This is a genomic window from uncultured Massilia sp. (genome assembly GCF_913773735.1).
Taxonomy (GTDB): domain Bacteria; phylum Pseudomonadota; class Gammaproteobacteria; order Burkholderiales; family Burkholderiaceae_D; genus Telluria.
In genome coordinates this window covers 54,614-112,284 of record NZ_CAJYEB010000034.1, presented here as the reverse complement: position 1 = coordinate 112,284, position 57,671 = coordinate 54,614, and the positions used below count along the sequence as shown (strand labels likewise).

The following is a 57,671-nucleotide window of genomic DNA, read 5'->3' as shown; positions in this document are numbered from 1 at the left end:
TGGGCCGCAACCGCCTTTGCATGTTCCGCTTCGTTGTATCCCGGTTCGTGAAAACCAATGCTGAACGTTTTGACGGGACGCGTCGCTTGCGCCTGCATGAGCGCGACGACAGTCGATGAATCGACCCCGCCCGAGAGAAATGCACCAAGCGGCACGTCTGCCATCATCTGCTGCCGGACAGCATCCATCAAAAGATGCTCAAGTTCGATTACCGCCTCCTCCGGAGAACCGGCAAATGGATTGCGAACACCGGCCTCCACGACACTGTCACCCGCCCAATAAGTCACAATCTTGGGCTCGCGCTGTTCCAGCGAAACGCACAGTATTTTTCCAGGAGCCAGCTTCGAAATACCCTGATAAATCGAATATGGAGCAGGAATATAACTATTTCGCAATAACAGACTAAGCGCGCCGCGATCGATCTTGTTGACGAAATGCGGATGTGCACGCAGTGCGCTCAGTTCCGAGCCGAAAAGGAATACTGCATTCTCGCCGTTACCTTGCCAGCCATAATACAATGGCTTTTCACCGAGACGATCACGTACCAACGACAGCATTTTCAGTTCGCGGTCCCACACCGCGATGGCAAACATGCCTATGGCACGTTCAATGGTTTTTTGAATACCCCACGCATCGAATCCGGCCAGCAGCGTTTCGGTATCGGAATGGCCGCGCCAGACAGGTGCCTTGCCACCAGTCTCAAGCTCTTTCCGCAGCAAGGCGTGATTATAGATTTCACCATTGAACACCATCATATAGCGCCCGCTGGCTGCAGCCATCGGTTGATGCCCGGCTGGCGACAGATCGACGATTGCGAGGCGCCGATGGCCAAGGCCAATCGGTCCATTTTCGCAAAACCAGGATCCCGCATCATCCGGTCCCCTGCTCAGGACTGCATCGGTCATACGCTTGACGACCGCGTGAGCGCCAGCCTTGTCGCCGCCAAAGCCGTTGCCCAAAAAACCAACCAAACCACACATCAGAACAGCCCTGTCTGTTATTTGTTAATGAGGCGGTTATAAATGACTTCGAACCGTTCTCGCATTCGTTTCATACTGAATTCTGCATTCACTCTGCCGCTCGCCTGCTCTCCCAGATGACGACGCTCAGATTCCGGCGACTTCGTCATGCGCAACACTGCTTCAGCCAATACTTCCGAATTCTCCCTAGGTACTACCTCGCCCAAACCTCCCAACAGCACCGCAGCGTCACCGACATCCGTGGTTACACATGGCAAACGCATCGCCATGGCTTCGGCAAGCACATTGGGAAATCCCTCTGTGCGCGATGTCAGACAAAACACATCCATGGCAGAAAGGCATATGGCCACGTCTGATCGCTCGCCCAGCAATACGAACCTGTCCGCGTGGCCTGTCCGGGCAATCCATCCCACGAGTTCTGTATTTACCGACATCATATCGCGTCCAACCATCAGGAATCTAGCGTTCCGTTCCGAATCTGCAATTATCCCCGCTGCACGCACGAAATTTTCCGGATCCTTGGCAGGATTGAACCTGCCGAGCGTGCCGACAACGATTGCATCATCATCGAAACCACACTCTCTTCGTAGGGCCTCGCGTTGCTCGGCGTTAGCGCGCAGCCGAGCGAAGTCGAACCCGTTCGGAATGACGGTCATCCGGTCCGCAGCATAGCCGATACTCGCGTGCGATTTGAGCGACGCCTCGGCGGCACAGACGATGACGCGAGGGACAATGCGTGACATGCGGGCGCACACAGTGCGCAGTATCGCATTTTTACTACTCCCTCCTGCAGTGACGTCCGTCGTACGAATACCCCAGATGACGTTGCGTATTCCAGCCAGGCGAGCAGCAATCCCACCCAAGAGATCGGCATGGTACATCCATGTCTGGACCACCTGCGGTGGATGCGCGCGCAATAGTGAAATTAGCCGAAAGAAATCGCGAATGAATCTGTTCTTGAAATCGAGCTGAATAACCTCGATCCCGGCTGCGGCAAAACGCTCGATCATGCCACCACCCGGCGTCAGCGATACCACGGAATGTTGAAAGGATCCGCCGATCGAACTCGCAATCAAACGCAGCATAGCCATCTCGGCCCCACCGACCTTCAAACCGCTGATAATGTGTACAACGTGTGCCATTAACGTACTCCACGCAATAACCTGCCAGACAGATATTGCCAGATCGTCGGATGATGCCATAACGTCGACTGCAGGTCGTCTCTTCGAAACGCCTGCAAGCGACCCGCCACAATATCGTCGATGGCTTTCATCATGAGCGGAATGCCTGCAACATACTGTTTTACAGGATAGGTCACAAAACTGTCGCGAGCATCGACGTCGATCGTTTGCTGGTAAAGAATATCACCTGTATCGATCCCGCTGTTTACCAAGTGCACGGTCACTCCGGCATTGGCGGGATCATTGCAGTACAGGGCCCAGTATCCCCCATGGACCCCCCGGTACGCCGGGGTAATCCCACAATGCGTGTTCAGGAATTTGGCATCGGAAGCCGCAAGAACAGCACTTGAGATAATACGGGTTCCATTGACGACGACTATGTCTGGACGTTGTTCACGAAGCCAGGCAATGCAAGCCGGCGAATTAACCGATTCGCAATCATGGATCTCGATGCCGGATGGCCGTTCGGTTTTCAATCTAGCCTGCTGTACAAGTTCCTTTCGACGACTGCTCCCTGATCTACTGAGGAAAGGAACGAGAGCCATGAACATCAATTGACCCAACACCGCCCACCATCCAAGCCGTCTAGCACGACGCTCGAGCAATGTGCGGCGTGATACCGGTTTTTCAAGCATGACTGATATGCTAGGCCACTTTTCCCTAAGCGCATTTACCATCATCCATGTGGAAGCACTTTCCTGTGCCAGAACGACAATATTCATACAACTTTGACCTTGGCGAAATCTTGCATCGCAAGGGAGCGCATGCCATTGCTATCGCGAAGACGGCAATAATGCTGCAAAATTTCCTCCAGCGTGTGCAGGTTTTTTTCGGTCTCGAGTCCGAAATTATGGGGATGCCACCACAAATGGAAAACTCCGTTGGACGCCGCTGCTTTGCTCATTTCCGATTTGATCCTGTGAAGCCGGAGCTTTTCCAGAAATCCGAGTTTTTGCGAATAAGGACGCAAGAACTGACTGGCACGAACGTTTACCAATCCGTCGTCATAAGTGGGACTGCTGACATGCGAACCCGTCAGACTGACCCAACTGTCCGCAAATCGCACTGCACGTCCAGCTACGCCTCCGGGTGTAACGTGCCCATCAGCATACAATGCATGCGATGGGTTGCCGCGAAAAACCTTGATACCAGCCTGTCGCAATACTGGCAAATATTCTGGCTTGACTTGGTTACGCGGGAACACGATGCTTTTATATGCGACACCCAAATCTTTCCCCACAAAGGCTGCGCATTCAAGGTCAGCTGCGAACTGCTCAGGCGATGCACCAGGCTCTCTACAATAAAAATGACTGTAAGTGTGAGTGGCTAATTCTTGCCCAGGAGTATCAAGAATTTTTGACACTGTTGGGCGGCTGAAAAAGAGGGACTGATTTGAACGAACAATATCAGTTAAAGTGTAGGTAGAACAAGTTCTTCTTGTATAACCCGGTGTCAAACGAGGAGAAATTTCGCGCCAGTGCTCAAAATCACGGCACATTAGCATACCGACTGTCGCCCACGTCGCCTTTACTTCATATCGATGGAATAATTTCAAAATATGTGGAATTGCATACAATGCGCCTTCAATATTTTTCCGATATGAAGATATCGTGCGAGAGTCAGCAACCCCCCAGAACAACTCGAAATCTAAACTTATTACAAGTGCAGACATGAAATTTTGCTCCATTTCAAGCTCTAGCGAAAACTATGGATATGAAATTTCAGAGGTATCACTGTACCTTTTGAATCCAGAAAGGAAAAACTTCAAAACCAAGAAAATTAACATTGCATGAATCACGCTGACAAAGGTAGCAAACCAAGGTGGCAACAAATAAACCAGCCATGCAAGCCAAACCATATCTTTTACGGTCTCGTTCCATCCAATCCATTTTGCAAGAAAAACAGCAATGGCGCCGAGCGAGATGGTGTAAAGAAGATAAAATGGAATCAGGTGCGGAGCGATAAAGAACCAGCCAACATAACCGATGTTCGTATTCCAATCGCCTAGCATCTCAGGTTGCCAAGAAAAATCCCCATATTGAGTAAAGGCAACTCCTATCGGGATGTAATTCTCATGGAATAAACTCTTTTGGATAAATATTCCATGTAATCCCTCGAGCCAAAACGGCGTAAAGGCCCCCCTTGCAAATTCTTCTTGAACGTAGGCTTGCACGCGCGCGACCTCGACAACAAGTGATGTGACTTGCAAACGTCCAATTACCTGCTCAATGCCGGCACCGATGATTGTCAAAACATCTTCAGACGACAGATTGTTTGAAATCGAAGTAAAAAATGTTTCCAATGACATCCCAGATGTAGCCGAGAGCCGAAACACCCATTTGATATTAACGAGAACTGGGTAAAAAAGAATTCCTATTGAAGCGACCAAGGCAACCATTCGCCAAGAAATTCTTCCGGATCTATATGCCCTACACCACTCGAAAAACGCCACGAACAAAAACATGCCTGACCAGCCTCGCATCATGTTCGATAAAATCCAAACGATCAGATTCCATTTAAACCGCGGACTTTCCCGGCAGAACCCATAATAAATAAAAAATAGAGCATCAACAGGGACTGCCACCCAGAATAATGCCAACGGATTATTACTTCGACTTGTGTTTGCACCGGCAATGTTCACGCCGGCAGCAAAATTGAAAGCCATGAATCCTAATTGAAGAAAAATTAGAATGATCCCTATTTTTTCCGCGACGGACTCATCAAGACTTCCAATGCTTAACTTATTTATTCGAATTTTTGAAATGAAGCTGAAAACCGGGCCCAGAAGAAAAATATAAGACGAACACACTAACAACGTAGCAATCCAAAGGATATTTTTGCTATACAACGGGTTACCAGAGAGGTCGCCAATCAGCATTCCACTGGCCCACATAATACCAGCGGCGACCAGATTAACAGCCACATATAAAAGAACCCAATGATTTCTCGGATTATCTTTGATTTTCACTGCGATTCCTCACAACTTTTGCCGGAATACCAACAACCACTGAATTATCCGGAAAATCTTGCAAAACTACACTGTTTGCTCCAACCACTATATTTTCACCAAGCGTTACTGGACCAAGAATTTTAGCACCGGTGCTTAACACCGAATTATCGCCAAGAGTCGGCTGATTCCCAACACTGGATTTAGTAATATCTTTATTTCCCAATGTTACGCCATTAAATATTTTACAATTTTTACCAATTTTCACGTCAGCGCCGATCACAATATCATGGCCATGAACGACAACAAGCCCTGGCCCAATTTTCGAACGGCATGAGAGATCACTTGAGAATACAATTCGTATGAAATATTCGATGAAAAATCTCATGGGATGACCAACAATCGGCAAGGTTGCGGCGCTTTGTCCTAATCGATAAAAAAACACTAGATGAGCAGAATGGTTGAATATCGCCCATTTCAAATTTGGAATAAATCGCTTACTTCCGCTTGCAGCACGGAGATCTGCAGCAAAAAAACCAATCCCCATTACTTGACTTTCCTTACTTGCGAAGGAAGCTTGAACATCGATACCATATGTCGTTGAGAATATATATCTGCAATAACAAAAATGCTCAGCGAACGAAAAACGATGGGGAGAAATACTTTTACATTCTCCCAATGTCTATTTTTTAGTGCCGCCAAGAAAAGAGTCGATGCGGCGAACGATATATCGCGGCGATGATGCGGATATTTTTTCAGAAAAAAATCAAAAGAATCACGCAAGATTCTTTTCGTTAGATTACCTGAAGATGCCACTCCAATACCAACACGATATACGCCCAACGGCAAATTACTCGAAAATGCCGCTGTACCATCCTGAATTTGCTCGACATTAATGAAATAATCGACCACCGGAAAGTCTGGTAAATTAAAATCCCTCACCGATGATCGATACATTTTGGAGCTATTCATCCCGATGGTGATGAATCGAATCAACTGTCCGCGAGAAAACCCTTCCTTCGGAATACGTTGAGGATCGATCAAATCATCTACCAAAACGTCTCCACTAAAACTAAGCAATTTCATGCGGTGCCATACAATATTGCATTTTGGATGACTATCCAGATAATCAACCTGTGACTGCAATTTTCCTGGAAGGGCATAATCATCTCCGTCCATATGTGCAATATACTCGCCGCATGCTTGCTCGTGAGCGAAAATATAATTCTTCGCAGCGCCCACGTTTTGCGCATGAAAAACAGGCTTTACAATTTCTGGATAACGTTCGGCATATTCAGATACTATTTTTTTTGTGGCATCCCGCGAACAATCGTCAGCGACAATAACTTCAAAGCGGAAGTTGGTTTTTTGCGTAACCAGACTTTCGAGGCAATCTCGAATATATTTTTCGTGATTATAAGTTACAACACAAACCGAGACCTTCGGCTGAATAGCGACAGTTTCTTTCATATCAGTTCGATCCAGCCTTGAGAATAAAACGTGCTCGAATGCGTCCACGAAGCAGCTCGGAACCGAGTGCTGAAGCTGCGAGAAGAACAATACCTATCAAAACAAGGCAAACAAAAAGAAGAATGCGATTATGTGGGAGACTGATGCAATACCGCATTACAAATGCAAGTGGCACCATAATTACCAAAGGTTTGAGAATATCTTCAGTCAACCATTTGATATGCAAGCCTGGCAAAAATCTTACATGTACTAAAGGCACCCAAAAAATAAAATAAACCACATTAGAGGTAATCCATGCTGCACCAGCGCCGATAGCACCAAATTTTAATGTCGCAGCGATCAGCGAAGGAATCAGCAAAACTACAAACAATAAATTTCCCAATAAATGCAAACGCAGATTTCCCTTTGCATACTGCAAATAATAAGGAAACGCGGCCAATGCTAGAACGCTGTTCCCCAAGGCATAGAGAGCCATAACTGGCGCTGCTTTATGAGCGACCACGATGTCGCCTGTCCATGCCCATAGAAGCTGTTCAGCAAACAAAGCGAGCACAACCGCCGCAGGGATGGTTACAACACCTATGAGTTGTGTAGTGGTGCGGTATAGTCGTATGAAATTTTCGCCATTCTCTTCTGCTGCAACTCTTGTTAATCGTGGTAGCACGGCAGTGCTAATAGGACCGCTAAGTATGGTGACGCCCCCAGCCACGAGCACTGCTAGAGTAAAATAAGCGTAGTCACCAAGCGGTAATAATTTAGATAAAATTAATTTATCGGTCTGCGATACCAATACCCAAATCGAACTTGTAAAAGCAATACTGAGAGAAAATTGCAACACATCTTTTAAGGGACGCCAGTCCCACGGCATGAAACTCGATTCAGTTAATTTAGGCAGCAGTCTGTATACCTTCATGACTAAGATCGCAAGTTCTAGCAACGCGATCATCAGTTGGTATGCAAAAAACACAGTTGGAGTCGTGCCTATGAAAATAAAAACGGGAACGACAAGGACGAAACGTGCGCTAGCGACGATTATATTGAAAGCGCTTAGCCACACCATTTTCTCGAAACCATTTACAGCGCCTCGGTATAAGCCGGATATCCAACGCAACGATACAATTATCCCAACAAGCATGAGTGCGTTACGCACTTCTTCGTGAGATAGTTTTTGGACATTCAGCCAGTCAACTGAGAGCTTTTCCGAGAACAAGATGAAGGCGCCGCCAGCTAGGGTTGCAACACCAACAAAGATCCCTTCTAGTGCGCGCAATAGACGACGAAGATTTAATGCGTTGCCCGTCCCGCCTCGGTATTGAGCCGTGGCTCTAGCCATTGTCGGTGTCAAGCCCATATCCAAGAGCTGAAACCATGCTTGTATCATGGCAAAAAAACCAACCAGACCATATGCTTCCGCTCCCATGTACTTTACGTACATCGGAACCATTACGATACCAATTAATGCCACATAACCCTGACTGGCATAATTGGCAACAATGTTTTTTTTCAAGGACAAATCTTGCCTCTTTTGTGACTCAGTTTTAATCCCAGTATTTGTTCTTCTTTATTATGTCAAAGTAATCTTCGCGCGTTACGCCTACGACCACCTTATCGTGAAATTGGCCGTCGCGGTGATACCAGTTGCGCCGCACACCCTCATGTTTCCAACCGCACTTTTCTAGGTAGAATTTGATAGACCGTTCGTTATAGGCAATCATATCGCCATCAAGTCGGTTCAAGCCGAGTTCCATAAACGCATACCGCATGAGGGCCAATACGGTATCTAACGCGTAGCCGCGACCGCGCAAGTTTGCTTCACCTATCATCATGCCATGGAAGGCAGTCCTATTTTTCCAGTCGATATTCACGAGATTAGCAGTACCGATCATTCCTTCTTCAGGCGTGTCGATGCAAAATACGTGATCGGTTGGATTAGCATCCTTGCGACTGCGGACCCACTCTTCAGTTGAACGGCTGGAAAATGGAAAGTGCCAACCACCTAGCATTTTCCACATCTCGGGATCATTGCTCCATTTGTGCAGTTTCGGGACATCTGATAATTCTGGCGCACGCAGGGTGACGATCTTACCGTTGATATTCATAATTTACTCTATTACTGGTTACTGGATCTATTGCTCAGGAATGAAACACATGTCTCGACAATACGCTCCATGTCTTCCTGCACATATCGCTGATCACATGGTAGCGGTAGCAAATTCTTTGTGAGCTTGGCTTCGATTGTGCGTTCATTTACCCGCTTCAGCACATCTGGCCAATACGTTGCAACGAAGATTCGAGAAGCAATCAAATGCTCGCGCAAGCCTGGCGCCTCGACAAGCAATGGATAACATAACGGGCCATTTGTCACACCTTCCTCAAAAACGCATCCATTCAACTCGCCGAGTCGCGTATGCAATACGGCGAAATTTTCGCTACGCTGACGCCGTGCTCGATCTAAATCCATGGTTGCGAGAAGAGATTCCGTCAACTGTGACATGCGACGCGGCTCCATTGCTTGCTCGAGAGAGTCCTCGGCAAGCTTGTAACTCGCATAACCCGCTTCTGGCGTACTTGCCAGACGCTCCAGCAAATAGGAAGCACGTCTGAGAGAGTCCATGTCACGCTGCGTCGGCATTTCGATCGGTAGGGTCGTCAGTAACAACCCACCATCTGGCACACCGAAAAACTTGCGTGGAGAATAAATCGTGGCAATGCAATCGCGCGGGGAGGAAAAGAATGCCTGACAGTTATCGACTACGACGTGCTTCGGCCCAAAGCGTTCAAGCAAAGAATCCACATAGCTATCACGCAATCCAAAATAGTTGACATAGTAGATCCAGTCTTTCTCATGCAAAACGATCTCGGTGGCAATATCAAATCGCGCATCAATGGAATATGGCATGCACACTACACCTGCTTCACGCAGCGGCGCATACATAGTGTCGCACAGATATAGAGGCATCCAGACCCGCGCGGGACGGGCAGAACGAAGCAGGGCCAGAAATGCGACGCGCGCTGATTGAAAACGGTATGCGCCCGGGTGAACGCTTGTCCCGGTACGTGGCAACTCCAGCTCGAAATAGCCACCGATCGCGCCCGTGCTCATGGCACTGCCGTCCCGCAGATCATGGAGCTTGCCCTCTCCCGGTCATTGAACATGAGGATATCGACAATCGACAGGCCAGGCTGGAACTGAGCGGCGAACTGCGGGTACGGAATCAGGTGAGGCTGGATGAAATGCAGTGCGACCTGTCGTTGCGCAAATTCATCATCGCCATACAAAGCGCGTCCACCCGGCAGGTTATAGTAATCGCTTGCATGTTCCTTGACGCAGATATCGAGTACGCGGTCCGTACTGCTCAGCGATGCGTTGTCGTAAATGGTAGAGCTCTGTACAAACTTGGTGGCAATGCCGAGATAATCGCAGACCGTCATAATACTCGTTTTGGCCATGGTACCGATGTCCTGCTCGCTGGAGAATACGACGCGTTGGAACAACTCGTTGACGGCGTCGAAGTGCGGCGCTTTCGCATACGAATGACGCAGACTTTCTACGAGCTTGCGGCGCCAGCCGTCTCCGGCTTGGATGCCCACCTGATTGATTTTCAAGAATGGACTTGCGCCGGCGAGCGGCACCGTGATGTAGCGCACTTCACCGGCAAGGAAGAGCCGGTTGCGATTGATCCACCCGTTCTTGATGAAATTGACGTCATCGTAAAAGACGAACTTGTCGACTGCGGCGATCAACTGGAAATACCCTATGTACGGAAAAAAATAGGGCTGCATGATGGCAAGTTTCACTTGCCGCACTCCGCAATGATGGCTGCAATACGCTCGACGTCGCTATTATCCAGATTCGGATAAATCGGCAGGCACAGTACGCGTTGTGCTACCCACGTCGCCACCGGCAGGTTCTCACGGTGGGCGGAAGGCAAGCCCCGATACATGGGGAAGTCCGAAATCAGCGGATAGAAATATCGACGCGCAACAATGCCCTGTTCCTTTAAAACTTGGTACAGTGCGTCGCGTTTCAGAGGAAACTCGTCATTGACCAGCACCGGGAAATACGAGTGATTCGAGACTTCTTGGCCAGCATTGCCGACGCAGGAAATACCGGGCACCTCAGCAAGCAGATCGCGGTACAGCCTGTCAATCTCGCCTCGACGAGCGATCGCCTTGTCGACGTGTTCGAGCTGGAGCATACCGAAGGCTGCGTTGATCTCGCTCATCTTTCCATTGATGCCAGGAGCAACCACGGTCAGTTCATCGACAAAGCCGAAATTTTTCAGATGATCGATGCGCTGCTTCGTCTTCGCGTCCGGGCAAATGATCGCGCCGCCCTCGAAGGTATTGAAGACCTTGGTCGCATGGAAGCTCAGCACCGACAGGTCGCCGTGGCGCAGGATGCTGCTGCCGTTGGCGCGCACGCCGAACGCGTGCGCCGCGTCGTAGATCACGCGCAGGTTGTAGTTGTCGGCGATTTTCTGGATGGCCTCGACATTGCAGGGATTGCCGTAGCAGTGCACCGGCATGATGGCCGTCGTGTGGGGCGTGATGGCCGCCTCGATTTGTGCCGGATCGAGGTTGAACGTATTGGGGTCAACGTCGACGAAGACGGGCTTGATACCGTTCCACAGCAGCGAATGCGCGGTCGCCACGAAGGAATACGGGGTGGTGATGACCTCGCCCGTCACGCGCAACGCCTGCAGCGCGGTGACGAGGGCCAGTGTCCCGTTCGAGAACAACGCCAGGTGCTCGACGCCCAGGTGTTCGCATAGCGCCTTTTCCAGTTGCTGGTGGAACGGTCCGCCGTTCGTGAGGATCTTGTTATCCCAGATCTTTTGCAGGTAAGGATAAAAGTCCTCCAGCGGAGGAAGGTAGGGCTGGGTGACGTAGATGGGTTTCTGGTTGCTCATGGTGTGTCTCTTGCGCGTTCGACGGATGGCACGGAGGATTCACGTGCCGCTCAGCGGTTCTGGATATACCAGGGCATCGCGGTTTCCAGGCCGTCGCGGATGCGATGGGTGGGCACGTAGCCGAGGCGGCTGGCGGCCTTGCCGATGTCGGCCTGCGAATGGCGCACATCGCCCGCGCGGAAATCGCGGTGGACGCTCGGCTTGTCGTAATGGATCCCGCTCTGCGCCAGGATGCGCTTCAGGTTGTCGACGAGCTCGTTGAGCGTCGTGATGTCGCCCACTGCCACGTTGTAGACCTCGCCCCGGTCGCCTTCCTGGGCCGTCGCGGCCAGGATATTCGCCTGCACGACATTGTCGACGAAGCAAAAGTCGCGGCTGGTCTCGCCATCGCCGTTGATGAAGATGTCTTCGCCCTTGATCATGGCGTCGATCCACCTCGGAATCACGGCCGCGTAGGCGCCGTGCGGATCCTGGCGCTTGCCGAACACGTTGAAATAGCGCAGGCCCGTGGCCTTGAAGCCGTAGCAGCGCGCGAACACGTCGGCATACAGCTCGTTGACGTACTTGGTGACGGCATACGGCGACAGCGGCTTGCCGATGCGGTCTTCCACCTTCGGTAGCCCCGGATGGTCGCCATAGGTCGAGCTCGACGCGGCGTAGGTGAACGAGGTAACACCCGATTCCTTGGCGGCCGCCAGCATGTTCAGGAAACCGCTGATGTTGACGTCGTTCGTCGTCAGCGGGTCCTTGATTGAACGCGGCACCGAGCCCAGGGCCGCCTGGTGCAGCACGTGGTCGACGCCCTTGACCGCCGCCTGGCAGGTGGCGGCGTCGCGGATGTCGCCTTCGATCATGGTGAAGCGCGCCCAGCGCTGGGGGCCGACGAGTTCACGCACTTCGTCGAGGTTGCGCTGGTGGCCGGTGGCGAAGTTGTCGAGGCCGACGACGGCCTGGTCGAGCTTCAGGAGGGTTTCGAGCAGGTTCGAGCCGATGAAGCCGGCGCAGCCGGTCACCAGCCACGTCTTTGGCTGGGCGCGCAATTCCTGCTGGATGCTGTCAAAACGATTCATACTGTGCTTTCCCATGCTGCCGGTTACAGGCGGATGTCCGCGTCGCCTTTCGGCAGGACGTATTTCAGGTCGAACAGGATATGCTGTTCCTTTCCGAAGGCGCGCAGGCCGGCGGCGCCGATCTGCTTGAATTCATTGTGCGCCACGGCGACGATGATGGCGTCGTACTTGCCCGGCACCGGCGCCGAAACGGGCGTAATGCCGTATTCATGCTGGGCTCCCTCGACGCTGACCCACGGGTCGTACACATCGACGTTGACGTTGTAGTCCTTCAGTTCGGTGACGATGTCCACCACTTTGGTATTGCGCAGGTCCGGGCAGTTTTCCTTGAAGGTCAGGCCCAGTACCAGGACGTTGGCGCCGTCCACCTGGATGCGCTGCTTGAGCATCTGCTTGACCAGGCGGCCGACCACATAGGCGCCCATGCTGTCGTTGATGCGGCGGCCGGCCAGGATCACCTGGGGATGGTAGCCGATCGATTCCGCCTTGTGGGTCAGGTAGTACGGGTCCACGCCGATGCAATGGCCGCCAACCAGGCCCGGCCGGAACGGCAAGAAGTTCCACTTGGTGCCGGCCGCCTTCAGGACGTCCTCGGTATCGATGCCCAGCTTGCCGAAGATGATGGTCAGCTCGTTCATCAGGGCGATGTTCAGGTCACGCTGGGTGTTTTCGATGACTTTCGCCGCCTCGGCCACCTTGACCGATGCCGCCTTGTGGGTGCCCGCGACGATGATGCTGCCGTACAGCGCGTCGACGAAGTCGGCCGCTTCCGGGGTCGAACCGGACGTCACTTTGGTGATGGTCGTCAGGCGGTGTTCCTTGTCGCCCGGATTGATACGCTCGGGGCTGTAGCCGATGAAGAAATCCTCGTTGAACACCAGTCCCGAGACGCGCTCGATGACGGGCACGCAGTACTCTTCCGTGGCGCCCGGATACACGGTCGATTCGAAGATGGCGATGTCGCCTTTCTTGATGATGCGGCCCAGGGTTTCCGACGCCTTTTCCAGCGGGGTGAGGTCGGGCTGCTTGTACTCGTCGATCGGCGTCGGCACGGTGACGATGTACACGGTGGCGTCGCGCAGGTCGTCCGGGTCCGTGGTATAGCTCAGGCGCACGGCAGCCGCCAGCTCGTGCGATTCGGTTTCGAGCGTATGGTCGACGCCTTCCTTCAGTTCCTGCACGCGACGGGCATTGATGTCGAAGCCGATCGTCGGGAATTTCTTGCCGAACTCGACCGCCAACGGCAGTCCCACGTAACCCAGGCCAATGATGGCGATGCGCGTGTTTTCCGATAATTTCATAGTCATTACGTTCTTTCTTGCAAATTTCTTGAGAGATCAGTGGCAACGATGCCTGGCATGGGAACCAGCGGAAACCGTTCGCACCGTCGCCTGTCCGTGGCGTCCTGCACGATGGCCTGCGACCCGGTCGGGCGCTGGCAAAGGGGTGCCCGCGGCCGGTGCCATATCGGCTGCCGGGCTTGCGTCCGCAGGACGCAGGCAGGTCCGGCGATCGGGGGGTGAAGGTATCAGGATGCCTTGATGGGCTGTTCCTCGACCCAGCGCGCGCGGAAGCCCCATTTGCCGCGCACCAGCCGCGCATAGACGGCGAGATAGGCAAACACTTGCCCGAAGACGACCAGCGCGCCGCCAGCGATCGTGCCGCCCTGCGTCACGGCGAGCATGACCGCAAGGGCGATGCACGGGGTGGTCACGCACATCACCGCGGCATTGCGGCGCCACGGCTGCGCGGCGTTCGGCGCCACCAGACGCGACACGACGCGGCGATAGACCAGGGTATGCAGGTGCAGGCCGTCGGGCGCGCCCGGGCTGGCCTTGCGCACGATGCGGCGACGGTACATGCTGTACAGAACTTCGATGACCGGATAGGCGCAAATCCCCAGCACCTGCCAGGCATTCACCGACTCGTTACGGACCAGCAGCAGCACTGCCGTCTCGGCCACCCAGAAGCCGAGGAAATACGCGCCGCCATCGCCCAGGAACAGGCGGCCGGTCGGATAATTCACCAGCAGGAAACCGAGCGCGGCGCCAACGCCCAGTGCCGCCAGCTCGGCCACCAGCATGTCGCCCGCGTTCCAGGCCACCGCGCCCAGTGCCAGCAGCATCACCACGACGACGCTCGCGGCCAGGCCGTTGAAGCCGTCGATAATATTGATCGCATTTATGCCGCCGGCCACCACGATGGCCGTCACGATCAGTGCGAACGGCGCCCAGGTCAGCAGCGCGTCGACGCCCCAGATGTCCAGCTCGTTGACGGTGGCGCCGAGCAGCCAGCTTGCCGCCAGCGCGCTCAGGATCGATGCCGCCAGGCGCATCCGGACCGATACCCGCTTGGTCACGTCTTCGACCGTGCCGGCGACGATCACCGGCAGGCCCGCGACCACGAGCAAAGCGGCGATCTGCAGGTAGCCGTTCGGGAATTTGCCGAAGGCATTCGTCCACAGCAGCGCGGCCAGGATCGCGACGACGATCGCGACCCCGCCGATGCGCGGTACCGCGACCGTATGAAACTTCTGTACGCCGTCCAGGTCATGGTCGAGCGTATGCTTGCCATGCCAGCGCTGCGACAGCACGATCAGCACGCTCGCCGCAGCACTGACGGCAGTCGTACCCAAAGCAATGTTAGCCAAGCCCAGGATTTCCATTCGCTACCTATCTCCCTTTGTTTGCGGCCTACCGGTCCGCTTGTTCCTCAACGGCTCTTGCCGAACCGTAGATACCTTTTCAGCTCTGCCCACTGCGCGGCACCTTGAGACGATGCCATCGCCTTTTCCTTCGCTTCCGCCAGGAAAGCCCAAATGATCGCGCCAAGTGCGGCAATTGCTGTCGCAAGAAGCACGATCAGGGCCCGCTTGGGTTTGGATTTACGCTCCGGCTCGACCGCAGGGTCGAGCACTTGGATGACCGAAGGATCTTTGGCTTCATCGATGCGTGCGACTTCGTATTGCTTGGCCAGCAATTCGTACAGCATCTGCTGGTATTTCACTTCACGCAGGACTTTGACGTTCTCCAAACCGCCAGTCTTGTCGGCTCCAGATACCGCGCCGCCGCGTCCGTTCTCCAGTCGCGACAGTTCGGTGCGCAGACCATTCAATTCTTCCTGCACGCGCCGATAGTCGGGATTGGCATCGGTGACGAAGGCGCGCATGGAACTCAGCTGGATTTCTTTGGCCGACACCTGGGCCTTGAGACGGCCAACCGTTTCTACGATGGCGCGGCTTTCCGCATCGACGCTGATGACGCCACGCGTGTCGAGCGTGCTCTTGAGCTCCATTTCTGCCTTGGCCAAATTGTCCTTAGCTGAGCCAAGCTGGCGCTCATAAAACATGCGGCGCTGCGACGCTTCTGTCACAGCTAAGACTTTGGTCAGCCTCAGCAGCTCGTTGACATAGGCATTGGCCAGGGGAGCGACACGCTTTCTATCCTTATCCTCGACCTCGATAGTGATCAAGTTATCCTTACCCGACGTGATGTTCGTGCTCGATTCAAGACGCTGACGAGCAATTTCTAGCGAATCAGTGTCGTAAGCCTTTTTAAGATCGAATTGTGTAACGAGGCGATCCGCGACCGTACGGCTCTTCAACATGCCAACGTATAGGTCATTCGGATTCTTCAGGCCCGCCGCGCCTGCAGCTGCGCCAGCTAGACTACCGAGCTGAGACAGCATTGCAGCCGCGCTGGACTGGCTCTGCTGCGGCGGCAACAGCTTGGCCGTCGCTTGATACACGCTAGGCAGCACCATGGCGACGCCCGCCGACAGCACGGCCGCCGCGACAGTGACGCCGAGGATGCGTTTCTTGTGCTTTGCCAACACGATCAGGATATCGACAACGCCGATCTCATCCGATTGCTGCGGCACCGCTTCCCGTTTTTCCAAATCCTGCATCTAGCTCATTCCCACATTCTTTTTGACCATGCGCACGTCGCGCCCGCCCATCGTTAATCGCGCAGCGTCTTCACCGCAGCGGCGCCCAGGCCGAAGTTCGCCAGGATCTGCGTCCACTCGCGCGCACCCTGCGTGAAGCGGCTCCAGGCCGTGGTCTTGTCGAGCTTCTCGGGCACCACGATGGTGTCGCCGGGCATGACCTCGAGGCCGCCGATCTTGCCAAAGAACCAGCCCTGGGAATCGGAGGACACCACGGTGCCGTCGACGCGCAGCACGAACACGTTCTCGAGATCGGCGTCCGGATTGGTACCGGCCATCTTCAGGTAATCCTTCACGCGGCCGTTCGGACGCCACAGCGGCGAAGCCTCGACGTTGACCGAGCCGAACACGTGCACGAAGGCCGGCTTGGACGGCACCACCAGGCGGTCGCCGTTCTGCAGTTGCACCTGCGGCAGGCGCGCGAACGAGCGCTCGTTCGGCTCCAGGCCGAAGGCGATGCGGCCGCTCGACTGGAGCTTGCGCAGGCGGTTGATGCGCTGTTCCGCCACGCGGCGCTGCGTCTCGAACTGCGCCGTCGAGGCAGCAGCGTCCGTCGGCGACATCGCCAGCGCGTTCGACGCCAGCCTCGACTGCTCGCTGCGCACCTGCGCTTCCAGGCGGTCGATGGCACGCTCGAGATTAACCTGCTGTTCCTTGCGCACTTCCTCGCGGTAGAACGCGGTGCCGAACAGGTAGGCGTTCACGGTCGGGCCGCCGGCCTTGGCGATCAGGCCCTGCAGGGTGTCGCCGGCGTTCATCTGGTACACGCCCGGGGTATTGACTTCGCCCTCGACGCGCACGAAAACCTCGCGCTTCGCGATCGGCACCTGCACGTCGTTTTGCGAGAAGATCGTGACGGTGTCGCCGGGTTGCAGCTGGATGTTGTCCGGACCGGCCGGATTGCTGAATACCCTGCCCAGGTTGAACGGAATCAGCTTGACCGTGAGGTCGGCGCGGTTCACGCGTTCGATGACGGCGTAATCCCAGTTGATCGGTTCCAGCAGGGAACCGATGCTGGCGGCGATCGACGTCGCCTGCTCGGAGGTATCCTTTTCATTGTTACCAGTAGACAGGGCGCTGTTCTGGCGGCGCGTCGAATTGCGGCTGACCAGGTATTCCCGGTTCGGGATCAGGTCGCTCACCCGCATGCCGGTCCTGAACGGCGCACGCACCGACTGGTCGACGTTGCCGCGCAGGACCACCGCGTTCGCGAAGTCCGGCGTGATCGACGTGATGTTCAGCACGTCGCCGTTCTTGAGCGTGCGCTTGAGCCCCTGGCCGTCCAGCGCGAACTGCTCCACGGTACGCGGATGGTTCGTCGACGGGTCGATGCGCTCCAGGAAGGCACGGCGCGGGTCAGCGACGACGGGCAGCCCGCCGGCGATGTCCAGCAGGGATTCGACCGTGTCGGTGCCGGTCTTCAGTTCATACACGGCCGGTGCGTTGACCTTGCCGACCATGGCGACGAAGCCGCCGGCCGACGGAATGTAGATGGTGTCGCCGTCCAGCAGCTTGATGTCGGCCGACTTGTCGCCCTTGGCGATGAAGGAATACAGGTCCAGCTCGGCCACGACCTTGCCGGCGCGCTTGACCTGCACGTGGCGCATGCTGCCGTTGGCGTTGGGGCCGCCGCTGGCGAACAGCGCGGTGACCAGCGTCGACAGGCTCGATACGGTATAGGTGCCCGGACGATTCGCCTGGCCGACCACGTACACGGTGATCGCGCGCAATTGGCCGAACGTCACGTTGACGGTAACCCCCTTGTACAGGCGCCCCACGGCGGCGCGGATCACGCCTTCGGCGTCGCCGGCCTTCACGCCGGCCAGCGGAACGTTGCCGATGGTCGGAATCGAGACCGTGCCGTTGCGGTCGATGGTGGCGCGGAAATCGATGTCGACGGTACCCCAGCCGCGGATCATCAGTTCATCGCCGGGACCCAGCGGGTAATCGGACGGCACCGGTGCATTCGAGATCGGTGCGAACGTCGACGGCGTATTCGCGAAAAACTCCGCACCAAAGATCGGCAGTGCCTTGCCGGTATTATCCGCCACGAATTTCTGGAATTCGCTTTGCGGCTTGTCGACCGCGACTTCGCGCGATGGCGGCACGCCGGCGACCGGCGGGGTGTCGCGTCCAGCCGCTCCCAATTCCCTGACCTGCCCATTGGTGATGCTGATCTTGCGCGGTGCGGAAGGCGTCGCAACGTCACCCATGCCCGAAGGCGCCGAGATGTCCTGGTTGAAGAGGTCTTGTTTGGTGCTTGCGTCCTGCGCAGCGGCGGCAGTGGACGCGACGGCCATGACCACGGCCGTAAAACGCTTGGTGAACTTGAACATTGACGGTGAGAAATGACTCGGAGGGCATGATGGAGTAATGCAGGATTTTACATGATACGCATGCACCAAGGAAACATTTTCTTGACAGAATGACTATTTTTTGTGCAGTGCAGCGTCAATTTTTCAGCAAAATTACTACAGTTAATCAGTTCAATTGCTTATCGGTCATAGTGCATCAATACAAGGCAACTTTAATTGAATACATACTCAATAATTAATGTAAAGAATTTGTGATTTTTAGCGAGAATTTAAAAATGAAAAATATGAAAGACAACTGAACTGTTCGTTATTGCGATATGAATCTGCAATCAGAAATGTAAATACAATGAGCGATACAGCCACCCATTTCGGGAAATACCGAACGCTTTGCGCCAGCTTGTTATTTGCGGCAACGGCCGGCGCCAGCACGGCCGGGTACGCCCAGTCCGGGGCCGCACAGCCGGAAACGGATCCCGCCCAGGCCGCCCTCCACGCCGAGGCCCGCACCGCCGAAGCCCGCGCCGCCATCGCCGAAGCCGAACGCGCCGAACTCCTGGCGCGCCTGCCGCCATCGACCACCAGGCCGCTGGCCGGCAGTATCGACACGAAGCAGTTCGGCGCCGCCGGCCTGGTCAAGGCCTTCGACCTGGCCCGCCAGCTGGCCGGCGAGGTCTGCGCGGTCGTGCCCGCCGGCCGGCGCGCCGTGCTGTACGAACCCGCCGCCGCGCAGGGCGTGCTGGCCGCGCGCCTGGTCGACGACGCCCTCGAACGGCTGGCGGCCGACCTGGCGCGCCAGAACGCCCAGTTGCAGCAGGTCATCGACGCGCACGCGCCGGCCGGTGCACGCGCCCTCTCGCCGCTGGCCGTGCTGACCGTCGTGCCGGCCACGCTAAAGGCGGCGGCCGACTTCGGCGCGCCGTTCAAGACCAACCTGGACGTGGACGGCATCGGCTACGGCGACGGCGCCCGCGGGCTGTTCGCGACGGCGCTGGCACACGCCTGCCCTGAACGGATCGCGGGCCTAGGCAGCGGCTACCTGGGCGAACTGGATGCGGCGCGCTACGCCGGCCTGCTGGCGCGCGTGCGCATGCTCGCAACGCAGCGTGCGGAATTCGCCAACCGCATCGCCGTCCTGCAGAAGCTGGCCGACGGCGCCAAGGGCGAGGAAAAGAAGGAACTGGCCGCGCTGGCCTCCGGCGCCGGAGCGCTGCTCAAGACCGTCGACGGCTTCGTCGAATCGCTCAAGGCCGGCGAAGCGGGCGACAAGAGTCCGCTGTTCAATGCCGCGCGCTACCTGGGCTATGCGGCGCGCACCGAGGGCATGCTGGTGCTCGACGTCGACCTGCGCCTGGAGGGCATGACGATCGTCAAGGACAGCCTGTTCACCGGCCAGAAGCTGCGCCTGTCGGGCGTGGCGTTCCTCTGGTACCGGCTGCATGCGCCGGACGGGACAATCCTGGCGGCGGATGCGCTGCGCCGGATCACGCGCCCGGTGGAGGTCGACCTGCGCGGCGCGGATGCGGGCGGCGAGTTCTGGAAGTGACACTCATAGACAATGGCGTGCATCCCGCGGATTGTCATGCAGGGTGGACGGCGCCGCCGTCCACGCGTTCGAGCAGCGCATACCGGCTCGTAGCGCAGCTGCCGACGGAACGCGTGGACGGGGGACCCGTCCACCCTACGTAGTGTTCTCCCGGCGTACGATGGGACACCGGCATCAACGCTCCAGCCGCTTCACCGTCTGCTCGATCGCCCCGAACACCGACTTGCCCTTCGCGTCCAGCATCTCGATGCGGATGGTGTCGCCGAAGCGCATGAACGCCGTCACCGCCGCCCCGGTCTCGCTGGTTTCCAGGCCGCGCTGCGCGGCGATGCACGCGTAGCCGCGCGACGCGTCCTGGTTCGACACCGTGCCGGAACCGACGATCGTGCCGGCGCGCACCTTGCGCGTCTTGCACAGGTGCGCGACGAGCTGGGCGAAGTTGAAGGCCATGTCCGCGCCGGTGTCGGGCTGGCCGACCAGGCGGCCGTTCCAGGTCGCGCGCAGCGGCAGGTGCACCTTGGCGTCGCGCCAGGCGTCGCCCAGCTCGTCCGGCGTGACGGCCACCGGGGAAAATGCCGTCGCCGGCTTCGATTGCAGCAGGCCGCAACCCGTCTCCAGTTCGGCCGCGGCCAGGTGGCGCAACGTAACGTCGTTGGCCAGCACCAGCAGGCGCACCTGCTGCAGGGCATCGTCCGGCGTCGCGCCCATCGCCAGGTCGCCGGTGACGACGGCCACTTCCGCGCCGAAGTCGATGCCCCATTCCTCGTGCGCCAGCACGATGTCGTCCATGGGGCCGAGGAGGTCGTCACTGCAGCCCTGGGCCATCACGGGGTCTTCCGGGAAGGACGGCGGCACGTCGGCGCCGCGCGCGCGGTGCGCCGGTTCCACGTGGCTGACGTAGGCCGAACCGTCGACCCGCTGGTAGGCGCGCGGCAGCGGCGCCATGCAGCGCGCCGGGTCGAAGTCGAACGGACGGCGCGCGCGGCCGGCCTGCAGTTCCTGGTACAGCGCGTCGAGTTGCGGGGCGATGAAGTCCCAGTCGTCGAGGGCGGCCTGGAGCGTGGGCGCGATGCCGTCGGCGATGTGGGCGGTCTTGAGGTCGCGCGCGACGACCGCCAGCTGGCCGTCGCGCGTGCCGTCGTTGAGGGTGGCGAGTTTCATGGCCGCCATTGTAGCGGGCGGCCGTGCCTGCCGTCCCGCTCAGAACGTGCCCTGCACCCCGATGCCGGCCGAGTTCTGGTAGTAGTTGTAGTCGATCAGGCTCTGCCCGTAGCCCGAGAAGTACTGGACGTAGCCCTTGAAGTGACCGGCCAGCGGGAAGGCCCAGCTCAGTTGCACGGCGCCGCGCTCGGTCGAGAAGTTGCGGCGCACCAGGGCCGAGTAATCGTGGCCGTTGTTGCGGTAGGTGACGTTCAGGTCGCCCCGCCCCATGTAGTCCGCGATGTCGGGATTGTTGTCGTCCGCGGCCGCTTCGTTGATGCGTTTCCAGACGCGTCCCACCACGGTCCAACCGGCGCGCTCCAGGCCGACCTGGGCATACACGCGGTTCCAGCTGCGCGACAGCGTCGACGCTTGTCCGTTCGACTGGTGCACGACGCCCAGATTAAGGAAGCGCGCGCGCATCCCGAGTACATTGAAGTCCAGCGGCGTCACCACCATCAGTTCGGGCTGGTAGTTGGTTTCGCGGAACGGGCTCGACGCCTTCCGGTTGCCGGCCTGCCAGAAGCTGTTCTGCGTGTAGCCGAACCACACGTCCACCGGCTTGCCGAACGCGCCCTCGACCAGCTTCGTCTTGAAGCCGAGCTGGAACACGAGTTCCGAGTGCGACAAGTCGGTGGCCAGGTCCGAGATATCGCGGAACGGCCGGTAGGGTTCGTTGTTCGGATGCGCGGTGCGCGTCACCATCAGGTAGTTGGCGTAATGCGGGCGGAAATTGAAGATGCCGCGCTTGTGGGCCTGGTCCAGTTCCCAGTGGTCCGCCAGGCTGAAGCCGCGCAGCTTTTCCGGCGAGAGGTCGAGCGCCGCCTCCACTTCCGGATCGGTGCGGGCCGCCGGCGTGCCCGGCGCGGGCGTGGTGCCGGTCGCGGCGGCGCTTTCGGCCGTGGCCGCGACGGCGGCCGGGGTCGTGGCGGCCACGCGCGGCGTAGCGGCCGGCGTCGACATCGAGGCCGGCAGCGAGCCCGGCAGCGCGGCGGGCTTCACGCCGGCCAGGCGGTCGTAGCAGGCCAGGCGCTGGCCGGCGTCGCCGATGGCGGCGCAGGCCGCGAGCACGGGCGCATTGGCCTCGGCCTGCTGGGCCATGGCCGGGTTGCATGCGAGGAAAACGAAAAACGGAAGGAGGCGGTATGGTGTGGCGGGCATTGTCGTCGTCATGGTTGAACACACTCTCGCGTGGTTCGATAACCACTTGACAAGAGTTTATATGACGGAGTGTCGCGGAAAACCGACTTGCATGTCGCACGACAACACAACGGACGCTGCTGCACCCCGGGCGCGGCGCAAGAGGATATCAGGCCGGCATGTCAGCCGATATGTCAGCCTGTATGTCAGGCTGGTATTCCAGCCTGTATTTCAGCTTGTACGTCAGCCCGGCACCAGCAGGTCGAGCTGGGCCTGCTCGAGGTAGCACCACTCGCCTTCCTGGAGGCCGAGCGCTTCCAGCGTCAGGCCGCCGACCTGGGAACGGTGCAGCGCCGCGCAATGGTTGCCGGCCGCCGCCAGCATGCGCTTGACCTGGTGGTACTTGCCCTGCTCGAGCACGATCTCGAGCTGGTGCTCGCCGCGCTGCACGCAGGTCAGCGCCGCCAGCGGCGCCGGTTCGTCGTGCAGTTGCACGCCCGCCAGCAACTGGTCGACCAGTGCCTGGGTCACCGGTTCCTGCGTGGTGGCCTGGTAGACCTTCGGAATATGGCGCTTGGGCGAGGACTGGGCGTGGATGAACGGACCGTCGTCCGACATCAGCAGCAGGCCCGTGGTGTCGTGGTCGAGCCGCCCCACCGGCTGCACGTCGCGCCAGGTGAACTGTTCCGGCAGCAGCGTCAACACACCCGGATGGTGGCTCGGCTTGCGCGAACACTCGTAGTTGGCCGGCTTGTACAGGGCGATGTACACGCGCTCCCGCACGACCCATTCCTCGTCGAACACGGTCAGCACGAGGCCGTCGGTATCGACCAGGGTCTTGTAGCTCGTCTGGACGACGCCGCCGATGGCGACGTCGCCGTCTTCGATCAGTGCACGGCAGTACTTGCGCGTACCGAAGCCTTGCGATTGCAGTACGCGGTCAAGGGAAATTTTGCTCATGGGGCGAGACTTTAACAGATGGCTTGGCAAGCAGCAAAATTCAAGAACTCGAACGTTTTCATTCAGAGCAAGAACTCGTTTGACGCGCGTCAAGGGACGTAAAAAAGCCGTTGATACACTGAAACCCGCTTAGGAATCGACCTACAGTGACTGAGTGTAAGACTACGAGTAACTGACTTGTAGGATCAGAACCACGCCTACCCCCACCCAAGAAACGAGGCAAAAGTGCAGATCGAAAAAAGACAGCGTTGCATTCTTTCCCCGGCGCAAGCGGTTACGAGCCGCGATGCCCGGGTCGCCCGCGAACACGCCGCCATCTTCCCGACCCGGCTCGCGCTGGCGCGCTGGACGCGCGGCGGCGACATTCCCCATGTATTTGCATCAGACAATCAACCGCTGCGCGCCGCATGGTATGCGCAGGCGCAACGCGGCTTCCAGGGCTGGCTCGAGTCCGGCGGCTTCCACCAGTGCACGGCGGCGCTTGCCACGGTCGACGCACAGGACGGCGGCAGCGACCATCCACCGGCGCGGGGCGGCAAATGAAAACGACGGCTTGCGCCGTCGTTTTCATCCCACGAAGGGACACCTGCTCGAGGAAGGAAGTTCTCTCTAAACCGCACGCATGCGGGTCTGCGATTGCCTCGCTGCGGCAGGAACACGTTCGGTCTTCCTGTCTTGTCGTCGAAACAGCCGCACCTCCACTATAGACCACCGGGCACGAGTTTCAAGGCGAATATTGAACCTTCTCAGTGCCCCCTCATCACTTCAGGCTGGGCACGGCCCCGCGATAGATCGAATGCACGGCGCCGGCGCCGACCGAGGCGCCGAACTTCTTCAGCACGCGCTCGGACAGGTTTTCGTGCGAGGTATAGTCGATGATCTCCTCGGCCTTGACCACGTCGCGCGCCACGGTGTCGACGGTGCCGAAGCCGTCGGCCAGGCCCATGTCCACGGCCTTCGCGCCGGTCCAGTACAGGCCCGAGAAGATCTCCGCATCTTCCTTCAGGCGCTTGCCGCGGCCGGCGCGCACCACGGCGATGAATTGCTCGTGGATCTCGTTGAGCATCGACAGCGCATGCTGCTTCTGCTTGTCCGTCTGCGGGCTGAACGGATCGAGGAAGCCCTTGTTCTCGCCTGCCGTCAACAGGCGCCGCTCGATGCCCAGCTTGTCCATCAGGCCGGTGAAGCCGAAGCCGTCCATCAGTACGCCGACCGAGCCGACGATACTGGCCTTGTTGACGTAGATCTTGTCGGCCGCAGCCGCGATGTAATAACCGCCGGACGCGCAGATCTCGTCGACGACCACGTACAGCGGCTTGTTCGGATACAGCTTCTTCATGCGCTGCATCTCGTCGACGATGATGCCGGCCTGGACCGGGCTGCCACCGGGACTGTCAATGCGCAGCACCACCGCCGCCGATCCCGGATCGGCGAAGGCCTTGTTCAACGAGGGGATGACGGTGTCGGCCGACCCGCTGCCCTCGGTGTCGATGGCGCCGTCGATTTCGATCAGCGCCGTGTGGCGCCCCAGCGATTCGATGTCCGAGCCGCCGAAATTGAAGTCGAAATACGCCCAGATGCAGAAAAATGCCAGCAGCAGGAAGGAAAGCTTGAAGAAGATGCCCCAGCGTCGCGCGGCCCGCTGCTCGCGCACCGTGGCGAATACCAGGCGCTCGAGCGTCTCGCGCTCCCAGTTGTTGAAGGTGGCCGGGGCGGCCGTGCGGCCGGTGTCGTTGTCGTTCCGCGTCTGTTCGCTCATAAATCCCTAAAACATAGGTTACGATGCCCGCGCACCCTGCTCCGCCGCGTCCCGCGGCCGGATGTGCGCGTCGGGCGCCCAGTAGATGCGTCCCTCGCGCTCGCGCACCGCGATCGGATGCAGACGGCCGCGGCGGCACGGCCCGCCCGCGCAGGCGCCGCTGTCCGGCAGGTAGAGCGCGCCGTGGATGGAACACATCAGGTACTGCTTGCCGGACTCGAAGAACTCGCCTTCGATACCATCGAGCTCGACCGGGACGTGGGCGCAGCGATTCAGGTAAGCATACGCCTTCCCCCCGTAACGCACCACGAATCCGGTGGCATCCACGCCGAACGCCCGCACCGGAAAGCGGACGCCGCGACCGCCGTCCGCGACCGCCGCGGCATCGCACAGGTAGACGTCCGCGCCGTCCGCGGTGTCGCCGGCTGCGCTCATGCGTTCTCGAGCAGCCACCCATGGAGTTCCGGCACGTTCTTCGCCGTGAAGACCGGATGACATGCCTGCAATTGCTGCAAGGGATGGGCACCGTACTCCACCGCGATGCCCGCCGCGCCGGCGTTGCTGGCCATCAGCAGGTCGTGCGTCGTGTCGCCGATCATAACGGTGCGCCGCATGTCCTGGCCGAGCTCCCTTGTCAGTTCTTGCAACATTGCCGGATGCGGCTTGGAAAATGTCTCGTCGGCGCAACGGGTCGCATCGAACATCGACAGCAGTCCGGCGGCGTTCAGGGCGCGGTTCAGCCCGACCCGGCTCTTGCCGGTGGCAACGGCCAGGAAATAGCCGAGTTGGGACAACTCCTCCAGCATGGCGCGCGTGCCCGCGAACAGCACCAGTTCATGGTCCTTGGTCAGGAAGTGGTAGCGATAGCGCTCGACCATGCGCGGGTACAGCGCCGGGTCCAGGTTCGGCATGACCGTCTGCATGGCTTCGGACAGCCCCAGGCCGATCACGTGCGCGGCCGCCGCATCGCTCGGCACGGCCAGGCCGAGATCCTTGGCGGCCGACTGTATACATTTGACGATGGTGGCGGTGCTGTCCATCAGCGTGCCGTCCCAATCGAAGACGATCAGGTCAAATTGCTTTCTTGCCATGTTTCCCGGCCATATTCCGGCCGGCTCCTCATTCCCGCCTCGTGGGCGTATTCGTTATTCGTCGCCGGTGCCGTGCGGCCCGTGCTGGGGAGCGTCGTGGGACCCGCCATGGGGCCGGTGATCGCTCGCCGGCCCCAAGCTTACCAAGAAACGCTCGCATTCCGCCGGCAACGGCGCCCGCAGCGTCAGCGGCTGGCCCGTGTCCGGGTGCCGGAAGGTGATCTGCCAGGCGTGCAGGAACATCCGGCGCAGCGCGCCGCGCCGATCGTTTGCCTTCTGAAGCTGCTTGTTGAGCGCAAAATCGCCGTATTTCTCGTCACCCGCGATCGGGAAGCCGCTCGACGCCAGGTGCACGCGGATCTGGTGCGTGCGCCCGGTCTTGAGCTCGGCCTCGAGCAGCGCGAAGCCCGGCCACTTGCGCTTCAGGTTGAAGATCGTGTGCGCTTCCTGGCCGCCTTCCTTGACGACGACCACGCGCTTCTCGCCGTCCGGCGTGTTGTACTTGTGCAGGCGCAGGCGCACGTGCTGGCGCTGGTTGTGCCAGTCGCCCGTCACCAGCGTCAGGTAGCGCTTGTCGGTGGTTCCCTCGCGCATCTGGTCGTGCAGGTCGGTCAGTGCCGAGCGCTTTTTCGCGATCAGCAGCAGGCCCGACGTCTCGCGGTCGAGGCGGTGCACCAGTTCCAGGAACTTGGCGTCCGGCCGCGCCGCACGCAATTGTTCGATGACGCCGTAGGAGACGCCCGAGCCGCCGTGCACGGCGACGCCCGCCGGCTTGTCGATGACGAGCACATGGCTGTCCTCGTGCACGACGCGGAATTCGGCGCCCGGCACCGGGGCCGGCCCGGCGGCGCGCTCGGCCAGCCGCACCGGCGGGATGCGCACGAGGTCGCCCGCGGCCAGGCGATACAGCTGGTCGATGCGCCCTTTGTTCACGCGCACTTCGCCCGAACGCAGGATGCGGTAAATGTGGCTTTTGGGGACGCCTTTACAGACGCGCAACAGGTAATTGTCGATGCGCTGTCCGGCTTCTTCTTCGGTGATTGTGACAAACTGTGCGGCGGCGGCCGGGCGGTGTTCCGTCTGCGATGAAGGGGGAACGACGTCGTTTTGCAAGGTCATTCGCTCTGTCTTGCCAGAAATTCTCTCTAAGTCCTTCATTTTGAATATATAATCGACAGGCGGCGGTCAAACCTCTGCTGGTGTAAGAATTAAAACGATATTTTACACAGGGGCGTCTCCATCGGCCTCGCCTGAATGCAAATTCGATGGAAAAAAACGGAATCGCATGATGCCTTTGCGAGCGGTGGCCACGTCGGCCTGGAATCGCGTCGTGCCGGTGGCATGGCGGGTTCAACAAGCCAATGCGGGCAATGCGCGGCGGGTGTTGCGCGGTTCCAGAACGTGTACGCACATGCTTGTGCGGACCAGGGTTGCACCGCTGTTGCAATCGGGTACGTACAGGACTGCAGGATTGGATTGTTTGGATTGATTAGGATAAGTACCGGCAAGACGGCCCCAGGCCGGCTTGCCGGGTGATGGCGTCGATAACGCTTGTCGTTTTCGCCCGACCGATGCAGGAGTCTCGAAAGCCGTCGCGAGCGGCAGCAATGTTGTGGCATACATAGTTCGGGGAATGCGGCTGACCGGTTTGCAGCGAGCACCGCGCGGATTCGCGCGCTTCGGACGAGTCCCGCCACACAATGCAGGAAGCAGCAGGTCGCAGAGATTCCGCAGACGGCATCCCGGTGGTGCGCGGGCCGAGGCCGAAGTTCGCCTGGCCGGCACCTCGCGCATGCTGCTGCCGCAGCAGGTCGGGCCTGGGCCGCACCCGCCCGAAGGTTGCAATGTCGCCCCGATCGGGCCATTGGACCTCCGGCGTTCGTGCGCGCGACAATGACGTTCGATGCCGTCCGCGCCCTGTGGCCGGCCATGCCGCGCCACGCCCCGGGCATACCACCGCCAACACTCCCCTCCCGCGTACATCCCTGTACCTGCGCCGTCCCGCAAGGGACGGCATGAAACGGCCCACGGGTCGCGGAGTCAATAAATGAAAAGAATGTTGTTTAACGCTACGCAGCAAGAGGAGCTGCGCGTAGCGATCGTCGACGGCCAGAAACTGATCGACATCGATATCGAGACCGCTGGCCGCGAACAGCGCAAGTCGAATATCTACAAAGGCGTCATCACCCGCATCGAACCCTCCCTCGAAGCCTGCTTCGTCAGCTACGGCGAAGACCGCCACGGCTTCCTCCCCTTCAAGGAAGTTGCCCGCTCGTATTTCCGCGACGGCGTCGACGTGCGCAACTGCACCATCAAGGAAGCCCTGCGCGAAGGCCAGGAAATCATGGTCCAGGTCGAGAAGGAAGAGCGCGGCAACAAGGGCGCCGCCCTGACCTCGTTCATCTCGCTGGCCGGCCGCTACCTGGTGCTGATGCCGAACAACCCGCGCGGCGGCGGCGTGTCGCGCCGCGTCGAAGGCGAGGAGCGCCAGGAACTGCGCGAGACGATGGACAAGCTGGACCTGCCGCAGGGCATGTCGGTCATCGCCCGCACCGCCGGCATCGGCCGCAACGTCGAAGAACTGCAGTGGGACCTGAACTACCTGATGCAGCTGTGGCGCGCGATCGAAGGCGCCGGCAAGTCGGCCCCGGGCCCGTTCCTGATCTACCAGGAATCCTCGCTCGTCATCCGCGCCATCCGCGACTACTACCAGCCGGACATCGGCGAGATCCTGATCGACACCGACGAGATCTACGACCAGGCCCACCAGTTCATGAGCCACGTGATGCCCGACATGGTGCACCGCGTGAAGCGCTACAGCGACGACGTGCCCCTGTTCTCGCGCTTCCAGATCGAGCACCAGATCGAGACCGCGTACTCGCGCACCGTCCCGCTGCCGTCCGGCGGCGCGATCGTGATCGACCACACCGAAGCGCTGGTGTCGATCGACGTCAACTCGGCGCGCGCCACGCGCGGCTCGGACATCGAGACCACCGCCTTCAACACCAACTGCGAAGCCGCCGACGAAGTGGCGCGCCAGCTGCGCCTGCGCGACCTGGGCGGCCTGATCGTGATCGACTTCATCGACATGGAGGTCGCCAAGAACCAGCGCGAAGTCGAGCAGCGCCTGAAGGATGCCCTGCACCACGACCGCGCCCGCGTCCAGATGGGCAAGATCTCGCGCTTCGGCCTGATGGAACTGTCGCGCCAGCGCCTGCGTCCGTCGCTGTCGGAAGGCTCGCACGTGACCTGCCCGCGCTGCTCGGGCACCGGCCACATCCGCGATACCGAATCGTCCGCCCTGCAGGTGCTGCGCATCATCCAGGAAGAGGCGATGAAGGAAAACTCGGCGACCATCCACGTCCAGGTCCCGGTCGACGTCGCCGCCTTCCTGCTGAACGAAAAGCGCGGCGAGATCCTCAAGATCGAGACGCGCCACCGCATCACCGTCATCCTGATCCCGAACAAGCACCTCGAGACCCCGCACTACAAGCTCGAACGCATCAAGATCGACGATCCGCGCCTGGAGGACGCCGGCGCCAGCTACACGCTGGCCGAGTCGGCCGAAACCGACATGGCCTACGCCAAGCGCCAGAAGGAAGAGCAGAAGCCGCGCCAGGAAGCCGTGGTCAAGACCATCACCCCGGCCCAGCCGGCGCCGATGGTGGACCGCAGCGAAACCGCCAGGGCCGCAGCAGCGGCAGCGGCGGCCCCCGCAGCCGCCGCCCCGGCCCCGACGCCCGCCCCGGCGCCGGCCGCGCTGCCGCCGGCCGAGGAGGGTTTCTTCGCCAAGCTGCGCAACTTCTTCTTCGGCCGCCCGGCACCGGTGGCGCCCGCCCCGGCGCCGGCCGCCACCCCGGTCAAGCCGGCCGAACCGACCCCGGCGGCAGCCGAACGCGGCGAGCGCAACGGTCGCGGCCAGCGCGGCCGCAACACCCGCAACGGCCCGGCCGGCGGCAAGAACCGTCCGGAGCGCGAAGACCGCGAGCAGGTCGCCAGGGTCGTGACGGAGGACGGCGCCAAGCCGGCCGAGTTCGAGGCCAAGCCGCCGCGCCAGCCGCGCGAACCGCGTGAGAAGCGCCCACCGCGCGAAGCCCGCGAGCCGCGCGAGCAGGCCGTCGATGCGCAGGGCATGCCGGCCGCGCGCCCCGAGCGTGGCGAACGCGCCGAACGCGGCGAGCGTCCGGAACGTACCCCGCGCCAGCCGCGCCAGCCGCGCGACACGGGTGAACGCAGCGAACGCATCCAGGCCATCGAAGCCAGGCTGGAAGAGGTGAACGCGATCCAGGCCGCCGCGCCGGTCGCCGTCGCCGCCACCGGTCCGGCCGTCGAGCAGGAAACCATCCACGAGCAGGCGGCCAAGGCCGCGGTGACGCTCGGCCCGGATGGCGAGGACGCCGACGGCGAAGGCGGCGACGAGCCGCGCCGCCGCCGCCGCCGTGGCGGCCGCAACCGCAGCCGCCGCGAACGCGACCAGGCCGAGGGCATGGAACACGGCCTGGCCGACGGCGAAACGACGCCGGCCTTCACGCCGGTCGCCGACGAGGAAGCCGCCAAGGTGCAGGCCGAAGCCCGCGCCGCGAAGGCGAAAGCGGAAGGCAAGCCGGCCAGGGCCGCCGCCGACAAGGGTCCGTGGCCGTTCCCGACCTCGGCTTCCGTGAAGGCTGCCGCGGTCAAGGCCGCCGCCGAACAGGCCGCCGCCGAGGAAGCCGCTGCCGCCAGGGTTGCCGCCGAGCAGGCCCGTGTTGCAGCCGCTGCGGCAGCCGCCGCGGCCGCCGCAGCGCCGGCCCAGGCTGCGAAGGGCCCGTGGCCGTTCCCGACCTCGCAGTCGGTCGCCGCCGCCGTGGCGCGCGCCGCCGCGGCGCAGGCCCCGGTCGAGGCTGCCGCTCCTGCACCGACCCCGGCTGCCGCTCCGGCTGCCGCTGCGGCGCCGCAGGCGCAAGCCGCGCCGGCAGCGCCGGCCCCGGTGGCCGCGCCCGTGGCGGTCGCGCCGGCGCCGGCGCCGGTCGCCGCCCCGGCCGACATGGACGAAGTGCTGGCCAAGGCCGGCCTGACGCTCGCGGCGACCGACCCGGCCAAGCTGCGCGCCGCGCAGGAAGCCGCCGCCCAGGTGGCCGAGCCGGTCCGTCCGCGCCGCACCCGCAAGCCTGCCCCGCCGCCGGTGGACGAGCCGCTGATCCAGGTGGATACGCGCCAGTGATCGATGCGTCCGTGACGTGTTGACGTAAAAAAAGGGAAGCTTCGGCTTCCCTTTTTCATTGGCGACTGGCCGGCAATCGTCGGGTGGACGGCTGCGCCGTCCACGCGGCCAATGCACGTGGATCGGCCACGCAGGATACGGTTGAACGCGTGGACGGCAGAGCCGTCCACCCTACATCAACGATGGAAAACGGAAGCTCCGGCTTCTTTTTGATGGGAGATCGACCGGCAATCGTTGGGTGGCCGGCGCTGCCGCCCAGCCAACGTCAATCGAACACCAGCGACCGGTGCGCCCCGATCCCCGCCAGCGCTCCGTCCGCGATCGCCAGCGACAGGCTGGCCATCATGCGCGCCGCGTCGCCGCAGGCGAACAGGCCCGGCACCGAGGTGGTCTTGAAGTCGTCGGTCTGGATCACCGGTCCCATCGGCCCCTCGGCGGTGACGCAGCCGAGCCGCTCCACCAGCGGATCCTGCGCGATGCGCGTGGCGATGAACAAGCCGTCCAGTTCCACCGTGCGGCCGTCGCGCAGGCGCACCGAGGCGCCCGCGCCGAACACTTCCACCACCGGTTCGCGCTCGACCGTCACGCCGCGGGCGGCGAACTGTTCCAGCTGCTGCGCCTCCAGCTCCAGCGCGCCGTTGGTGAACAGCACCGTGCTGCCCGCCCATTCCGGCACCAGCAGGGCCTGGTGCAGCGACAGCGGTCCGGACGCCAGCACGCCCAGCCGGCCCAGGGCGAATTCGTAGCCGTGGCAGTAGGGACAGGCCGCGACGGTGTCGCCCCAGCGCTCGGCCAGGCCGGGCACGTCGGGCAGGCGGTCGCTCACGCCGGTCGCCAGGATCAGGCGGCGGCCGTGGAACGTGGCGCCGCCCTGGGTGCGCACGATGAAGCCGTCGCCGTCGCGCGCGGCGTCGGCGATCCTGCCCTCGCGCCAGGACAGGTCAGGATAGGCGTCCAGCTGCGCCCGGGCTTCGGCATGGATCGCGTCCGGGGAGCGGCCGTCCTGGCCCAGCAGGCCGTGCGAGACGCGCGCGAAGCGGTTGCGGCGCCGGCCGGCGTCGACCACCAGCACCTTGCGGCGCGCGCGCACCAGTTGCAGCGCGGCGGCCATGCCGGCATAGCTGCCGCCGGCGACGATGACGTCGTACATGATGTATCTCCTTTCAGAAGGACGAGCGCCGCCGGCCGGCCGGCTCGGCCGGTCGGAAACGCTTCGTCGGTGCCGGCGCGGGCGCCGGCGGGATCAGCGGATCAGTGCGGGTTGGCCGGACAGCGCGGCCGCTCCTGCATCCGCCGGTGGAAGTCCGCGCTCAGCCGGGCCAGCGTCACCTCGCCCAGGCGCGCCAGCAGCAGCGCCTCGGCATCGTGGAACGCCTGGTCCATGGCGGCGTTCACCACCGTTTCGACCAGGCAGCCGGGCGCTTCGGTGCGGTTGCCCATGGCCAGGATCGTGGGGGCGCCGAGCGCGTCGTAGATGTCGCGCAGCGTCACCCGCTCCAGGTCGCAGGACAGTTGCCAGCCGCCGCCGTGGCCTTTTTCGGAGCGCACCAGTCCCTGCTCGCGCAGGCCGGCCAGGATGCGGCGGATGACCACGGGATTGGTCTGCATCATCGCGGCCAGCGCGTCCGAGGTCATCGGCGCGGCACTTTCCGCCATGTGCAGGAGGACGTGCAGGACGCCCGATAGTTTGCTGTCTCGTTTCATGTAACTTAGTTTATTACGTGAATCTGTCCGGCGCAAGCCCTGCGTGCCGCACGCCACGGGTACAATGGCGTTCTCCCCCGACGCCAGCCCCATGCACGCTACGCCGCCAGTGACCGCGCCTTCCGATGCGCCCGATGCGCCCGATGTGCCCAAGCACGCCTCCCCCGTGCCCGCCGTGACGGCCGGCGCCGCGCTGCGCTACTGGCTGAAGCTGGGCTGCGTGAGCTTCGGCGGCCCGGCGGGCCAGATCGCCATGATGCATGCCGACCTGGTGGAGCGGCGCCGCTGGATTTCCGAGCGCCGCTTCCTGCACGCGCTGAACTACTGCATGCTGCTGCCGGGCCCCGAGGCGACCCAGCTCGCCGTCTACATCGGCTGGCTGATGCACCGCACGCCCGGCGCGATCGCCGCGGGCGTCCTGTTCCTGCTGCCGTCGCTGCTGCTGATGGTGCTGCTGTCGTGGATCTACGTGGCATGGGGCGACGTCCCGGTCCTCGCCGGCGTGCTGGCCGGCATCCAGCCCGCGGTGGTGGCGATCGTGCTGGCCGCGGCATGGCGGCTGGGGCGGCGCACGCTCAGGAACGCCGCGCTGGCCGGCGTGGCGCTGGCGGCCTTCCTGTCCATCGCCGTCCTCGGCCTGCCCTTCCCCGTCGTCGTGCTCGGCGCGGCGCTGGCCGGGCTCGCCGGTGCGCGCCTGTCCCCGCGGCGCTTCGTCCCCGGCGGCGCAGCGCGCGATGCCGGCGCGTCGCGCGGCGCGGCGCTGATCGACGACGACACGCCCACGCCGGCGCACGCGCGTTTTTCCTGGATCCGGCTGGGGCTGACCGCCGCCGCCGGCTGCGTCGCCGTGCTGGCCTGCTGGGCGGCGCTGGCCGCGGCCTGGGGCGCCGGCGCGATGCCGGCCCGGATGGGATGGTTCTTCACCAAGGCCGCCCTGATGAGCTTTGGCGGCGCCTATGCCGTGCTGCCCTACCTGGTGCAGAACGCGGTCGCGCACTACGGCTGGCTGACCGGCCCCCAGATGCTCGACGGCCTGGCGCTGGGCGAGACCACGCCCGGTCCTTTGATCATGATCGTCGCGTTCGTCGGCTTCGTCGGGGGCTGGACCCACGGCCCCCATGCCGACGCGCCGCTGCTGGCCGCCGTGCTGTGCGCCGGCACGGCCGCGCTGTTCACCTTCCTGCCCTCGTTCGTGTTCATCCTGGCGGGCGGGCCGCTGGTCGAGGCGACGCGCGGCAACCTGCGCATGACGGCGCCGCTGACGGCGATCTCGGCGGCCGTGGTCGGCGTCATCGCCAGCCTGGCCGTCTACTTCGGCGCCCACGTCTTCCTCGACGGCGACGCCCCGCGCTGGCCGGCGATCGCCATCGGCGTGCTGGCCCTCGTGGCGTTATTGCGCTACAACATCGGAACGATCGGACTGCTGGGCGCCTGCGCCGTCGCCGGCCTTCTGCTATCGTAGCGGGATGTCCGAGAAAATCATCATGATGGCCGATGCGCGCGCTCCCGCGATGGCCGTTCCGCCCACCCTCGAAGCGCCCACCGGCCTGCTGGCCGACGCGCTCGGCCGCCCCCTGCACGACCTGCGCATCTCCGTCACCGACCGCTGCAACTTCCGCTGCGTCTATTGCATGCCGAAGGAAGTGTTCGACAAGAATTACCCCTACCTGCCCCACTCCTCGCTGCTGAGCTTCGAGGAAATCGCGCGGGTGGCGTCGCTGTTCGTCGCCCACGGCGTCGAGAAGATCCGCCTGACCGGCGGCGAACCGCTGCTGCGCAAGGACCTGGAGCGCCTGGTGGCGCAGTTGCGCGCCCTGCCGACGCCCTCCGGCCGGCCGCTCGACCTGACCCTGACGACCAACGGCTCGCTGCTGGCGCGCAAGGCGCGCGTGCTGAAGGACGCCGGCCTGGACCGCGTGACGGTCTCGCTCGACGCCATCGACGACGCGGTGTTCCGGCGCATGAACGACGTCGACTTCTCGGTGGCCGACGTCCTGAACGGCATTGAGGCCGCGCAGGACGCCGGCCTGGGTCCGATCAAGGTCAACATGGTGGTCAAGGGCGGCATGAACGACGACCAGGTCCTGCCGATGGCGCGCCACTTCAAGGGCTCGCCCACGATCCTGCGCTTCATCGAGTACATGGACGTGGGCGCGTCGAACGGCTGGAACATGGACGAGGTGGTGCCGTCGCGCGAACTGGTGCGGCGCATCTCGGCCGAGATGCCGCTCGAACCGGTCGACCCGAACTACACCGGCGAGACGGCGGCGCGCTGGCGCTACGTCGACGGCGGCGGCGAGGTCGGCATGATCTCCAGCGTCACCCAGGCGTTCTGCCAGGACTGCTCGCGCATCCGCCTGTCCACCGAGGGCAAGCTGTACACCTGCCTGTTCGCCACCCGCGGCCACGACCTGCGCGAACTGCTGCGCAGCGGGCGCAGCGACGCCGAGATGTCGTCGGCCATCGCCCGCATGTGGCGCCAGCGCGCGGACCGCTATTCCGAGACCCGCACGCTCGACACGGCGGGGCTGGGCGGCGACCCGTCCCGGCGCAAGATCGAAATGTCCTACATCGGCGGTTGACCACATGAACAAAGACTCGATCAGCGGCCTGCTCCTGGCCGGCGGACGCGGCGCGCGCATGGGCCGGGCCGACAAGGGCCTGCAGGCCTTCGGCGGCACGACCCTGGCGGCGCACGCGCTGGCGCGCCTGGCGCCGCAGGTGGCGACGGTGGCCATCAGCGCCAACCGCAACCTCGACGCCTACGCGGCCTACGGCGTGCCGGTGTGGCCCGACGACACGCCCGGCTTCGCCGGTCCGCTGGCCGGCCTGCAGGCGGGACTGCGGCGCTGCGCCACCTCGCTGTTGCTGACGGCGCCCTGCGACTCGCCCTTCCTGCCGGACGACCTGGCCGCGCGCCTGCTGGCCGGGCTGGAGGCGCAAGGCGCCGACGCGGCCGTGGCCGTCACCGTCGAGGACGGGCAGCGCCGCCTGCATCCGGTGTTCTGCCTGCTCAAGGCGAGCCTGGAACCGGCGCTGACGGCCTGGCTGGAAGCCGGCGGGCGGCGCATGGAGGCCTGGCTGCGCGAGCACAGGCTGGCCGAGGTCGTGTTCGACGACGTCCCGGCCTTCCGCAACATCAATACCGAGGACGAGCTGCGCCGCCTCGATCCCGCGCGGCCGCCGCGCCTGGCGGACGTGGCCGGCTGCCTGTCCGGCTACGACCCCGAGGCGCTGCGGGTGGACGACGCGCGCCGCATCATCCGCGAGGTCGTCGCGCCCGTGCGCGCCGTCGAGCAGGTGGCGCTGCGCGCCGCGCTGGGCCGCGTGCTGGCCGAGGACGTCGTCTCGCCGATCGACGTGCCGGCCCACGACAATTCGGCGATGGACGGCTACGCGCTGCAAGGCAGCGATCTGCGCACCGACGCGCCGGTGCGCCTGCGCGTGGCCGGCACCACCTATGCCGGCCGCGCCTACGCCGGCACCGTGCAGCCGGGCGAATGCATCCGCATCATGACCGGCGGCGTGATGCCGGCCGGCTGCGACAGCGTGGTGCCGCAGGAACTGGTGGCCGTCGACGGCGAACACATCGTGCTGGCGCCCGGCGTCATCCGCGCCGGCGACAACCGCCGCCTGGCCGGCGAGGACCTCGCAGCCGGCAGCGCGGCGCTGGTCGCGGGGCGCGTCATGCGTCCATCCGACCTGGGCCTGATGGCCTCGCTGGGCGTGGCCGAGGTGCCGGTGCGGCGGCGCCTGCGCGTGGCCTTCTTCTCGACCGGCGACGAGCTGCGCTCGATCGGCCAGGCGCTGGATGAGGGCTGCGTCTACGACAGCAACCGCTACACGATCTACGGCATGCTGCAGCGCCTGGGCTGCGACGTGATCGACATGGGCGTCGTGCGCGACGACCCGCAGGCGCTGGAACGGGCGCTGCGCGCCGCCTGCGAAAGCGCGGACGCGATCGTCACCTCGGGCGGCGTCTCGGTCGGCGCCGCCGACTACACGCGCGACATCATGGAGCGCCTGGGCGACGTCGCCTTCTGGAAGCTGGCGATGCGCCCGGGCCGCCCGCTGGCCTTCGGCCGCATCGCCTCGGACGGCCGCAGCGCCATCCTGTTCGGCCTGCCGGGCAATCCGGTCGCCGTGATGGTCTCGTTCTACTTCTTCGCGCGCGACGCGCTGCTGCGCATGATGGGCGCCGAGGCGCCGCTGCCGCAGCTGAAGGCGCGCTGCGCGGCCACCATCCGCAAGAAGCCGGGCCGCACCGAATTCCAGCGCGGCATCCTCGCCACCGGCGCCGACGGCATGCCCGAGGTACGCCTGACCGGGGCGCAGGGGTCGGGGATCCTGCGTTCGATGTCGGAGGCGAACTGCATGGTGGTGCTGGGGGATGGGCAGGGGACTGTGCAGGTGGGCGAGCTGGTGGATGTCGTGCTGTTCGATGGCTTGATCTGACCTTTTTTCATCGTTGGACGCGTGGACGGCAGAGCCGTCCACCCTACGGGACGTCATCGCATCGTAGGGTGGACGGGTCCCCCGTCCACGCGTCCGACCCCGCCTGCGCGAACGCGACGTCCTACTCGACATCGAGCCGTTCGATTTCCGGCCTCCCACCCCAATCCGCCGCATATATCCCGGCCTTCGCATACCGCCAGAACGTGGAATAGGGCCACTCGGCAGCCATTGCGACATGCCCATGCTTGACGGGGTTGAAATGGATGTAATCCATATGGCACTGCATGTCGGCTTCGCTACGAATCTGGTGCTCCCAGAATCGTCGTTGCCAGATCGTCGACTCGCCACGCCTTACCGCGGCATCGCTGCCACGCACGCGATACAGGTCGCCGCACGTATAGGAAACACGATGCTTGATTTGCAACCAGCGTTGCGAAAAATCGGTATCGTCGGGCGGCAGGGTCCAGATGCAATGCAGGTGGTCGGGCAGTAATACCCAACCATCGATGGCGAACGGTTGTATGCGACGCACCGATTGGATCGCCTCGCGCAAGGCCGTGCGGATGACGGCATCGCAGAGAATCGGACGCCGGTGATACGAGACGACCGTGAAGAAGAATGTGTTGCCATGGTTGGCGCGGCGGAATCGGGACATCGGCGCAGTATGGCCACGTCCCGTTTTGAAGCGATGAGGATAATCAAACGCGGGTTGGATGCGTGGACGGCAGAGCCGTCGACCCTACGATGGATCCGGGTCCTCCGAGCCCAGCATGAGCTGCGCCGCCTCGCTCGGCAACGCCTCCACCGACTTGAGCTTGCGCGCCATCTGGCGGCTGCGCACCTCGGCGCTTTCGATGTTGCGGGCCGCGCGTTCCAGCGTGACCTTGGTCTGGGCCAGCACGTCGCCGAACTTGCCGAATTCCGTCTTCACCGCGCCCAGCACCTGCCACACCTCGGACGAGCGCTTTTCCAGCGCCAGCGTGCGGAAACCCATCTGCAGGCTGTTCAGCAGCGCCGCCAGCGTCGACGGGCCGGCGATCGTCACGCGCAGCGTGCGCTGCAGGTCGTCCGCCAGGCCGGGGCGGCGCATCACCTCGGCGTACAGGCCCTCGGTCGGCAGGAACAGGATGGCGAAGTCGGTCGTCTGCGGCGGCGCCAGGTATTTGTCGCAGATGGTCTTCGCCTCGCCGCGCACCGCCCGTTCCAGCTCGGCGCCGGCGCGCGCGACCCCGTCGGCGTCGCCCTGCTCGGCCGCTTCCAGCAGGCGCTCGTACTGCTCCTTCGGGAACTTGGCGTCGATCGGCAGCCACAGCGGCGGGCCGCCGTCGACCACGCCCGGCAGCTTGATCGCGAATTCCACGCGGGCATTCGAGCCGCGCACCGTCTCGACGTTCTTGGCGTACTGCTCGACGGTCAGCACCTGCTCGAGCAGCATCTCCAGCTGCACCTCGCCCCAGGTGCCGCGCGTCTTGACGTTGACCAGCACGCGCTTCAGGTCGCCCACGCCGACGGCCAGCTGCTGCATCTCGCCCAGGCCCTGGTGCACCTTTTCCAGGCGGTCCGACACCTGGCGGAACGATTCCGTGAGGCGCGTCTCCAGGGTCGACTGCAGCTTCTCGTCGACGGTCTGGCGCATCTCCTCGAGGCGCTTGGCGTTATCGGCCTGGAGGTCGCGGATCTTGTGTTCGAGCGTGGCGCGCACTTCCAGCATGCGCTGCGCGTTCGATTCGGTGAGGTTGGCCAGCGCGCCATTGAGCGTGTCGGAGAAGCGCTTCAGCGCGCGCGCCTGCTCCTCGCGCCCGCCCTGGGAGCTGAGCTGGATCTGCTGGCGCATATTGTCCAGCTGCTGGGCGATGGCGGCCTGGTTCTGGGCCAGGTGGGCGGCCAGTTCCTGGCGCGTGGACTGGGCGCTGGACTGCAGTTCCATGCGCAGCTCGCGCTCCAGGCGCTCGACGGCGTGGCGCTCGGCGCCGCCGCCACCGGCGCGGGCGCGCGCCAGCAGCAGGCACTGCAGGGCGAGCACGGCCAGCAGCGCGAGCGCCAGCACGATGAATTCGACGGTCGGCATGGTCGCGCTCAGTGGGGGCGGTTGCGCATCCAGTCGCCGGTCTGGAAGAAGGCCTGCATCAGAGACAGGCGCACGTCGTAGTCGTAGCCCATGTCTTCCAGCGCCATCGCCATGCAGCGCAGCCACTGGTCGCGCTCCGACGTGCCGATCGCGAACGGCAGGTGGCGCGCGCGCAGCATCGGATGGCCGTATTTCTCGATGTAGAGGTTGGGACCGCCCATCCAGCCGGACAGGAACAGGAACAGCTTGTCGCGCGAGCTGTCGTTGGGCACCGGATGCATCGCGTGGATGCCGGCGAAATCCGGCTCCAGCTGCATGATGTCGTAGAAGCGGTCGACCAGCTCGCGCAGGCGCGCTTCGCCGCCGATGATCTCGTACATCGATTCGGCTTCCTGGACGTCGACGGTGTTCGTCGGGGAGGTTTCTTTGGTATCGGACATTTGTCCATGATAGCGCAGCGGATGCGCGCCGTGGGTGGGCGGATTGTCCATGGTCGGCGCGACGCAACAGGGGCCATGTGGACGCGATGGTGCGCACGGGGTGCGCACCCTAAGGCTGAACACCAGGCTCTGACCCCTAGGCCTCGCGCAGCGTCTGCAACGGCGGCTGCCGCAACACGTTGCGCAGCCCAAGCCACCCGCCCACCAGCGCGCACGCCGCGCCGGCCGCCAGCCCGACCGCCCACACCCCGGGCTCGAAGCGCCACGGGAACTTGAACTGGTACTCGGCCAGCGCCCAGCCCAGCGCCGCCGCGCCCGATGCCGCCAGCAGGCCCGACAGCGCGCCGACCAGCGCGAACTCGATCCGCTGCGCCTGCGCCAGCTGGCCGCGCGTGGCGCCCAGCGCGCGCAGCAGGCCCGCCTCGCGCGTGCGCTCGGCCTGCGACCCCATCAGCGCCGCGTACAGCACCAGCACGCCGGAGGCCAGCGTGAACAGGAACAGGAACTCGACGGCGACGACGACCTGGTCGAGCACGTCCTGCAGCTGGCGGATGATGCCGCTGACGTCGATCACGGTCAGGTTCGGGTAGGCGCGCGTCAGGCTGTTGGCCAGGCCGATCCCCTTGGCCGGCAGGTGGAACGCGGTCATGTAGGTCGTGGGCGCGTCGCGCATCGCGGCCGGGTTGATGATCACGAAGAAGTTGGCGCGCATGGAGCCCCATTCGAGCTTGCGCAGGCTGGTGATCCGCGCTTCCACGACCTGCCCGCCCATGTCGAAGCGCATGGTGTCGCCCAGTTTCAGGCGCAGCGTGCGCGCCAGGCCCTGCTCCACCGAGGCCTCGGCCACGCCGGGCGCGTCGCGGTACCAGGCGCCGCCCGAGATTTCGTTCCCGGCCGGCAGGTCGGCCGTGCTGGACAGGTTGAACTCGCGCTCGGCCAGGCCGCGCGCGCGGTCGTCGGTGTAGGTGTCCTTGGTCACCGGATCGCCGTTCACCGCCACCAGGCGCCCGCGGATCATCGGATACAGCGTGGGATCAGCCACGCCGGCGGCGCGGATCTGGCGCGCCACGCCGTCGCGCTGGTCGGGCTGGATGTTGATGATGAAGCGGTTCGGCGCGTCGGCCGGCGTGGACAGGCGCCAGGCCGCCATCAGGTCGCCGCGCACGACGGTCAGCACCAGCAGCGCCATCAGGCCCAGCGACAGCGAGACGATCTGCACGACGGTGGCGCCGGGCCGGCGCTGCAGCGAGGTGATGGCGAAGCGCCAGCCCTGGTGGGCGAACAGGTTGCGCAGGCGGCGCAGGCCCAGCAGCGCCAGCCAGCCGACCAGCGCGAACACGGCGAAGCCGCCGAGGAAGCCGCCGGCCGCCAGCAGGGCCAGGTTCAGGTCGCCGGACTGCCACAGCAGCAGGCCGACGAACACCACGGTGCCCAGGCCGTAGGTCGCCAGCGCGGCGGGGCGCGGCGCGGCCTGCTCGCGCCGGATCACGCGGTTGTGCGGCACGTTGCGCAGTTGCAGGACGGGCGGCAGCGCGAAGCCCACCAGCAGCAGCATGCCGGTGGCGATGCCCTGCAGCGCCGGCAGGATCGACACCGGCGGCAGCGCGGCCGGGATCAGGTTGCGCACGAGCTCGAGCAGCACGAAGTGGGCGCCGAAGCCGACCAGCACGCCCAGCACGCTGCCGGCCAGGCCCACCAGCGCGAACTCGACCAGGAACAGGATGCCGACCTCGTTCTGGGTCATGCCCAGGCAGCGCAGCATGGCCACCGCGTCGAGGTGGCGCTGCATGAAGCGGCGCGCCGCCATCGCCACGGCCACCGCCGCCAGCATCGCCGACAGCAGGCCGACCAGCGACAGGAAGCGCTCGGCGCGGTCGATCGTGTTGCGCATCTCGGGCCGGCCGTTTTCCAGCGTCTCGATGCGCACGCCCTTGACGTTGTCCCGCGCGATGCGCGCGCGCAGCCACCGTTCGTAGTCCTGCACGGCGCGCGGGTCGTTGGCCGACGGCCCGGCCACCTGCATCCGCCAGATGACGCGCGCATAGTTGTCGACCAGGCCCGTGGCCGCGAGGTCGTCCAGCGCCAGCATCACGCGCGGCGCGAAGTTCGCGAACGAGGCGCCGCGGTCCGGTTCCGTCGCGATCAGGCGCGCGATCCGGAAGGACTTGTCGCCCAGCTGGATGGTGCTGCCGACCTTGGCCTTCAGCGGCGGCAGCAGGTTGACGTCGACCCAGACCGTGCCCGGCGCCGGCACGCCCTCGGCGCGGTCGCCGAGCGCCTCGCTGGCATCCTCGACGCTGGTGGTGGTGCGCACCTCGCCGCGCAGCGGATAGCCGGCGGACACCGCCTTCACCGATGCCAGCAGCGCCTGCGAATCGACGCCCTGCCCGGCCTGCGCCATGCTGGGGAAGGTGACGGTGTCGGCCAGCGCCAGGCCGCGCTTCCTGGCTTCGTCGCGCCAGTCCTGGCGCAGCGGCTGGTCGGCGTTGACCAGCAGGTCGGCGCCCAGCAACTGGCGCGCGTCGCGGTCCAGGCCGCTCCTCATGCGGTCGACGAAGAAGCCGACCGCGGTGAGGGCCGATACCGCCACCACCAGCGCCACCAGCAGGAAGCGCAGTTCGCCGGCGCGCCAGTCGCGCGCGGTCATCCGCAGGGATTGGATCAGCATCGGGCGCCCGTCCGTGGTCAGTGCTGCTGGTTGAAGAAGGCGTCCACCTCGGCGAGGAAGGCGCGCTTCTGTTCCGGTTCGAGGAAGGCGGCCTCGAAGCTGTTGCGCGCGAGCGTGCGCGCATGGCCCGCGTCGAGCGGCAGCGCGTCGAAGGCGGCCAGGTAGTTGTCGTTGACGTAGCCGCCGAAATAGGCCGGGTCGTCCGAGTTGATGGTGACGGCCAGGCCGGCGTCGAGCAGGCGGCGCAGGCTGTGGCTGCCCATCACGTCGAACACGCGCAGCTTGACGTTCGACAGCGGGCACACGGTCAGCGCCATGCGCTCGCGCGCCACGCGCGCCACCAGGTCGGCATCGTCCAGGATGCGCACGCCGTGGTCGATGCGTTCCACGTTCAGGACGTCGAGCGCGCTCTCGATGTAGGCCGGCGGCCCCTCCTCGCCCGCATGCGCGACGAGGTGCAGCCCGAGGTTGCGGGCGCGCTCGAACACGCGCGCGAATTTTTCCGGCGGGTGGCCGACCTCGGACGAATCCAGGCCCACGCCGATGATCTTGTCGCGCAGCGGCAGCGCTTCCTCCAGCGTGGCGATGGCGTCGCTCTCGGGCAGGTGGCGCAGGAAGCACATGATCAGCGTGGCGCTGATGGGGCCGTCCTGGCAGGCGCGCCAGATGCCGTCGACCACGGTGCGGAACGGGATGCCGCGCGCCGTGTGCGTCTGCGGGTCGAAGAAGATCTCGGCGTGGCGCACATTGTCGCGCGCGGCGCGCTCCAGGTACGCCATGGTCATGTCGTAGAAGTCCTGCTCCGTGATCAGGACACTGGCGCCGGCATAATAAATGTCCAGGAACGATTGCAGATCGGTGAAAGCGTAAGCTTCACGCAACGCTTCCACCGATGGGTACGGGAGCGAGACGCCGTTCCTTTGCGCCAGCTCAAAAATCAGTTCGGGCTCGAGCGAGCCTTCGATATGAATGTGCAATTCTGCCTTGGGCATCGCCTGCAACATATGGCGCAGCTGTGTGTTCAGCATCGGGACTCCACGGTGAACCGGGTGGTTGGATTGATCAGGCAGCAGTGTAGCGCATGCGCGGGGCCGGCCCGCCCGTCCCGCCGCTTTCGCCGGCCATGCCCCGCGACGCCCCGGCACGGCGCGGCGGAACGCGTGCGCCACTGCTTAGCGACTTGGTGCACTATTTATTGACCTTTTCATAAACATGAAGGCCGCGGACGGCGTCACGAACCGGGTCCGGTGGCCCGCGCCGCTACCTGCAATCCGGTAGGGAAAAGCGTGCGGACAGATTCCCAAAAAACCTTGTTTTCTTATTTGTTTCAAGCGCTTGGCGTCGTGCGCACGCGTGCGTTCCGGCGTTTTGACTTCGAGAACTAATAAGCACATAATAAATTTCATACGCGTAAGAAGACGCTCTCAGCGGGCGCCAGACGAACCGGTACAAACCGGATGAGAACAAGAACATCGCCCTTCGTTTTGTGTCAGACCAAAGCATTCTGACCTCCAGACATCAACGGCGACCCCACACAACGACAGCCGGCGCCCGCAAGGCGCCAGGCCAGAACCGGGGCTTGGACGGCCAACTTCAGCGGCCGTCGGACAGTGATCAGTTGTTAGCTCATTAGAGGACATTCACATGACCATATTCGATAATTACGCAGCCCGCTACGAGCGTACCCGGGAAGAGGAATACTCGCTGTCCGAGTATCTCCAGCTCTGCAAGAAGGATCCCCTGACTTACGCCAGCGCCCCCGAGCGCATGCTGGCCGCCATCGGCGAACCCACCCTGGTCGACACCCGCCTCGACCCGCGCCTGTCGCGCATCTTCGCCAACAAGGTCATCAAGACGTACCCCGCGTTCCGCGAATTCTACGGCATGGAGGAAGCGATCGAGCAGGTCGTCTCGTACTTCCGCCACGCGGCCCAGGGCCTGGAAGAACGCAAGCAGATCCTGTACCTGCTGGGCCCGGTGGGCGGCGGCAAGTCGTCGATCGCCGAGAAGCTCAAGCACCTGATGGAACAGGTGCCGTTCTTCGCGATCAAGGGTTCGCCGGTCAACGAGTCGCCGCTCGGCCTGTTCGACGAGGAAGAGGACGGCGCCATCCTCGAGGAAGACTACGGCATCCCGCGCCGCTACCTGCGCACCGTGCCGAGCCCGTGGGCCGTCAAGCGCCTGCACGAGTTCGGCGGCGACATCAACAAGTTCCGCGTGGTCAAGCGCTATCCGTCGATCCTGAAGCAGATCGCGATCGCCAAGACCGAGCCGGGCGACGAGAACAACCAGGACATTTCCTCGCTGGTCGGCAAGGTCGACATCCGCAAGCTCGAGGATTATTCGCAGGACGATCCGGACGCCTACAGCTATTCCGGCGGCCTGTGCCTGGCCAACCAGGGCCTGATGGAGTTCGTCGAGATGTTCAAGGCGCCGATCAAGGTACTGCACCCGCTGCTGACGGCCACGCAGGAAGGCAACTACAAGGGCACCGAGGGCTTCGGCGCGATCCCGTTCGAGGGCATCGTGCTGGCCCACTCGAACGAATCCGAGTGGAAGACCTTCCGCAACAACCGCAACAACGAGGCGTTCCTCGACCGTATCTACATCGTCAAGGTGCCCTACTGCCTGCGCGTGTCGGACGAAATCAAGATCTACGACAAGCTGCTGCGCAATTCCTCGCTCGACAAGGCGCCGTGCGCGCCGGGCACGCTGCGCATGATGTCGCAGTTCGCCATCCTGTCGCGCCTGAAGGACCCGGAGAATTCCAGCATCTATTCGAAGATGCTGGTGTACGACGGCGAGAACCTCAAGGACACCGACCCGAAGGCCAAGTCGCTGCACGAATACGTCGACTACGCCGGCGTGGACGAAGGCATGAACGGCCTGTCGACGCGCTTCGCCTTCAAGATCCTGTCGAAAGTCTTCAACTTCGACAACACGGAAGTGGCGGCGAACCCGGTGCACCTGCTGTACGTGCTCGAACAGCAGATCGAGCGCGAGCAGTTCCCGCCCGAGACCGAGCAGCGCTACCTGTCCTACATCAAGGAACACCTGGCGCAGCGCTACGTCGACTTCATCGGCAAGGAAATCCAGACGGCCTACCTGGAAAGCTATTCGGAATACGGCCAGAACATCTTCGACCGCTACGTCACGTTCGCCGACTTCTGGATCCAGGACCAGGAATTCCGCGACCCGGACACCGGCGAGAGCTTCGACCGCGAATCGCTGAACGCCGAACTGGAAAAGATCGAGAAGCCGGCCGGCATCTCGAACCCGAAGGATTTCCGGAACGAAATCGTGAACTTCGCCCTGCGCGCCCGCGCCACCAATGGCGGCAAGAACCCGGCGTGGACCAGCTACGAGAAATTCCGCAGCGTCATCGAGAAGAAGATGTTCTCGAATACGGAAGAACTGTTGCCGGTCATCTCGTTCAATGCGAAGGCCAGCACCGAGGACGCCACCAAGCACGCCGACTTCGTCGCGCGCATGGTCGAGAAGGGCTACACACCGAAGCAAGTGCGCCTGCTGTGCGAATGGTATCTGCGCGTCAGGAAATCTTCTTGATGGGTGCTCGATAAACCTACCGCGCGTCGCACGGTCGGCCTGCGATGCGCGCCGTACGACAGTACGGCTGCGCCTCTCGGCCAACTGTGCTTCCGCAGGCTACGGTTTCTCGCGCCCCCGTTATGCCAACGATTGGCATCGAGAATGAAAGTGTGGCGTGAGGCCGCCGATTTCCGCAATGTCAGGCATGTTACCGCGCGGAGGTTTATTATGAAGGGACCGGGAAGGAATCCGGCCCGCCGCGAATTTCAGCAGGAGGCCTGTTTTGACTTACCTTATCGACCGTCGCTTGCAGGGCAAGAACAAGTCTGCGGTCAACCGCGAACGCTTCTTGCGCCGCTACAAGGCGCAAATCAAGGATGCGGTGGGCCGGGCGATCAAGGGTCGCTCGATCACCGATATCGAAAATGGCGAGAAGGTTTCGATTCCCGTCAAGGACGTGAACGAACCACGCTTCGGACACGCGCACGGCGGTGTCTGGGAAACCGTTAACCCCGGCAACACCGAGTACCAGAAAGGCGACCAGTTCAACCGCCCGCGCGGCGGCGGCGGCGGCGCCGGCCGCGGCAAGGCGGGCAACAGCGAGCAGACCAGCGAAGACGATTTCATCTTCGAGCTCAGCCGCGAAGAATTCATGAACTACTTCTTCGAAGACCTCGAGCTGCCCAACCTGGTCAAGACCCAGCTCACCCAGGTCGTCGACTACAAGAACCAGCGCGCCGGCTACAACATCTCGGGCACGCCCTCGAACATCCACGTGCTGCGCTCGCTGCGCGGCGCGCTCGGGCGGCGCATCGCCGTGGGCGGCCCCTCGCGCAAGACCATCACCGCCCTCGAGGAAGAACTGCGCGACCTGCGCGAGGAAGGCGTCCCCGACGACGACCCGCGCGTGCTGGAACTCAGGCGCAAGATCCACCACCTGCACACGCGCCTGCTGGCGATCCCGTTCATCGACCCGATCGACCTGCGCTACAGCAACCGGGTCAAGATTCCCAAGCCGTCGACGGCCGCCGTGATGTTCTGCATCATGGACGTCTCCGGCTCGATGGACGAAAGCCGCAAGGACACGGCCAAGCGCTTCTTCATCCTGCTCTATTTGTTCCTCAAGCGCATGTACGAGAAGATCGACGTCGTCTTCATCCGCCACCACACCGCGGCGGCGGAGGTCGACGAGAACGAGTTCTTCCACTCGCGCGAATCGGGCGGCACCGTGGTGTCGTCGGCGCTGCACCTGCTGAACAAGGTGATTTCCGAGCGCTACAGCAATGGCGACTGGAACAGCTACGTGGCGCAGGCCTCGGACGGCGACAACTGGGACAACGACTCGGTGCTGTGCAAGCAGATCATCACCAGCGCGATCATGCCCAGGGTCCAGTACTACACCTACGTCGAGATCACCGACGGCCCGCCCCAGAACCTGTGGGAGCAGTATGCCGAGGTGGCGGCCACGCACCATAACTTCGCCATGCAGAAGATCGTGACGCCGGCCGACATCTACCCGGTGTTCCGCGAACTCTTCAAGAAGCAGCCAAAGTAAACGCCCACTTGCAGCCATGAACCACGAGGCCCGCCCATGCCAAGAGATCCCAACAACCCGCGCGCCCTGCCCGACCAGTCCGAATGGACATTCGACCTGATCGAGCAGGCGCACGACGAAATCGGCCGGATCGCCCGCAAGTTCGGCCTGGATACCTACCCCAACCAGCTCGAGATCATCACGGCCGAGCAGATGATGGATGCCTATGCGTCCGTCGGCATGCCGGTGTCGTACAGTCACTGGTCGTTCGGCAAGCATTTCCTCAGCACGGAAAAGAGCTACCGCCGCGGCCAGATGGGACTGGCCTACGAGATCGTCATCAACTCGAATCCCTGCATCGCCTACCTGATGGAGGAAAACAGCCTTACCATGCAGGCGCTGGTGATCGCGCACGCGGCCTATGGCCATAATTCTTTCTTCAAAGGCAATTATCTGTTCCGCACCTGGACCGATGCCGACGCCATCGTCGACTACATGGTCTTCGCCAAGAACTACATTGCCGAGTGCGAACAGCGCCATGGCATCGACGCCGTCGAGGAATTGCTCGATTCCTGCCATGCGCTGCAGAACTACGGCGTCGACCGCTACAAGCGGCCGGCCAAGCTGTCCGTGTCGCAGGAAGCCGCGCGCCAGAAAGAGCGCGAGGAATACATGCAGTCCCAGGTGAACGAGCTGTGGCGCACCCTGCCGCGGCGCGGCGAGGAACAGGTGCGCGACCAGCTGCCGCCGCGCTTCCCGCCCGAGCCCGAGGAAAACCTGCTCTACTTCATCGAGAAGTACGCCCCGCTGCTGGAACCCTGGCAGCGCGAGCTGGTGCGCATCACGCGCAAGATCTCCCAGTATTTCTATCCGCAACGCCAGACCCAGGTGATGAACGAGGGCTGGGCCACCTTCTGGCACTACACGATCCTGCAGGAACTCTATAAAGAGGGGATCGTCGGCGACGGCTTCATGCTGGAATTCCTGCAGAGCCATACCAACGTCGTCTACCAGCCGCCGGCCACCAGTCCTTATTACAATGGCATCAACCCCTATGCGCTGGGCTTTGCCATGATGAGCGACATCAAGCGCATCTGCCAGGAGCCCACCGACGAGGACCGCGCCTGGTTCCCGGACATCGCCGGCAGCGACTGGCTCAAGACGCTCGACTTTGCGATGCGCAACTTCAAGGACGAGAGCTTCATCGCCCAGTACCTGTCGCCCAAGCTGATCCGCGACTTCCACTTCTTCGCCGTGCTGGACGACGACCGCAGCGACAAGCTGACCATCTCGGCCATCCACGACGAAGCGGGCTACCGCTACGTGCGCCAGCAGCTGGCCGAGCAGTACAACCTCGGCAACCGCGAGCCGAACATCCAGGTCTGGCAGGTCAATACCCGCGACGACCGCGCGCTGACGCTCCGCCACACGCAGTTCCAGCGGCGCCCGCTGAACCAGCAGGCGCACGAGGTGCTCAAGCATGTGGCCCGGCTGTGGGGCTTCGACGTGCGCCTGGAAACCGTCGATCCGTCGGGCCGCGTCGTGAGCAGCCTCGAATGCCGGCGCGAAAAGCGCGCGCGGTATTGATCCATCCCGCCCGTACCGTCCGGTACGGGCACTTTCCCGCCTCATCCGTGTCCAACCTGGGCACCCTTCCGATGCCGTCTTGATGTAGTCCTACTACTCCCGGGCGTGTCCGGTCAGCCATAGCGATGCGAGATGTTGCCATAAGGTCATCTTATACCCGTGCTTGTATAGGCAGGCTCAACAGTACGCACGTGGCGATGAAACTTGGATATAGTTAGTAGAAAGGCACGTCGCCCGGCAAACGTAATTCGCCAGGATATAAAATCAGCATCGAAAATATGGCAAAGTGCCCCCTTCCCCTTACGTTCCACATATTATGAAAGGACACGATCCAACGCTTTCAAACGCCCCTTCCAGCCCGTTCCGGGCCGCCTTCCCGCATACCTTGCCGATGCCCAGCTTTACTTGTTTTTACAGGCAGTTAGCACCTTCTTGAAGGTACAAAAATGTATGTGCAAAAAAGAATTCGTAGGTATAATTCTTCGATGTCCCGGATGCGGCCCTAGGTTTTTGTCGTGTTTAGTGGGTTTAGTAGCAACAAAAAAGAGATGGTATTGGAGAAATATGGCATGAATTTTTCGCATGAGAAGAACCCCGGGAAGAATTTCACAGGCATAGCCATCGTCGTCCTGTTGCACGTTCTGGTAGCTTGGGCCATCGTCAATGGCCTCGGCACCCGGATCGTCACCAAGGTGACCGAAGCTGTGGAAACCAAGCTGATCGAAGAAGTGAAGCCGCCCCCGCCGCCGGAAACGCCGCCGCCGCCGCCGCCGCCGGAAATGAAGGCGCCTCCGCCGCCGTTCATCCCGCCGGTCGAGGTGCAAGTGCAGCAACCGCCGCCGCCGCAAAACACGATCGCCGCCGCAACCAATACGCCGCCGCCGTCCCGTGACCTGGCACCGCCGGCACCTCCGGCACCGCCCGCTCCTGCAGCCAAGGCGCCGCCGGGTCCGAGCATTACCGCGGCCGTGGCCGACTTCAATACCTGCGCACGCCCGGAATATCCGAAATCGTCGCTGCGTAACGAAGAAACCGGTAAAACGACCCTTCAGTTCCTGATCGCAGCCGACGGCGCCGTCAAGGAATCGAAGTTGCAGAAGTCGAGTGGCTTCCGCGATTTGGACCGAGCTGCTCAAACGGCTCTGAGCAAATGCCGATTCAAGCCGGCCACCGAGAATGGTCAGCCGAAAGAGGCGTGGACAGCGGTAGAGTACGTCTGGACGCTGGAATAAACCGGGACGGCTACACCGTCTCAATTTGTGATTTTCGTTGTCATTAGTTCAGCGAACTGTCTATTTTATAATTTTGGAGGAAGCATGTTTAAGAATACCCGTTTGTCCGCTATGCTGGCGGCAGTCCTGTTCTCGGTAACTGCGGCATCGGCCCTGGTCTCCGCACCGGCCTTCGCCCAGGACCAGGCTGCAGCTCCGGCGGCAAGCGCACCGGCCGACGCCGCTGCACCGGCACCGGCCGCTGACGCCGCCGCCGCCGCCCCGGCCGACGGCGCCGCCCCGGCAGCCGCTCCAGCAGGCGCCAAGGAAGAAGTGCACAACCCGTATGGCATCGGCGCGATGTGGGCCGAAGGCGACTTCGTCAACAAGGGCACCATCATCATCCTGTCGCTGATGTCGATGGGTTCGTGGTACATCATCATCACCAAGCTGCTGGACCAGGCCAAGGTGATGCGCCAGTCGAAGGAAACCACCCAGAAGTTCTGGAAGGCACCGTCGATCGCCGCCGGCTCGGCACAACTGAAGGAAGGTTCGCCGTTCCGCTTCATCGCCGAAACCGGCACCAAGGCAACCCAGCACCACGACGGCGCCCTGCTCGAGCAGATCGACCTGTCGACCTGGGTGACCATGCAGATCCAGCGCTCGGTGGACAAGGTCCAGTCGCGCCTGCAGGATGGCCTGTCGTTCCTGGCAACCGTCGGTTCGACCTCGCCGTTCATCGGTCTGTTCGGTACCGTCTGGGGCATCTACAACGCACTGACCGCCATCGGCATGTCGGGTAACGCCTCGATCGACAAGGTCGCAGGTCCGGTGGGTGAAGCGCTGATCATGACCGCCTTCGGTCTGTTCGTCGCCGTTCCGGCAGTTCTGGGTTACAACTGGCTGGTCCGCCGCAACAAGGCAGCCATGGAAGACATCCGTTCGTTCAGCGCCGACGTGCACTCGGTCCTGATCTCGGGCGCCATGTCGACCTCGGACGCTGCACGTGCCGCTGCGGGCACCAAGAAAGTGGGCTAAATCATGGCAATGAGTGTCGGCTCCGATTCCGGAGATGATGATGCCGTCATGTCAGAGATCAACACGACGCCGCTCGTCGACATCATGTTGGTTCTCCTTATCATCTTCCTGATCACCAGCCCGGTGGTCCTGAAGCTGCAAAAGGTTAATCTGCCAGTCGAAACGAACCAGGTCACCAAGACCAAGCCGGAAGATATCAACATCACCGTCAACGCAGAAGGCGAGATGTACTGGAACCAGACCCACATCGCTAACACGGATGAACTGTTCAAGTTCTTCGCGGAGCAGTCGGTGAAGGTGCCGCAACCGGCCGTCAAGGTGCGCGGCGACCAGGCGACCCGCTACGAAGCGATCGGCCGGGTGATCTACACGGCACAGCGTGCTGGGGTACAGAAGGTCGGTTTCGTGATCGAACCGCCGGACAAGGGCTGATAGCAGATAGCCCCAGGGATGGCGCCGGGCATGCCCGGCGGGCTTGAAAGGCGCCATCCGCGTCCCCAACATTAGAAAGGAAACAGCATGGGTATGAACGTAGGTTCAGGCTCCGCCAAGGGAGCCGATCCGGAACCGATGATCGAAATGAACATGACGCCGCTGATCGACGTCCTGCTCGTTCTGATCATCATGATGATCATCACGATTCCGCGACAAAACCACTCGGTCAATCTGAACATGCCGGTGGGCAATCCGCCACCGCAGACCGAGAAGCCGCAAGTGGTGACGATCGATGTCGACTTCGACGGCACGATCCTGTGGGATGGCCAGACGATTCCTGACCGTCCGTCCCTGGAAGCCAAGATGAACAGCATCGCCGCGATGCCGAACCAGCCGGAAGTTCACCTCCGTCCCAACAAGCTGGTCGAGTACAAGGTGGTCGCTGGCGTCATGGCGACGGCACAGCGTCTGGGCGTTACCAAGATCGGTATGGTCGGTAACGAACAGTTCCAGTAATTCGCTTTGGCTATAATGAACACGGCAGGGTTTCCCTGCCGTGTCTATTTTGAAGAAAGATATTCGCTAATGTCCAAGTTCCGCCTCGCACACCTCGGCCTCGCACTGGCCGCACTCGGATTCACCGCCGCCGCTCCGGTGGTTGGCCTGGCACCGGTCCACGCTGCCGAAACCCTCCGCGCTGAAGTGGGCAAACCGCTGCAGCAAGCCCAGCAACAGATGAAAGCGGGCAAGAACAAGGAAGCGCTCGCCACGCTGCGCCAACTCGACGGCGTCAGCGGCAAGACCCCGAACGAACAATACCTGATCGAACGCACCCGCGCCGGCGCCGCCTCGGCCGCAGGCGACTACGACACGGCCGCCAAGGCCTTCGAGTTCCTGATCGCCTCCGGCAAGCTGTCCGCCAACGAAAAGGCCCAGTTCTCGGAAGGCCTGATCGGCATCTACATGCGCGCCGGCGACCTGAACAAGGCCAACGCCGCCATCGAGCGCCAGCTGAAGGAACGCAACGATCCGAAGCTGCGCGCCTACCTGATGCAGAACTATTACAAGCAGGGTAACGTGGCCGCGCTCGAGAACGAGCTGCGCAATGCCGAGAAGTCCGGCCGCCTGTCGGAAGACGAATTGGGCATGCTGGCCAACATCCAGCTCAAGAAGAACGACAAGGCAGGCTACGTCAACACGATCGAGAAGCTGGCCGCCAACTATCCGAAGGCCCAGTACTGGACCGACCTGCTGAACCGCGTGCAGGGCAAGCCGGGCTTCGCCGGCCGCCTGCAGGTGGACGTCTACCGCCTGAAGCTGGCCAACAACCTCATGAAGAAGCCGAGCGAATTCATGGAGATGGCCCAGCTGGTGCTGCAAGCCAAGGCCCCGGCCGAAGCCGTCAAGGTCATCGACAAGGGCTACAAGGCCGGCGCACTGGGCACCGGTCCGGAAGCCGAACGCCACAAGCGCCTGAAGGACCTGGCCGATAAGACCCTGAGCGAGCAGACCACGGGCGCGGTCGCGGCCGAAGCCGAGATGGTCAAGCTGGGCGACCAGGACGGCCTAGCGCAGCTGGGCTATGCGCTGGTGCAGGCGGGCCAGGCCGACAAGGGCCTGAAGATGATGGAAAGCGCGATCAAGTCCGGCAAGCTGAAGTATCCGGAAGACGCCAAGCTGCACCTGGGCGAGGCGTATGCCACCGCCGGCAAGAAGCAGCAAGCCATCAACACGCTCAAGACCGTGGGCGGCAAGGACGGCGCGGCCGACCTGGCACGCTACTACATCATGGCGATCAACCGCCCGGCACAGTAATCCGCCGGCGGTTGCCCATGTCGTCCCCGCGCAGGCGGGGACCCGATTTCTCGGCGTTATCGAAACGCGTGCAAATTGGGTCCCGCCTCCGCGGGGACGACGTTTTTGTGGCGCCGGCCATGTTCCCGGCGGATCGTGCAGCTCTTGCATTTCCAGCATGTGGATATGCAATAACCCACTTGCCGTATAATCTGGTATTTCGCCAGAAGCACGAACATCGAATGAAGGTATTCCGCGGACTTCCCAACGACAGGGCGCGCGCCCCGTGCGCACTCACGATCGGCAACTTCGATGGTGTCCACCGCGGACACCAGGCGCTGCTGGCCCACGTGACCGCGAACGCGCGCCGCCTCGGGCTGGAAGCCGCCGTGATGACCTTCGAGCCGCATCCGCGCGAATACTTCGCCCAGCGCGCGAACGACCCGTCGAAAGCGCCCGCGCGCATCGCCAACCTGCGCGACAAGCTCGAATCGCTGGAGAACGCCGGCGTCGACCGCGTCATCGTCGAACACTTCAACGAGCATTTCGCGGCCATGTCGCCGCAGGCCTTCACCCAGCACGTACTGGTCGACGGCCTGCACGTGAAATGGCTGATGGTCGGCGACGACTTCTGCTACGGCGCACGGCGCGCCGGCAACGTCGCGCTGCTGGCCGAGGCCGGCAAGCAGCACGGTTTCGACGTGCACAGCCTGCCCGCCGTGCTGCACGATGCCACCCGCATCTCTTCCTCGGCCGTGCGCGCCGCGCTGGCCGCCGCCGACTTCGACGCGACCCGCGCCCTGCTGGGCCACCCGTACGCGATGTCCGGCCACGTGATCCACGGCGCCAAGCTGGGCCGCACGCTGGGCTTTCCCACGCTGAACCTGCGCGTGGCGCACCGCCCTGCCCTGGCCGGCATCTTCGTCGTGCAGGTGCACGGCCTGGCCGACCATCCGCTGCCGGCCGTCGCCAGCCTGGGCGTGCGCCCGACCGTCGAGGACGCGGGCCGCACGCTGCTCGAAGTGCACGTGTTCGACTGGCACCAGGCCTGCTACGGCAAGCTGGTGCGCGTCGAATTCCTGGCCAAGCTGCGCGACGAGGAAAAATACGTCGACCTGCCCACCCTGACGGCCGCCATCGAGCAGGACGCGCGCCAGGCGCGCGCCTGGTTCGCCCGGCGCGACGGCGCCACCACGGCCACCGACCGAATTTGAACGTGGACTCCCCGGCCGCGGCTCCCGTGGCCCCGGCACGATCCATCGTCACGAACAACAGCAGTCCACCTTAGAAAACACCATGTCCGATACCAAACCAGGCCAAGGCCAACCGCAGGGCCAGAAACAGGGCCAGAAGCAGGGCAAGCCAGCCCAGAAGCCCGACAGCAAATACCCGGTCAACATGACCGACACCCCGTTCCCGATGCGCGGCGACCTTGCCAAGCGCGAGCCGGGCTGGGTCAAGCAATGGCAGGACAAGAAGATCTACGAGCGCGTGCGCAAGGCCGCGGCCGGCCGGCCGAAGTTCATCCTGCACGACGGTCCGCCGTACGCCAACGGCGACATCCACCTGGGCCACGCCGTCAACAAGATCCTGAAGGACATGGTCGTCAAGTCGCGCACGATGGCCGGCTTCGACGCGCCCTACGTGCCGGGCTGGGATTGCCACGGCATGCCGATCGAGATCCAGATCGAGAAGCAGTTCGGCAAGAACCTGCCGACCGCCGAGGTGCTGCAGAAAGCGCGCGCCTATGCGCTCGAGCAGATCGACCGCCAGCGCGCCGGCTTCATCCGCCTGGGCGTGCTGGGCGAGTGGGACAACCCGTACATGACCATGGCCTACGGTAACGAGGCCGACGAGCTGCGCGCCCTCGGCACGCTGCTGGAAAAGGGTTACGTCTACCGCGGCCTGAAGCCGGTGAACTGGTGCTTCGACTGCGGCTCGGCGCTGGCCGAGGCGGAAGTCGAATACCAGGACAAGCGCGACCCGGCGATCGACGTCGGCTTCCCGTTCGCGGAAAGCGACAAGCTGGCGCAGGCGTTCGGCCTGGCGCAACTGCCGGAAGGCGACGGCTTCATCGTCATCTGGACGACGACCCCGTGGACCATCCCGTCCAACCAGGCGCTGAACGTGCACCCGGAAGTGACCTACGCGCTGGTGCGGGCCGAACGCGACGGCCGGCCGCTGCTGCTGGTGGTGGCGAAGGACCTGGCAGAAGGCGTCCTGCAGCGCTACAAGCTGGAAGGCGCGATCGTCGCCGAGACCGCCGGCGCGAACCTGGCCGGCATCCGCTTCAAGCACCCGCTGCACGCGGCCGACCCGTTCTACGACCGCACCTCGCCGGTCTACCTGGCCGACTACGTCACGACCGACAGCGGCACCGGCGTCGTGCACTCGGCCCCGGCCTACGGCCTGGAAGACTTCCAGTCCTGCAAGGCGCACGGCATGAAGGACGACGAGATCCTCAAGCCGGTGATGGGCGACGGCCGCTTCGCCTCGACGCTGCCGCTGTTCGGCGGCATGACGATATGGGAAGCCTCCAAGCCGATCTGCGCCGCGCTGACCGATGCCGGCGCCCTGTTCGAACTGAAGATGTTCGACCACAGCTACATGCACTGCTGGCGCCACAAGACCCCGATCGTCTACCGCGCCACCAGCCAGTGGTTCGCCGGCATGGACGTGACCCCGAAGGATGGCGGTCCCACGCTGCGCGAGACCGCGCTGGCCGGCATCGAGCAGACCCGGTTCTTCCCCGACTGGGGCCAGGCGCGCCTGCACGGCATGATCGCCAACCGTCCGGACTGGACCCTGTCGCGCCAGCGCCAGTGGGGCGTGCCGATGGCCTTCTTCATCCACAAGGAGACGGGCGAGCTGCACCCGCGCACCCCGGAACTGCTGGAACAGGTGGCCAAGCTGATCGCAGCGAACGGCATCGACGCCTGGCACAAGCTGGATGCCCGCGAGCTGCTCGGCGACGACGCCGACATCTACGAAAAGAACCGCGACACGCTCGACGTATGGTTCGATTCGGGCACCACGCACCAGACCGTGCTGCGCGGCTCGCACAAGGAACAGCTGGCGTTCCCGGCCGACCTGTACCTGGAAGGCTCGGACCAGCACCGCGGCTGGTTCCACTCCTCGCTGCTGACCTCCTCGATGCTCAACGGCCGCCCGCCGTACAAGGCGCTGCTGACGCACGGCTTCACCGTCGACGAGAACGGCAAGAAGATGTCGAAGTCGCTGGGCAATACGCTGGCGCCGCAGAAGATCTCCGACACCCTCGGCGCCGACATCCTGCGCCTGTGGGTGGCCTCGACCGACTACACGGGCGAGCTGTCGATCGGCGAGGAAATCCTCAAGCGCGTGACGGAATCCTACCGCCGCATCCGCAACACGCTGCGCTTCCTGCTGGCGAACACCTCGGACTTCGACCCCGCGACCCATGCCGTGCCGGTCGCGGACATGGTCGAGATCGAC

General features: G+C 62.7%; 47 protein-coding genes (2 of these 47 running past the window's edge). 16 read left to right on the top strand and 31 right to left on the bottom strand.

Translation table 11 applies throughout. The features are described from left to right. The 17 genes from asnB to QZ749_RS16850 form a co-directional block, all read right to left on the bottom strand. Nucleotides 1-980, bottom strand: partial view of an asparagine synthase (glutamine-hydrolyzing) gene (gene asnB / locus QZ749_RS16930; RefSeq protein WP_296949174.1) — the beginning only. It extends 988 nt beyond the left edge of the window; the window shows 980 of its 1,968 coding nt (coding positions 1-980); it begins with the start codon at nt 978-980; its stop codon lies off the left edge, out of view. Between the two features lie 17 nt (nt 981-997). Then, nucleotides 998-2,122, bottom strand: coding sequence for a glycosyltransferase (locus QZ749_RS16925; protein WP_296949173.1), 1,125 nt, complete (start codon nt 2,120-2,122; stop codon nt 998-1,000). Continuing rightward, nucleotides 2,122-2,883, bottom strand: a complete 762-nt coding sequence (locus tag QZ749_RS16920) for a formyl transferase (RefSeq protein WP_296949171.1) — start codon at nt 2,881-2,883, stop codon at nt 2,122-2,124. The genes QZ749_RS16925 and QZ749_RS16920 overlap by 1 nt, the downstream gene beginning before the upstream one ends. After that, a complete protein-coding gene (locus QZ749_RS16915) occupies nt 2,880-3,833 on the bottom strand; it encodes a polysaccharide deacetylase family protein (RefSeq protein ID WP_296949170.1) in 954 nt (317 codons plus the stop codon). The genes QZ749_RS16920 and QZ749_RS16915 overlap by 4 nt, the downstream gene beginning before the upstream one ends. A gap of 33 nt (nt 3,834-3,866) precedes the next feature. Continuing rightward, nucleotides 3,867-5,129: an oligosaccharide repeat unit polymerase gene (gene wzy / locus QZ749_RS16910; RefSeq protein ID WP_296949168.1), complete on the bottom strand. Its 1,263-nt coding sequence runs from the start codon at nt 5,127-5,129 to the stop codon at nt 3,867-3,869. After that, on the bottom strand, nt 5,113-5,655 hold the full coding sequence (locus QZ749_RS16905) for a serine O-acetyltransferase (protein WP_296949166.1): 543 nt from the start codon (nt 5,653-5,655) through the stop codon (nt 5,113-5,115). The genes wzy and QZ749_RS16905 overlap by 17 nt, the downstream gene beginning before the upstream one ends. Next, nucleotides 5,655-6,578, bottom strand: a complete 924-nt coding sequence (locus QZ749_RS16900) for a glycosyltransferase (RefSeq protein WP_296949164.1) — start codon at nt 6,576-6,578, stop codon at nt 5,655-5,657. The genes QZ749_RS16905 and QZ749_RS16900 overlap by 1 nt, the downstream gene beginning before the upstream one ends. Nucleotide 6,579: 1 nt before the next feature. Next, entirely contained in the window at nt 6,580-8,085 is a 1,506-nt protein-coding gene (locus tag QZ749_RS16895) for an oligosaccharide flippase family protein (RefSeq protein WP_296949162.1), read from the bottom strand. A gap of 31 nt (nt 8,086-8,116) precedes the next feature. Further along, nucleotides 8,117-8,677: a GNAT family N-acetyltransferase gene (locus QZ749_RS16890; protein WP_296949160.1), complete on the bottom strand. Its 561-nt coding sequence runs from the start codon at nt 8,675-8,677 to the stop codon at nt 8,117-8,119. A gap of 11 nt (nt 8,678-8,688) precedes the next feature. Continuing rightward, nucleotides 8,689-9,681: a hypothetical protein gene (locus QZ749_RS16885; protein ID WP_296949158.1), complete on the bottom strand. Its 993-nt coding sequence runs from the start codon at nt 9,679-9,681 to the stop codon at nt 8,689-8,691. Further along, nucleotides 9,678-10,376, bottom strand: a complete 699-nt coding sequence (locus QZ749_RS16880) for a WbqC family protein (protein ID WP_296949156.1) — start codon at nt 10,374-10,376, stop codon at nt 9,678-9,680. Before QZ749_RS16880 ends, QZ749_RS16885 begins: the two co-directional genes overlap by 4 nt. Continuing rightward, nucleotides 10,373-11,491 carry a DegT/DnrJ/EryC1/StrS aminotransferase family protein gene (locus tag QZ749_RS16875; RefSeq protein ID WP_296949154.1) on the bottom strand — a complete coding sequence of 373 codons (1,119 nt, stop codon included), beginning with the start codon at nt 11,489-11,491 and terminating at the stop codon, nt 10,373-10,375. Before QZ749_RS16875 ends, QZ749_RS16880 begins: the two co-directional genes overlap by 4 nt. Nucleotides 11,492-11,541: 50 nt before the next feature. Next, entirely contained in the window at nt 11,542-12,561 is a 1,020-nt protein-coding gene (locus tag QZ749_RS16870; protein WP_296949152.1) for an SDR family oxidoreductase, read from the bottom strand. Between the two features lie 23 nt (nt 12,562-12,584). Further along, nucleotides 12,585-13,868 carry a Vi polysaccharide biosynthesis UDP-N-acetylglucosamine C-6 dehydrogenase TviB gene (gene tviB / locus QZ749_RS16865; RefSeq protein WP_373896830.1) on the bottom strand — a complete coding sequence of 428 codons (1,284 nt, stop codon included), beginning with the start codon at nt 13,866-13,868 and terminating at the stop codon, nt 12,585-12,587. Between the two features lie 221 nt (nt 13,869-14,089). After that, nucleotides 14,090-15,226, bottom strand: coding sequence for a glycosyltransferase (locus QZ749_RS16860; protein ID WP_296949150.1), 1,137 nt, complete (start codon nt 15,224-15,226; stop codon nt 14,090-14,092). Nucleotides 15,227-15,273: 47 nt separating this feature from the next. After that, nucleotides 15,274-16,467, bottom strand: a complete 1,194-nt coding sequence (locus QZ749_RS16855; protein WP_296949148.1) for a Wzz/FepE/Etk N-terminal domain-containing protein — start codon at nt 16,465-16,467, stop codon at nt 15,274-15,276. Between the two features lie 53 nt (nt 16,468-16,520). Next, nucleotides 16,521-18,719: an SLBB domain-containing protein gene (locus QZ749_RS16850; protein ID WP_296949146.1), complete on the bottom strand. Its 2,199-nt coding sequence runs from the start codon at nt 18,717-18,719 to the stop codon at nt 16,521-16,523. 499 nt (nt 18,720-19,218) lie between these two features. Here QZ749_RS16850 and QZ749_RS16845 point away from each other — a divergent pair, with 499 nt between their 5' ends. Then, complete coding sequence (locus QZ749_RS16845; protein ID WP_296949144.1) at nt 19,219-20,364, top strand: hypothetical protein; 1,146 nt, start codon at nt 19,219-19,221, stop codon at nt 20,362-20,364. 174 nt (nt 20,365-20,538) lie between these two features. Here the strand turns inward: QZ749_RS16845 and QZ749_RS16840 are convergent, their stop codons facing one another. The 3 genes from QZ749_RS16840 to QZ749_RS16830 all read right to left on the bottom strand — a co-directional run bounded on the left by QZ749_RS16840 (nt 20,539) and on the right by QZ749_RS16830 (nt 23,664). Beyond that, nucleotides 20,539-21,525 carry a fumarylacetoacetate hydrolase family protein gene (locus QZ749_RS16840; protein ID WP_296949142.1) on the bottom strand — a complete coding sequence of 329 codons (987 nt, stop codon included), beginning with the start codon at nt 21,523-21,525 and terminating at the stop codon, nt 20,539-20,541. A 39-nt stretch (nt 21,526-21,564) separates the two neighbouring features. Continuing rightward, entirely contained in the window at nt 21,565-22,665 is a 1,101-nt protein-coding gene (locus QZ749_RS16835; RefSeq protein WP_296949140.1) for a phospholipase A, read from the bottom strand. Between the two features lie 282 nt (nt 22,666-22,947). Beyond that, nucleotides 22,948-23,664: a pseudouridine synthase gene (locus QZ749_RS16830; protein ID WP_296949138.1), complete on the bottom strand. Its 717-nt coding sequence runs from the start codon at nt 23,662-23,664 to the stop codon at nt 22,948-22,950. Between the two features lie 225 nt (nt 23,665-23,889). On the opposite strand from QZ749_RS16830, the gene QZ749_RS16825 reads away from it, so the two are divergent. Continuing rightward, nucleotides 23,890-24,207 (top strand): hypothetical protein, encoded by a 318-nt coding sequence (locus QZ749_RS16825; RefSeq protein ID WP_296949136.1) that lies wholly within the window; start codon nt 23,890-23,892, stop codon nt 24,205-24,207. A 217-nt stretch (nt 24,208-24,424) separates the two neighbouring features. On the opposite strand, the gene QZ749_RS16820 is transcribed toward QZ749_RS16825, so the two are convergent. Genes QZ749_RS16820 through QZ749_RS16805 form a run of 4 tightly spaced genes read right to left on the bottom strand, consistent with a single transcriptional unit; the run spans nt 24,425 to nt 27,633 of the window. After that, nucleotides 24,425-25,423, bottom strand: coding sequence for a S49 family peptidase (locus QZ749_RS16820; protein WP_296949134.1), 999 nt, complete (start codon nt 25,421-25,423; stop codon nt 24,425-24,427). A gap of 18 nt (nt 25,424-25,441) precedes the next feature. Beyond that, a complete protein-coding gene (locus tag QZ749_RS16815; protein ID WP_296949130.1) occupies nt 25,442-25,858 on the bottom strand; it encodes a Rieske 2Fe-2S domain-containing protein in 417 nt (138 codons plus the stop codon). After that, nucleotides 25,855-26,514 (bottom strand): HAD-IA family hydrolase, encoded by a 660-nt coding sequence (locus QZ749_RS16810; RefSeq protein WP_296949128.1) that lies wholly within the window; start codon nt 26,512-26,514, stop codon nt 25,855-25,857. The genes QZ749_RS16815 and QZ749_RS16810 overlap by 4 nt, the downstream gene beginning before the upstream one ends. Nucleotides 26,515-26,568: 54 nt before the next feature. Beyond that, on the bottom strand, nt 26,569-27,633 hold the full coding sequence (locus tag QZ749_RS16805; RefSeq protein WP_296949360.1) for an RluA family pseudouridine synthase: 1,065 nt from the start codon (nt 27,631-27,633) through the stop codon (nt 26,569-26,571). 928 nt (nt 27,634-28,561) lie between these two features. On the opposite strand from QZ749_RS16805, the gene QZ749_RS16800 reads away from it, so the two are divergent. Further along, nucleotides 28,562-31,714: an Rne/Rng family ribonuclease gene (locus QZ749_RS16800; RefSeq protein ID WP_296949126.1), complete on the top strand. Its 3,153-nt coding sequence runs from the start codon at nt 28,562-28,564 to the stop codon at nt 31,712-31,714. Between the two features lie 265 nt (nt 31,715-31,979). Here QZ749_RS16800 and QZ749_RS16795 read toward each other — a convergent pair whose 3' ends face one another. After that, on the bottom strand, nt 31,980-32,864 hold the full coding sequence (locus tag QZ749_RS16795; protein WP_296949124.1) for an NAD(P)/FAD-dependent oxidoreductase: 885 nt from the start codon (nt 32,862-32,864) through the stop codon (nt 31,980-31,982). A 101-nt stretch (nt 32,865-32,965) separates the two neighbouring features. Further along, nucleotides 32,966-33,418: an Rrf2 family transcriptional regulator gene (locus tag QZ749_RS16790; RefSeq protein ID WP_296949121.1), complete on the bottom strand. Its 453-nt coding sequence runs from the start codon at nt 33,416-33,418 to the stop codon at nt 32,966-32,968. Nucleotides 33,419-33,509: 91 nt separating this feature from the next. Between QZ749_RS16790 and chrA the strand changes: the two genes are divergently transcribed. Genes chrA through glp form a run of 3 tightly spaced genes read left to right on the top strand, consistent with a single transcriptional unit; the run spans nt 33,510 to nt 37,873 of the window. Then, nucleotides 33,510-34,880, top strand: coding sequence for a chromate efflux transporter (gene chrA / locus QZ749_RS16785; RefSeq protein WP_373896829.1), 1,371 nt, complete (start codon nt 33,510-33,512; stop codon nt 34,878-34,880). A gap of 4 nt (nt 34,881-34,884) precedes the next feature. Beyond that, the gene (gene moaA, locus QZ749_RS16780) at nt 34,885-36,000 is read left to right on the top strand and encodes a GTP 3',8-cyclase MoaA (protein WP_296949117.1); all 1,116 of its coding nucleotides are present in this window, start codon (nt 34,885-34,887) and stop codon (nt 35,998-36,000) included. Nucleotides 36,001-36,004: 4 nt separating this feature from the next. Then, nucleotides 36,005-37,873, top strand: a complete 1,869-nt coding sequence (gene glp / locus QZ749_RS16775; protein ID WP_296949115.1) for a gephyrin-like molybdotransferase Glp — start codon at nt 36,005-36,007, stop codon at nt 37,871-37,873. Between the two features lie 121 nt (nt 37,874-37,994). Here the strand turns inward: glp and QZ749_RS16770 are convergent, their stop codons facing one another. From QZ749_RS16770 to QZ749_RS16750, 5 genes are all read right to left on the bottom strand, one after another. After that, nucleotides 37,995-38,528: a transposase gene (locus QZ749_RS16770; protein ID WP_296949114.1), complete on the bottom strand. Its 534-nt coding sequence runs from the start codon at nt 38,526-38,528 to the stop codon at nt 37,995-37,997. Between the two features lie 84 nt (nt 38,529-38,612). Then, nucleotides 38,613-39,941, bottom strand: coding sequence for a DNA recombination protein RmuC (locus QZ749_RS16765; RefSeq protein ID WP_296949112.1), 1,329 nt, complete (start codon nt 39,939-39,941; stop codon nt 38,613-38,615). 8 nt (nt 39,942-39,949) lie between these two features. Continuing rightward, nucleotides 39,950-40,381, bottom strand: coding sequence for a group II truncated hemoglobin (locus QZ749_RS16760; protein ID WP_296949110.1), 432 nt, complete (start codon nt 40,379-40,381; stop codon nt 39,950-39,952). A 136-nt stretch (nt 40,382-40,517) separates the two neighbouring features. Next, nucleotides 40,518-43,049: an ABC transporter permease gene (locus tag QZ749_RS16755; RefSeq protein ID WP_296949109.1), complete on the bottom strand. Its 2,532-nt coding sequence runs from the start codon at nt 43,047-43,049 to the stop codon at nt 40,518-40,520. Nucleotides 43,050-43,066: 17 nt separating this feature from the next. Further along, the gene (locus QZ749_RS16750; RefSeq protein ID WP_296949108.1) at nt 43,067-44,077 is read right to left on the bottom strand and encodes an adenosine deaminase; all 1,011 of its coding nucleotides are present in this window, start codon (nt 44,075-44,077) and stop codon (nt 43,067-43,069) included. 616 nt (nt 44,078-44,693) lie between these two features. Between QZ749_RS16750 and QZ749_RS16745 the strand changes: the two genes are divergently transcribed. The 10 genes from QZ749_RS16745 to ileS form a co-directional block, all read left to right on the top strand. After that, entirely contained in the window at nt 44,694-46,616 is a 1,923-nt protein-coding gene (locus QZ749_RS16745) for a PrkA family serine protein kinase (protein ID WP_296949107.1), read from the top strand. Between the two features lie 265 nt (nt 46,617-46,881). Next, nucleotides 46,882-48,153 (top strand): YeaH/YhbH family protein, encoded by a 1,272-nt coding sequence (locus QZ749_RS16740; protein ID WP_296949105.1) that lies wholly within the window; start codon nt 46,882-46,884, stop codon nt 48,151-48,153. A gap of 36 nt (nt 48,154-48,189) precedes the next feature. Beyond that, complete coding sequence (locus QZ749_RS16735) at nt 48,190-49,719, top strand: SpoVR family protein (RefSeq protein WP_296949103.1); 1,530 nt, start codon at nt 48,190-48,192, stop codon at nt 49,717-49,719. A gap of 569 nt (nt 49,720-50,288) precedes the next feature. After that, nucleotides 50,289-50,951 carry an energy transducer TonB gene (locus QZ749_RS16730; RefSeq protein ID WP_296949358.1) on the top strand — a complete coding sequence of 221 codons (663 nt, stop codon included), beginning with the start codon at nt 50,289-50,291 and terminating at the stop codon, nt 50,949-50,951. An 84-nt stretch (nt 50,952-51,035) separates the two neighbouring features. Next, nucleotides 51,036-51,968 carry a MotA/TolQ/ExbB proton channel family protein gene (locus tag QZ749_RS16725; RefSeq protein ID WP_296949102.1) on the top strand — a complete coding sequence of 311 codons (933 nt, stop codon included), beginning with the start codon at nt 51,036-51,038 and terminating at the stop codon, nt 51,966-51,968. Nucleotides 51,969-51,971: 3 nt separating this feature from the next. Then, nucleotides 51,972-52,400 (top strand): biopolymer transporter ExbD, encoded by a 429-nt coding sequence (locus QZ749_RS16720; protein WP_296949101.1) that lies wholly within the window; start codon nt 51,972-51,974, stop codon nt 52,398-52,400. An 87-nt stretch (nt 52,401-52,487) separates the two neighbouring features. Continuing rightward, on the top strand, nt 52,488-52,919 hold the full coding sequence (locus QZ749_RS16715) for a biopolymer transporter ExbD (protein WP_296949099.1): 432 nt from the start codon (nt 52,488-52,490) through the stop codon (nt 52,917-52,919). Between the two features lie 69 nt (nt 52,920-52,988). Next, nucleotides 52,989-54,218 (top strand): hypothetical protein, encoded by a 1,230-nt coding sequence (locus QZ749_RS16710; protein WP_296949097.1) that lies wholly within the window; start codon nt 52,989-52,991, stop codon nt 54,216-54,218. Between the two features lie 221 nt (nt 54,219-54,439). Continuing rightward, entirely contained in the window at nt 54,440-55,411 is a 972-nt protein-coding gene (locus QZ749_RS16705; protein ID WP_296949095.1) for a bifunctional riboflavin kinase/FAD synthetase, read from the top strand. Between the two features lie 82 nt (nt 55,412-55,493). Continuing rightward, nucleotides 55,494-57,671, top strand: partial view of an isoleucine--tRNA ligase gene (gene ileS / locus QZ749_RS16700; RefSeq protein ID WP_373896828.1) — the 5' portion only. The gene runs 741 nt beyond the window's last position; the window shows 2,178 of its 2,919 coding nt (coding positions 1-2,178); the start codon lies at nt 55,494-55,496; the stop codon falls past the right edge of the window.

Coding starts and splice junctions, on each gene's coding strand:
- QZ749_RS16925 (WP_296949173.1), bottom strand. CDS start 2,122: ATGGCACACGTTGTACACATTATCAGCGGTTTGAAGGTCGGTGGGGCC.
- QZ749_RS16920 (WP_296949171.1), bottom strand. CDS start 2,883: ATGAATATTGTCGTTCTGGCACAGGAAAGTGCTTCCACATGGATGATG.
- QZ749_RS16915 (WP_296949170.1), bottom strand. CDS start 3,833: ATGTCTGCACTTGTAATAAGTTTAGATTTCGAGTTGTTCTGGGGGGTT.
- QZ749_RS16905 (WP_296949166.1), bottom strand. CDS start 5,655: ATGGGGATTGGTTTTTTTGCTGCAGATCTCCGTGCTGCAAGCGGAAGT.
- QZ749_RS16900 (WP_296949164.1), bottom strand. CDS start 6,578: ATGAAAGAAACTGTCGCTATTCAGCCGAAGGTCTCGGTTTGTGTTGTA.
- QZ749_RS16890 (WP_296949160.1), bottom strand. CDS start 8,677: ATGAATATCAACGGTAAGATCGTCACCCTGCGTGCGCCAGAATTATCA.
- QZ749_RS16885 (WP_296949158.1), bottom strand. CDS start 9,681: ATGAGCACGGGCGCGATCGGTGGCTATTTCGAGCTGGAGTTGCCACGT.
- QZ749_RS16875 (WP_296949154.1), bottom strand. CDS start 11,491: ATGAGCAACCAGAAACCCATCTACGTCACCCAGCCCTACCTTCCTCCG.
- QZ749_RS16870 (WP_296949152.1), bottom strand. CDS start 12,561: ATGAATCGTTTTGACAGCATCCAGCAGGAATTGCGCGCCCAGCCAAAG.
- tviB (WP_373896830.1), bottom strand. CDS start 13,868: ATGACTATGAAATTATCGGAAAACACGCGCATCGCCATCATTGGCCTG.
- QZ749_RS16860 (WP_296949150.1), bottom strand. CDS start 15,226: ATGGAAATCCTGGGCTTGGCTAACATTGCTTTGGGTACGACTGCCGTC.
- QZ749_RS16855 (WP_296949148.1), bottom strand. CDS start 16,467: ATGCAGGATTTGGAAAAACGGGAAGCGGTGCCGCAGCAATCGGATGAG.
- QZ749_RS16850 (WP_296949146.1), bottom strand. CDS start 18,719: ATGGGTGACGTTGCGACGCCTTCCGCACCGCGCAAGATCAGCATCACC.
- QZ749_RS16840 (WP_296949142.1), bottom strand. CDS start 21,525: ATGAAACTCGCCACCCTCAACGACGGCACGCGCGACGGCCAGCTGGCG.
- QZ749_RS16835 (WP_296949140.1), bottom strand. CDS start 22,665: ATGGCCCAGCAGGCCGAGGCCAATGCGCCCGTGCTCGCGGCCTGCGCC.
- QZ749_RS16830 (WP_296949138.1), bottom strand. CDS start 23,664: ATGAGCAAAATTTCCCTTGACCGCGTACTGCAATCGCAAGGCTTCGGT.
- QZ749_RS16820 (WP_296949134.1), bottom strand. CDS start 25,423: ATGAGCGAACAGACGCGGAACGACAACGACACCGGCCGCACGGCCGCC.
- QZ749_RS16815 (WP_296949130.1), bottom strand. CDS start 25,858: ATGAGCGCAGCCGGCGACACCGCGGACGGCGCGGACGTCTACCTGTGC.
- QZ749_RS16810 (WP_296949128.1), bottom strand. CDS start 26,514: ATGGCAAGAAAGCAATTTGACCTGATCGTCTTCGATTGGGACGGCACG.
- QZ749_RS16805 (WP_296949360.1), bottom strand. CDS start 27,633: ATGACCTTGCAAAACGACGTCGTTCCCCCTTCATCGCAGACGGAACAC.
- QZ749_RS16800 (WP_296949126.1), top strand. CDS start 28,562: ATGAAAAGAATGTTGTTTAACGCTACGCAGCAAGAGGAGCTGCGCGTA.
- QZ749_RS16795 (WP_296949124.1), bottom strand. CDS start 32,864: ATGTACGACGTCATCGTCGCCGGCGGCAGCTATGCCGGCATGGCCGCC.
- QZ749_RS16790 (WP_296949121.1), bottom strand. CDS start 33,418: ATGAAACGAGACAGCAAACTATCGGGCGTCCTGCACGTCCTCCTGCAC.
- chrA (WP_373896829.1), top strand. CDS start 33,510: ATGCACGCTACGCCGCCAGTGACCGCGCCTTCCGATGCGCCCGATGCG.
- moaA (WP_296949117.1), top strand. CDS start 34,885: ATGTCCGAGAAAATCATCATGATGGCCGATGCGCGCGCTCCCGCGATG.
- glp (WP_296949115.1), top strand. CDS start 36,005: ATGAACAAAGACTCGATCAGCGGCCTGCTCCTGGCCGGCGGACGCGGC.
- QZ749_RS16770 (WP_296949114.1), bottom strand. CDS start 38,528: ATGTCCCGATTCCGCCGCGCCAACCATGGCAACACATTCTTCTTCACG.
- QZ749_RS16765 (WP_296949112.1), bottom strand. CDS start 39,941: ATGCCGACCGTCGAATTCATCGTGCTGGCGCTCGCGCTGCTGGCCGTG.
- QZ749_RS16760 (WP_296949110.1), bottom strand. CDS start 40,381: ATGTCCGATACCAAAGAAACCTCCCCGACGAACACCGTCGACGTCCAG.
- QZ749_RS16755 (WP_296949109.1), bottom strand. CDS start 43,049: ATGCTGATCCAATCCCTGCGGATGACCGCGCGCGACTGGCGCGCCGGC.
- QZ749_RS16750 (WP_296949108.1), bottom strand. CDS start 44,077: ATGCTGAACACACAGCTGCGCCATATGTTGCAGGCGATGCCCAAGGCA.
- QZ749_RS16745 (WP_296949107.1), top strand. CDS start 44,694: ATGACCATATTCGATAATTACGCAGCCCGCTACGAGCGTACCCGGGAA.
- QZ749_RS16735 (WP_296949103.1), top strand. CDS start 48,190: ATGCCAAGAGATCCCAACAACCCGCGCGCCCTGCCCGACCAGTCCGAA.
- QZ749_RS16730 (WP_296949358.1), top strand. CDS start 50,289: ATGAATTTTTCGCATGAGAAGAACCCCGGGAAGAATTTCACAGGCATA.
- QZ749_RS16725 (WP_296949102.1), top strand. CDS start 51,036: ATGTTTAAGAATACCCGTTTGTCCGCTATGCTGGCGGCAGTCCTGTTC.
- QZ749_RS16720 (WP_296949101.1), top strand. CDS start 51,972: ATGGCAATGAGTGTCGGCTCCGATTCCGGAGATGATGATGCCGTCATG.
- QZ749_RS16715 (WP_296949099.1), top strand. CDS start 52,488: ATGGGTATGAACGTAGGTTCAGGCTCCGCCAAGGGAGCCGATCCGGAA.
- QZ749_RS16710 (WP_296949097.1), top strand. CDS start 52,989: ATGTCCAAGTTCCGCCTCGCACACCTCGGCCTCGCACTGGCCGCACTC.
- QZ749_RS16705 (WP_296949095.1), top strand. CDS start 54,440: ATGAAGGTATTCCGCGGACTTCCCAACGACAGGGCGCGCGCCCCGTGC.